The following is a 57227-nucleotide window of genomic DNA, read 5'->3' on the forward strand; positions in this document are numbered from 1 at the left end:
GTGACCGGCGCGTCCAGCACCTGACGAATTGCCGCCAGAAAGATACCCGCACCGACAGGAATCAGCGCATCGGGGAAATCATAGTCGGGGTTGTGCAGTTGCGGATGGTCGACCCCGGACCCCAGCCAGAACATGGCGGTTTTCGACCCCTTGGCGAATTGCCCGAAATCCTCCGAGAACCGTTGCGGCGCGGTGGTCAGGCGCGGTTGCACCCCGGCCTGCGCGCAGGCTTGAGCCAGGATCTGCACGGCCTCTGGGTGGTTGACGCAGGCCTCGAACACGTCGTCATAGGTGATCTCGACACCCAGTCCCTCGTCGGCCGCAGCCTTGCGCACCAGCGCCTCGGCCTGATCGACCAGTTGCGCCATGCGCGCGTCCGAGACGGTGCGCAGCGTGACCCATATCTCGGCCTCACCGGGCGCCACGCCGAATGTCGGGGCCCCCAGTTGGGCGTGGGTGACGGTGGTCAGCGCGTAATCCTCAGTCAGTTCGCCGCCCGGCCCCAAGGCCGCCAAGGCCGGCATCAACTCGGCCATGGCCGAGGCCGGCGACAGCCCGTTCTGCGGGGCCGCGGCGTGCGAGGTCTTGCCCGTCAGCCGCACCCGCATCCCGCGTGAGGCGCAATTGGCCGGGCCAGAGCACAGCTCGACCGCGCCCAGCTGCAAGCCCGACAAGTTGTGCAGCGAGAACAGAAAATCCGGCTGTATCTCAGCATATTGCGGATCGTTCCGAAAGTCGCGTGCGCCCTGTCCGGTCTCTTCGGCGGGCTGAAAGATCAGCACGACCCGACCGCGTGACATGGGCGCTTGCGCCAGGTCCTGCGCCACGCCCAGCACAATGGCCATATGGCCGTCATGCCCGCACAGATGACCCTTACCCGGAACCTGCGAGCAATAGGGTTTGCCCGGCATCTCCAATATCGGCAGCGCGTCGAGTTCGCAGCGGATACCAACGGTCGGCCCCGGCTGGCCCGAGTCGAACACGGCCGCCACCCCATGCCCACCGATCCCGGTCAGAAGCCGACTGGCCAAACCGCGCAATTGCTCGGCGATGAAAACGGCCGTTTCGGCCTCTTCACCCGAGACCTCGGGCCGTTGGTGCAACGCGTGGCGCAGCGCAGTCAGTTGCGCGAGCCGTTCGGGCGTCACGCCTGCCCCAGCTTTTTCTGCCGCGCTGCCCGCAGGCGCGCGAAATCATCGCCCGCATGGTACGAGGACCGGGTCAGGGGCGTGGCTGAAACCATCAGGAACCCCTTGCCATAGGCGGCTTTTTCATAGGCCGCGAACTCTTCGGGCGTGACAAAGCGGTCCACGCGGTGGTGTTTCGGCGTGGGCTGCAGATACTGACCGATGGTCAGGAAATCGATGTCGGCGGCGCGCATGTCGTCCATGACCTGGCGCACCTGCTGTTCGTTCTCGCCCAGTCCGACCATGATGCCCGACTTGGTGAAGATCGACGGGTCCAGTTCCTTGATCCTCTGCAACAGACGCAGCGAGTGGAAATAGCGCGCGCCCGGGCGCACCTCGGGGTACAGGCCCGGCACGGTTTCAAGGTTGTGGTTGAACACATCCGGCTTGGCCGCGACCACGGTTTCCAAAACCGACGGATCGCATTTCAGAAAATCCGGGGTCAGGATCTCGATCGTTGTCTTGGGCGAGCGGTGACGCACCGCGCGGATGGTCTGAGCGAAATGCTCGGCCCCGCCATCGGCCAGGTCGTCGCGGTCGACCGAGGTGATCACGACATGATTCAGACCCAGCTTTTCCACCGCATGTGCCACCCGGCCCGGTTCGAACGCGTCCAGCGCATCGGGGCGACCGGTGGCGATGTTGCAGAAGGTGCAGCCGCGGGTGCAGATCTCGCCCATGATCATCATTGTCGCGTGGCCCTGGCTCCAGCATTCGCCCACATTCGGGCAGCCGGCCTCTTCGCAGACGGTGACCAGGTTGTTGTCGCGCATGATCCGGCGCGTGTCGGCATAGCCCTTGCCGCCGGGTGCTTTCACTCGGATCCAGTTGGGCTTTTTCGGCTGCGCATTGTCGGGCTTATGCGCCTTTTCCGGGTGACGTTGTTCAGGGATTTTCAGATCGCGCACGGGGCCGGTTTCCTGACTTTGGGTCAATTTGGTTGGTGCATAACATAAACCGGTCGGATGTATTACGCCAGCCATGCATAGCTGTCATGCGTCAGCGTTTCGCACACGCAGAATGCAATCGTGATTTTCCGGGAGACCGTCGCAAATTTCGACATGATTTCTGAGGACAAGAGGATATTCGCAAACGCAGCACATCCCGTGTTGAAGCCGGTTTGGAATCGTTTTAACCCACGGGCCGAACAAATGTGAATCACAGGAGATGCCCATGAAAACCGGCGCCAAGCTGCCCGACGTGACATTCCACACCCGCGTGCGCGACGACTCGATCGAAGGGCCCAACCCGTTCCGCTGGGAAGACAAGACCACGGCCGACTACTTCGCAGGCAAGCGGGTCATCCTGTTCTCGCTGCCCGGTGCGTTTACCCCCACCTGCTCGACCTACCAACTGCCGGGGTTTGAAAACAACTACGAGGCGTTCAAGGCCAAGGGCATCGACGAGATCTACTGCATGTCGGTCAATGACAGCTTTGTCATGAACAAGTGGGCGCAGGATCAGGGGCTGAAGAACGTCAAGGTCATTCCTGACGGGTCGGGCGAGTTCACCCGCAAGATGGGCATGCTGGTCGACAAGGCAAATCTGGGCTTTGGCATGCGGTCGTGGCGCTATGCCGCCATCATCAACGACGGTGTGGTCGAGGCGTGGTTCGAAGAGCCTGGCCTTATGGACAACTGCCCCGAGGACCCCTATGGCGTTTCGTCGCCCGAAAACCTGATGAAGCACCTGGAAGAAGCGCAGCAGCCCGAAATGGCCTGAGCCTTCAACCAGCCTCCACTCGAAGGGCTCGCCAAGTGCGGGCCCTTTTCAGTTCCGGGTTTCTGACACGATGTTTTCGCCGACCTGCCGGATCACCTGGGCCAGTTGATCGAACCACACCGCCCCATCCGACGAATCGCGCCGCACGAGGCCGATCTGCCGCGCGGGCTCCGGGGCGCCGAACCGCAGCAGTTTCAGCCTCGGCACGGCATCGGCCTCGGAACGCGCCGCCAATTCCGGAATCAAGGTCAGGCCGAACCCCTCGGCCACCAAACGCGACAGCGTGGCCAAAGACGACGCGCCCATGTTGATATGGGCGCTGGTCCGGTCCTGCCCGCACACCTCAAGCGCCTGATCCGTCAGGCAATGCCCGTCTTCCAGCAGCATCAGCTGGGCTGCGTTCAGGTCGATCGGGCGCAGAGCGTCGGGGCTGACGGTCAAGCTCTTCAGGCGTGTCTCGCTGCCGGCCAGCAGAAAACGATCCTCGAACAAAGGCACCTCGTCCAGGCCGTGCGCGCCCACCGGCAGGGCCAGCACGGCGGCGTCAATCTCGCCCGCTTTCAGCATCGACAGCAACCGCTCGGTGCGCGCCTCGCGTACCTGTACGCGCAGGGACACATCCGCTGACCGCAGACCAGCCAAAACACCCGGCAACAGATATGGCGCGACCGTCGGGATCAAGCCGACCGACAGACTGCGATGCCCGGTGGAGTTGTCACGCGCGAACCGATCCAACCGTTCGGCCGCGCCCAAAATGCGCCGTGCGTGCTCCAGCGCATCACGCCCCAACGGTGTCAGCAGAACATCGCGGGCGCGCCTTTCAAACAGCGGCCCGCCCATGATGTCTTCCAAAGCCCGGATCTGCACCGATAGCGCCGGTTGAGAAACATGACACACCTGAGCGGCCCGGCCAAAGTTGCGTTGCTCGGCCACGGCGCGGAAGTATTGTAGCTGCCTGAGGGTAAAATTCATAACCCCTGATTATCACCTGCTGCGTTTTCCGCAACTGCAGCCAATCGGATTCAACGTGAATCAGCCGATCAACCGGTCACACTCTGCTTGCTTCTCGTAATGTCGCTTGAGGCGCTGCAGTGCAATGCGCAGCACGATCTTCCCCGAACGTGCTGACCAGCCCATCCGTTTCTCGGCCAGTTCCAGACCTTCCAGATAGCAACAACACCGCAGCGCAACGTCGCTCAGACCCGGACCCAGATCCGACAAGGCCCGGGCCACGCGATCACGCGCCTCGGACGACCCCCGCGCAACCGGCACATCGCCCTCGAAACCCGCACAACCGCCAGCGGTGAGGAACCGGTCCCAGTTTTGCGTGACCCGCGGTCCGATCTGGGCCAGCTCGAAATCTTCGCGCAGTCGCTCTCCGGCGCGCACCAGGCTTTCGTCCAGAAACGGCTTTCCATCCCGGTCGCGCCGGCGCGACAAGGCAATCAGGGGGCTCTCTGCTGCGCAATAGCGGATGCGCCGTGGGCGCTTCTCGTCGGCTTGGCTGCACGTTTTGAATTTCGCCGGTGCCTCGGCCATCCCATATTCTGTCTGTGTCCGCGCGCGGTTTTCGGCATCGGCAATCAACTGGCTCAGTGCGGTTCGGCCCGTTTGCGTGATCCGGTAGCGCGACACACGCCCCGGATTGTCACAAACGATCCAGTCCTTCAGAGCCAAAGCCTGAGCGGTCTTGCAGTCAACAACGGCGGTCCGAGTTGTACCGCCCTCGCCGCTGTCGCGGACAACGACCGCCTTTTCCATGTCCTCGGCCACGGCCAGAACCGCACCCGTTTCGCAAAGGCGCCGCAGCACCCGCAAAGCCTCGCGCTCGAACGCCTCGTCTTCGGCATTGGGAATGCGATGAGGATCATCGCCGACGCCAAAGAAGGGACCAGAGGCCACTTCATTCCCCGCACCGGGAAAGTGTGTTTCGGCAAGTGACTGCAGTGCTTTATCCACTAAGGGATCGTCGCGGCGCATTTCGATCCTTCGGATCTGTCGCAGAATGGTTGACGCGTGACACCCTGCCGACCGCGCCAGATCCCGGATCGACCGTCCCGCCTCAGTATGGGCTAGGTATCGCTGTGCCCCTTCGGGAACCCAAGCTGGAACGGTGAATGCGGTGCTGTTTTCCATCGTTATTCGCCCTCGTCGACAATCAAACTGCCACTGTCCGCCGTCGGATAAAGTGTTAACCAAATCTACCTAGAGTTGCTTTCGTTACTCGTTCGTTAACCTCCAATGGCTCTAACCAGAATTGATTCAAAAAGATAAACAGTCGTGAAACCATCGTTCGGCGCGAGCCATGTCACGGCAACACCCGCTTGGGTTGTGCAAAATTGCTGCAGGAAAAATTGAACAGAGGAACGCCGAAATGCAGGACCTGATGACTATGATCACCGCCCTCCGCCGCCCGCGGCTGCTGTCTCGGGCAGCCAAGGTCGGAGCACAGGAATACGACCGTGACCGCCACTTGCAGCGCCTGTTCGGCTATGGCGCGCTACCGGGAACCGGAGCGGCCTTGATGCGACTGTTGGAGATGGAGCGGAGCGTCGACGACCAACGACGCTCGGGTGATGCCGCATATTCGCTGGTTCGCCACCTGGATCTACTGATCGCACTGATTGGTGAGGCGCGACTGCATCAAGCCAGCCGCGCCCCGGAACTTCGTGTCGTCAAGTGAAGGCGTCGGGCATGGACGCTTTCTTTTCCTCGACATAGGCGGTTAGCGCCGCCAGTTTTTCCGGGTCGAGTTGCGGTTGCTGGTAGTTGGCCAGCAGATGCTCGACCCGGACGGAGGCAAGCATGCGCGTGTCCCGCGCACCCTCTTCTTCCCATGTTTCAAAGGGTTTGTAGTCCAGCAGGTCGGTCTTCCAGAAGGCGCTTTGGAAATTGGCCTGGGTGTGCGCACAGCCAAGATAGTGACCACCCGGCCCCACCTCACGAATCGCGTCCATGGCCTGCGCGTTTTCATCATAGGCCACCCCTTTGGCCAACGCATGAAGCGCTCCCAACTGATCGGCATCCATGACGAATTTTTCGAAATCGGCGACCAGACCGCCTTCGAGCCACCCACATGCGTGCAACATGAAGTTGACGCCTGAAAGCAGCCCCATGTTCAGCGAGTTCGCAGTCTCGTAGGCCGCCTGCGCGTCCGGAAGCTTGGATCCACAGAACGACCCGGCCGAGCGGTAGGGAACACCCAAACGGCGCGCCAACTGACCGGCCCCATAGGTGATATGCGCGGCTTCGGGCGTGCCGAAGGTCGGTGCGCCAGAGTTCATGTCGATCGACGACACGAATGCGCCAAAAATGGCCGGTGCTCCCGGACGGATGATCTGACTGTAGGCGATGCCGGCCAGCACCTCGGCCAGCACTTGCGTCAGAGTTCCGGCAACCGAAACCGGGGCCATTGCGCCGCCCACGATGAAGGGCGAAATGATGCAGGCCTGATTGTTGCGCGCATAGACTTCCAGCGACCCCATCATCACGTCGTCGAACGTCATCGGCGAGTTGATGTTGGTAAGCGAGGTCATCACGGTGTTTTCCTGAACGAACTCCTTGCCGAACAGAATCTCGCACATCTCGACCGAATCCTGCGCCCGGCTGGGATCGGTCACCGAACCCATAAAGGGTTTGTCGGACAGCGTCATGTGCGCCATCAGCATGTCCAGATGACGTTTGTTCACCGGAACGTCCGTCGGTTCGCAGACCGTGCCGCCTGAATGGTGCAGCCACTTGGACATGTAGGCCAGTTTCACGAACTTGTTGAAATCGTCCATCGTGGCATAGCGGCGGCCACCCTGCGCGTCCCGCACGAAAGGCGGTCCGTAGACCGGCGCCAGCACCAGGTTGCGCCCGCCGATTACCACCGATTTTTCGGGGTTGCGCGCGTGCTGCGTGAATTCCTTGGGCGCGGTCTTGATCAGTTCGCGGGCCAGACCTCGCGGAATGCGAACGCGCTCACCATCGATGTCGGCTCCGGCATCCCGCCAGCGTTCCAGCGCCGCGGGGTTGTCGACGAAATTGACGCCGACTTCCTCCAGCACGGTTTCCGCATTGGCCTCGATGATCTCCAACGCTTCGTCATTGAGGATCTCGAAGTTCGGAATGTTGCGTTCGATATACTTCGCCGTTTCGATCCGAACCGCGGTACGCTCGGCCCGGCGGGCGGCGCCTCCGCCACCACGCACTCTGCGTCGGGTGCTTGCCTCTGTCATGAGATGATCCCGTGTGAAAGTTTAGATTGGATTGCTTGTTACAAGATGCCGCGACTTCATCAGATGTGGATTCCGGCGCAATAGGGGGAAAAGCGACATATTCCGCGCTGTCCAGCACCAGAAACAGGCCTTACGGCGCGTCAGGTTGGCTTGCTGAAATAAACCTTGTTCCCCTCGTGCCCGGTCTCCTGCCACCCAAGATGACAGTACATCGCGCGGGTGTCCGCCATCAGGCGGTGGGTTGTCAGGCGCATGCTCCAAACCCCGTTTTCGCGAGCCTCTGTCGCGACGAAATCGAGCAACTGCCGAGCAATGCCCCGCCCTTGCGCATCCGGTGAAACGGCCAGATTGAAGATCATCGCGGTTTCTCTTTCGAAACCAAAAACCACGACACCCTGCAGGGATGTTTCATCCGCGGCGACAACGACGTTCCGGTCGCGAATGTCCTCCTCGACCCCCTCGGTCACATCCGGCAGGTCGGGAATGGACTGGCGCGCTGCGGCATAGGCCGCTTCGATACATCGGCGGATGGGCTCCGCATCGGTTGCCACAGCCCTTCTGAGCGAAATTCCGGTCATTCAATGCGCTCCGCGTCACTCTTTCCCGCCAAATGACGTCAAGGCGCTTGCACATGCAAGGCTTCCGACCTAAAGGCCGGGTATGACCGAGACATCCCATGACCGCCTTCTGATCATCGACTTCGGCAGCCAGGTAACGCAGCTGATCGCCCGCCGCCTGCGCGAGTTGAACGTCTATTGCGAAATCCACCCCTACCAGAACGTCACGACGGATTTCGTGCGTGACATGGCCCCGCGCGCCATCATCTTTTCGGGCGGGCCGGACAGCGTGACCCGCGAGGGATCACCGCGCGTCCCGCAAGAGATATTCGAGTATGGCGTTCCGATCCTGGGCATCTGCTATGGCCAGCAGGTCATGATGCACCAGCTGGGCGGCAAGGTTGAAAGCGGCCACGGCACCGCCGAGTTCGGACGGGCATTCGTGACGCCGCGCGGCAAGCTCGACCTGCTCGAGGGCTGGTTCACCGATGGCAACGAACAGGTCTGGATGAGCCACGGCGACCATGTCAGCCAAGTCGCACCGGGGTTCGAGGTGTTCGGCACCTCGCCCAACGCGCCCTTCGCGATCACCGCCGATACCGACCGCCATTTCTATGCCGTTCAGTTCCACCCCGAGGTGCACCACACCCCCAAGGGCGCAAAACTGTACGAGAATTTCGTGAAGCTGGCCGGGTTCAAGGGCGACTGGACCATGGGCGCCTATCGCGACGAGATGATCCGCAAGATCCGCGAACAGGTCGGCGACAAGAAGGTGATCTGCGGTCTGTCGGGCGGTGTCGACAGCTCGGTCGCCGCTATCCTGATCCACGAGGCGATCGGCGACCAGCTGACCTGCGTTTTCGTCGATCACGGCCTGCTGCGCAAGAACGAGGCGCAGGAAGTCGTCTCGATGTTCCGCGACAACTACAACATCCAACTGATCCACGCGGATGAAAGCGAGCTGTTCCTGGGAGAGCTCGACGGCGTCTCGGACCCCGAAACCAAGCGCAAGATCATCGGCAAGCTGTTCATCGACGTATTCCAGAAACACGCCGACACGATCGAGGGCGCCGAGTTCCTGGCCCAGGGCACGCTGTACCCCGATGTCATTGAATCGGTGTCGTTTTCCGGCGGCCCGTCAGTCACGATCAAATCGCATCACAACGTCGGCGGCCTGCCCGAAAAGATGGGCCTGAAACTGGTCGAGCCGCTGCGTGAACTGTTCAAGGACGAAGTGCGCGCGCTGGGCCGTGAACTGGGCCTGCCGCCCAGCTTTATCGGCCGCCACCCCTTCCCCGGACCGGGTCTGGCCATCCGCTGCCCGGGCGAGATCACCCGCGAAAAGCTGGAAATCCTGCGCGAGGCCGACGCGATCTATATCGACCAGATCCGCAAGCACGGCCTGTATGACGAGATCTGGCAGGCCTTCGTCGCGATCCTTCCGGTGCGCACAGTCGGCGTGATGGGCGACGGGCGCACCTATGACTATGCCTGCGCCCTGCGGGCGGTGACCTCGGTTGATGGAATGACGGCCGATTACTACCCGTTCACCCACGAATTCCTGGGCGAAACCGCCACCCGGATCATCAACGAGGTCAAGGGCATCAACCGTTGCACCTATGACATCACCTCCAAGCCTCCGGGCACGATCGAATGGGAATGACACCAAAAGCCGGGCGCTGACCCGGCTTTTTTGTTGTTGTGAACCGGCGTCGGTTTTGGTTCGGTGGCCAAACGCAAGCTCAGCCCAAGGATCGAAACATGCGCGATAGCAAATCGATGATTGCCAAAACCGCGCTGTGGATGACCGGGGCGATCGCTTCTTTCTCGTCAATGGCCGTTGCCGGGCGCGAGCTTAGCCTGACGCACGACACATTTGAAATCATGATGTACCGCAGCATTGTGGGCGTCATCGTCGTTTCGGCCGTTTTGACGGCAACCGGCAAATGGCACCAGGTATCGACACAACGTCTGGGCCTGCACGCGGTTCGAAACTCGTTGCATTTTGCGGGCCAAAACCTGTGGTTCTACGCTGTCAGCGTCATCCCGCTGGCGCAGGTTTTTGCGTTGGAATTTACGCAACCGATATGGGTCGTACTCCTGTCTCCGCTTCTGCTGGGCGAACGCCTGACACCCACGCGGGTCATGTCGGCAATCATAGGTTTCGCAGGCATATTGATCGTCGCCCGACCCGGAGCCACACCGCTCACGCCCGGTGTTCTTGCAGCGGCCTCCTCGGCTGTTTTCTTTGCGCTTACAACGATTTCGACGAAGAAACTGACAGGGTTCGCCAGCATCGGATGCATCGTTTTCTGGCTGACTACGATGCAGGCCGCAATGGGTCTTGCTGTTGCCGGAGCGGACGGGCAGATCGTCCTGCCAACCGCTCAAAGCGCGCCCCTGTTGTTGCTGGTCGGGCTGGCCGGCCTGCTGGCCCATTTCTGCATTACAAACGCGCTTGCCATCGCTCCGGCCACGGTCGTTATTCCCTTTGATTTCGCGCGCCTGCCGACGATCGCCATTGTTGGGATGCTGCTGTATCACGAACCCCTGGATCAGTGGACCATGCTGGGCGCCGTCGTGATTTTCTCGGGCATCTTCCTGAATGTCTGGTCCGAAGGCCGCGCGGGATCGGGCACTCTGGCAAAAACCACACACAAAAACTGACGTTCGGTCACTGGCAGAAACTAACGCATGGTCAGTGGTTGACGTTTTTTTAAACTCCCCGTGAATAATGGCCACAGAAATCACCGCCACTGACACTCACAAGACAATACTGTGGCGCCGGATAGTGAAAAGGGAGGAATACATGAAGAAAGCGCTGTTACAGGCGTGCGTGCTCTGTGCAGGGGCGACCGCCGCTCATGCCGGCGGTATCGACCGTAGTGGGCAAGGCATCAACATTATCTTTGAGGAAGGTTCCGTCGTACAGTTTCGCCTGGGCTACACCAACCCAAGCGTAAGCGGCACGATGCTGGGCGTGGACTCGGGCAACGTTGCAAACGACTTCTTCTCGCCTCATCTCGCGTACAAGCACGCCTTCACCGACCAACTCGACTTTGCGCTGATCTATGACGAACCGTTCGGTGCCGATATCGCCTACGGTTCGAACTACCCGCTCTCGCAGAACCCGATCCCGGGCGGTCGCACTGACGTTCTGCGCGCGAAAGCCGACACAGAGGCAATTACTGCCCTGTTGCGCTACAAGTTCGACGGCGGCTTCAGCGCCATCGGTGGTCTGCGTATTCAGCGGCTCAGCGCTGACGTTGCCGTGCCGGCGGCGGCTGGTTACGAGGTGAATGCCGACAAGGATACCGCGCTGGGTTACGTCGTAGGTGTGGCTTGGGAAAAGCCCGAGATCGCAGCGCGCGTGGCGCTGACCTACAACTCGAAAATTTCCCATGACCTGTCGCAAACGGAGTCGGTGAACCCAATCCCGATCCCGCCGATCCCGCCTGGAACCGTGGCGACATTCGACACTTCCAGCGAGGTCGTTTCTCCGCAATCGGTGAACCTGGACTTCCAGACCGGCGTTGCCCCCAAGACATTGCTGTTCGGATCGATCCGCTGGGTCGATTGGCCGCAAACGGTTTACGATCCCCCGAACTATCCGCCGACCAGCGCGCTGGTGGACTATGACGATCCGACCTGGACCTATTCGCTGGGTCTTGGCTACCAGTTCTCCGAACAATTCTCGGGCGCTGTGACCCTTGGCTATGAATCGGCAACCAATGAGCCCGTTTCCAACCTGGGTCCGACCGACGGGTTCTGGAGCATCGGCCTTGGCGGCACCTACTCGATGGAACGCGCCAAGATTTCGGGCGGCGTTCGCTATACCGATCTGGGCGACGCAACCGCTGACGGTGCTGGCCCCGGGGCGCGGGCGAACTTCTCTGGAAACAGCGCGTGGAGCGTTGGTATTCAGGTGACCTACGCCCTGAACTAAGGGATACGCTCATACAGAATTGGAAAACCCCGCCCTTGTGGCGGGGTTTTTCGCATGATCCGGGTCGCTTACCGAATTGCCGAATGCAAGTATTCCGCGTGAGGCAAACATAAACATGCAAGAAATAGCCATGACGCAGCAAAAATCCCTCTCCGCCCTTGCCTGGTTCGAGCTCATCCTCCTTGGACTGATCTGGGGAGCGTCCTTCCTGGCGATCCGCGTCGCACTGGACACGATACCTGTGATGACGGCCGTGTTTCATCGCGTTTTCTGGGCGGCGCTCGTACTTTGGGCCGTCGTCCTCTTCCGCCGAGAAACGATACCGAGGGACCCGCGTATTTGGGGCGCTTTTCTGGTCATGGGTCTGTTGAACAACGTATTGCCCTTCTCGCTGATGGCCTGGGGCCAATTGTATGTCGACACCGGTCTGACCTCGATCTTGAACGCTGCCACGGCAATCTTCGGCGTTCTGGTTGCGGCTGCGTTCTTTCCCGACGAGCGACTGACCAAACGCCGAGCCGTGGGTGTTGCGCTTGGCTTTGGCGGAGTTTCCACCGCAATCGGATTGCACAATTTCCTTGGGTTCAGCCTTCAAAGCGCTGCTCAGTTGGCCATTCTGGCCGGGACCGTATCCTATGCGCTGGCGGCTGTCTGGGCCCGTCTGCGCTTGTCAGGCCTAGCGCCGCAGGTTGCGGCGGCGGGAATGCTGAGCGGGTCAACCATCGTCATGCTGCCGGTAATGCTGGTCGTCGACGGTGCGCCATCGTTCGACCTGCCAATGACAGCGTGGATCGCCGTAGCCTATTACGCACTCGTCGCTACTGCTGGGGCCTACCTGCTGTACTACAGGGTTCTGGCCGCAGCCGGCAGCGGCAACCTGCTGCTGGTCACCCTGATCATCCCTCCAGTCGCCATTCTGCTGGGCGCCTATGTCCGGCACGAAACCCTTGCCCCGAATGCCTTCATCGGCTTTGCAATCCTTGCATTGGGGCTATTGATCCTAAGCCGATCCCGCGGCCGAGATTGACGCCATCGCCGGGCCGATTTAGCTAGGACAAAACAAGGGACGGTTGCACATGATCTACAGTTCGGCAAAGGACTGGCGCGAAGCGGCGCGCAAAAAGGTGCTGTTTTTCGGCATGTCCGGCTTGGGCAAGACTTATGTATCGAACATCCTTCGCGACTCGGGCGACTGGTTCCACTATTCGATCGATTATCGAATTGGCACGCGTTACATGGGTGAATACATCACCGACAACGCCAAGGCCGAGGCAATGAAGGTTCCCTTTCTGCGGGATCTGCTGCTCTCTGACTCGATCTATATCGGTTCCAACATTTCGTTCGAAAACCTGACGCCGGTCGCCGCCTATCTGGGCAAGCCCGGAAACCCGGCGCTGGGTGGGCTGGCGATGCCGGAATATCGGCGTAGACAAGAGCAGTTCCGGCAGGCCGAAATCCACGCTCTGCTGGACACCGAATATTTCATTGACCGCGCTCAGCGTCTGTACGGGTACCCGCATTTCATCTGTGACACCGGCGGGTCAATCTGCGAATGGGTGGACCCTGACAATCCTTCCGACCACGTCTTGTCGGAACTCTCGCGCCAGACCCTGATGGTCTGGATCAAGGGCGACGACGACCACACCGCCGAACTGATCCGACGGTTCGACAAGGCCCCCAAACCGATGTCTTATCAGGCCGATTTCCTGACGCGCACCTGGCAGGAATACCTCGATCAGCACGGCTGCGCCGAGGCAGAGGTCAATCCCGACGACTTCATCCGCTGGACCTATGCCCGCGCCCTGGCCCACCGTCAGCCCAGATACCAATCCATGGCTGAGAATTGGGGGGTCACTGTTACCGCCGACGCAATCGGAAAGGTGCGGGATGCGCGTGATTTCGATGAGTTGATCGAGAGCACACTTGAGACCCGCGCCGCGGCGTCCTAACTAGAACGCTTCAGAAGAAACTGGAAAAACCCGCCTCATGCCTATCAAGATTCCGTCCGACCTCCCGGCCTTTGACGTTCTGACGAAAGAGGGCGTCATGGTCATGGCCGAGGATCAGGCCGCACGGCAGGACATCCGGCCCCTGAAGATCGGGTTGCTGAACCTGATGCCGAAAAAAATCCAGACCGAAAACCAGTTTGCCCGATTGATCGGCGCGACGCCTCTGCAGATCGAGTTGTCCCTGATCCGCATGACTGAGCATCAAACCAAAAACACCGCGGCCGAACACATGGAAGAGTTCTACCGCCCTTTTCAGGACGTGAAGGACCAGAAATTTGACGGCCTGATCATCACCGGCGCCCCCATCGAGCATCTGGAATTTCAGGACGTCACCTATTGGGACGAACTGACCGAGGTGTTTGAATGGACCCGAACCAATGTGCATTCGACCTTCGGCGTGTGCTGGGGTGGCATGGCGATGATCTATCATTTTCATGGCGTAAAAAAGCATATGCTGGACGCCAAGGCGTTTGGGTGTTTCCGGCATCGGAACCTGTCGCCGGCCTCGCCTTTCCTGCGAGGTTTCTCGGATGACTGCGTGATCCCGGTCAGTCGCTGGACCGAAGTCCGGCAGGATGAAATCGACGCTGCCAAAGGGCTTGTGACCCTTCTGGGCAGCGACGAGGTCGGTCCGTGTCTGGTTGAAGATCGGCAGAACCGGGCGCTGTATATCTTCAATCACTTCGAATACGACAGTGACACGCTGAAACAGGAATACGATCGGGACGTGGCCAATGGCACTCCGATCAACGTACCCATCAACTATTATCCCGACGATGACCCGTCCCGCACGCCTCAGAATCGGTGGCGTAGCCATGCGCATCTGCTGTATGGGAACTGGATCAACGAAATCTACCAGACCACTCCTTTCGACATGACGAAAATTGGTCATTAAGTCGTTGATATACCTAGGCCTGTTTGCGGCCCTTTTTGCGGCTTTGACGGCTTGGCTTGCCGCACGCCATGAGGCCCGGGCCGAGGCCGCGTTTCCGCCAGAAGGTCAGATATTGGATGTCGACGGCGTTGCTGTACATGCCGTCGTCATGGGCGAAGGCCCGGATGTCGTCCTGATCCACGGGTCCAGCGGCAATACCCGGGACATGACGTTTGCTCTTGCGCCGTTGCTGGCAAAATCCTTTCGGGTCATTGTATTTGACCGACCGGGGCTGGGCTATTCTCAGAGCTTCTCGGCGGAGGGCGAAACCATCGTTGAGCAGGCAGAAATCCTGCAGAAAGCTGCCGCGATGCTGGGGGCCGACAAACCCATCGTAGCCGGTCAAAGCTATGGCGGGTCGGTATCGCTGGCCTGGGCTGTGACGCGACCTGACAACATCTCGGCTCTGGTCCTGATCGCCCCGGCCGCGGTGCCATGGGAAACTCCGCTCGATTCCTTCAACCGGATTACCTCGACCGCCTGGGGAAATGCTCTCGTCCTGCCGTTGATCACCGCCTACGTTCCGGACTGGTACGTCAACAAGGCCCTGGATACGGTCTTTGCCCCCCAGGCGGCACCCGAAGGCTATGCCGAGCACTTTGGCCCGCCCCTGACGCTCCGCCGGTCGTCGATGCATGCCAACGCAAAACAACGGGCCAACCTCCTGAACGAAGTTGCCGAGCTGCAACCGCGCTACCCCGAGATTTCGGTGCCCACCGAAATTGTGCATGGTACGGCAGACACCACAGTTGGGCTGGGCTGGCATTCCGAGCGGTTGATCGAACAAATCCCCGGCGCTGAGCTGATCGAACTTGAAGGTATGGGTCACATGCCTCAAGTGGTGGCCGCTCCAGAAGTTGCTGCTGCGATCGAACGCGCCGCGGAACGAGCGGATTTGCGTTAACCCCGCCCGTAATCCATAGTAGAAACTGGATTTTATGGCGAGGCAACTCATGACCCGTGCAGCGGACCGAGCAATCAACAGCTACTTTCGGAACGACGCTCCCGAGAGCGTGCGAAAGGCCATCGAAGACGCTGAAAAAGGCGACATCCTCAACCCCAGCTACCCATATCAGGAGAGGATGAAGCGCAAAGACTATGACAATCAGATGGAGGCCCTGCAGATCGAACTGGTCAAGATGCAGGCATGGGTCAAGGAAACCGGACAACGCATCGCGATCGTGTTCGAGGGCCGGGATGCAGCAGGCAAAGGCGGTACGATCAAGCGATTCCGGGAAAACCTGAACCCGCGTGGCGCCCGCAATGTCGCCCTCAGCAAACCCTCCGACGCCGAGCGCAGCCAATGGTATTTCCAGCGGTACATCCAGCACCTGCCATCAGCCGGCGAGATCGTTTTCTTCGATCGCAGCTGGTACAACCGGGGGGTCGTCGAAAACGTCTTTGGATTCTGTACCGCAGACCAGCGGGAACGCTTCTTCAGGCAAGTCATGCCGCTGGAGATCGGGCTTGTGCATGACGGCATTCACCTTTTCAAGTTCTGGCTCAACGTCGGACGCGCAGAACAGCTCAATCGGTTTCTCGCGCGCGAGAATGACCCGCTGAAACAATGGAAACTGAGCCCTATCGACATCGCCGGTCTGGGCAAATGGGATGAATACACGCAGTCGATTTCCGAATCTCTGACACGCTCCCATTCCGATCTGTGCCCTTGGACGATCATCCGTTCAGACGACAAGAAGCGCGCGCGGCTTGCGGCAATCCGGGCGGTATTGTCGAATGTGGACTATGACGAAAAGGACGTCGAAGCCGTTGGCGAGCCCGACCCGATGATTTGTGGCGGACCGGAAATCTGGGATGCGTAGTCTAGGGCGTCTTTGGTCAAGCATTAGTCCCTTTGATCATGTCTCAAGGATTGGACCTGCTGCCCCGCGTGCATTATGTCTGGTTGGTAAAAGAGCACGCAAACACAGGCAGGTGCCGTCGGAATGACCAAACGCGGCTATCACCATGGGAATCTTAAACAGGCGCTGATCGACGCCGCCCTCTCGCTGATCGAGGAAAAAGGTCCGACCGGCTTCACCCTGTCTGAAGCCGCAAAACGGGCCGGTGTCACCCCAGCCGCGGTTTACCGACACTATCAGGGTCGCGAGGATCTGATCGCCGAGGCGGCCCGTCAGGGGTTCGAGATGTTCGCGGACCTCATGCAGTATGCCTATGACAAGGGGCAGCCCTCGGCGCTGGCCGCTTTCGAAGCGACCGGGCGTGCATATCTGGCGTTTGCGCGCAAGCATCCCGGCCATTACATCTCGATGTTCGAAAGCGGAATCTCGGTCAACCGGACGCCCGAGCTGGCGTTGGCCGCCAACCGGGCAAAAGAGGTTCTGGAAATGGCTGCGGCCGATCTTTCAGAACACATCCCGCCGGAAAAGCGCCCACCGGCGTCTATGTTCAGCGCGCATATCTGGGCGATGAGCCATGGTGTCGTAGAGCTTTATGCCCGCAATGCAGGTGCCAGCTCGCCTTTCCCACCCGAAGACCTTTTGGAATCCGGGATCGGCATATACCTCAGAGGGTTGGGGCTGGTGCCGCCCGACGAATGATCGTCAGAACATCCTGCTGGCATGTGGTGCGTTCAGCCGTGAGGTGACATTGATCAGATCCATCATGCCCATCCCCTTGATGTCGACCGGACCCAGGTCCGAGACCTGAAATTCATCGATCAGGGCGTATTTCATCTCTTCCGGGGCAACGATGTTCATGGGGTTCGCAAAGACCTGCAACCGCGATGCGATATTCACGGCCGGTCCAAAAACGTCATAGACGTATTTCTGGATCCCTACCACGGACCCAACGGCCGGCCCCATGCCAAGCCCGATCCGGGCCTGCCATTTGTGCGGATGACTTTCGTTGCGCCGTTCCAGATACCGCAGAAATCGGACCGCACAATGCGCAACCGCCGTGGCATGGTCGGGCGTGGCGTCGGGCATGCCTGACACCGCAAGATATGCGTCGCCGATCGTCTTGATCCGTTCACAGCCGAACTGTTCGACGATCCGGTCGAAGGCGGTGAAGATGTCATTCAACTCACTGAGAGTGACCGTAGGGTCGGTTTTTGCCGCAAAATCCGTAAAGCCGACGAAATCCAGCATGACCACGGAAACCTGATCATACAGCTGAGGCGTTACTACGCCGAAGGTTTTGAACTCTTCATAAACCGCGCGCGGCATCAGATTCAGCAAAAGCCGTTCGACCCGTTCCTTTTCTCTTTCCAACTCGCGGGTGTTGCGCTCGACCATGGTCGAATAGCTGTCGATCATGCTCTCCAGTTCACGAATTTTCGTGATGTTCTGACATTCGACAACCAGAACCTGCTCATCCATCCCATTGGCCAAGGAAATCGTTACAGCAAAGATCAGCGTGCGGCGTTTCGGTTTCATCTGCAGCTCTGCCGAATACCGCAGGCCCGATTGCTTGACGTCATCCAGCTCGCGCTGGTCCAGATCCGGCAAAATATCCAAAAGTGTCTGACCGGGCTCGGGCTTGCCGAACCATTCGGCGAATGGGCCATTGTGGAACACGAAGGTCAGGTCCGAGGCCCGCAATACTGCAACACCGACCCCGATGGCACGCAGCAGATGCTCGTTGATGGCCAGAATGCTCATGCCGCATCCCGGGCAACGATGATCGCCCTCTTGCCCTCGATCGCAGCCAGCGCGACCTGCACGTCATCTTCGGTCATTCCATGAATTGAAAGTGCTTCACCGAACAGCGTAGCCATCTCGTCGAAATCATCATGGCTGATGTTGAGGTGCCGATGCACGGCCTCGATCCGATCATCACTGAAAGACGCTGGTCCACCCACCAGAGACGAAACGAACTTGGTTTGATGATCGATCAACCGAGGCATGTCGATGTCTTCGAAGTAGCCTCCGATCTCATCCGATTCCAATGCCATTTCGTAAAATGTCATCACGATCCGGCTGATGGTTTTGAACCCGCCGTATTTCTCGTAAATCGTTTGACCCACACCAAAACCCCAAAAAATCGCGCAATAACACTGTGAGGTTATATCAAATCGAGAGTTTTGTTAACGTTTATGCGCTTTGCGACCGGCGCGGATGGTTGGAACCGCTCGGTTTTTCACCATCGGCTCAAAGACTTCAGGACCAAGGGCGCACGATCAGATCGTCGGCACAGGGAATGAAGTCCACCATGCCGCCGCGCTGGACAAGCCGCGCCTGACCGCCCAGCTTCCATTTCAGTTTGCAGCCGGCCGACTGAAGCTCGCGCCGCAGCCGAAACCATGTGGGGCCCTTGTCCAATCCGCTGTTCGTGGCTGCGTTTTGGGTTCGCTCACTGCTTTTGACCGGTTCGTCGATCTGCTCCTGCCGTCCCGACCAGATCATTTGAACACCAACGGCCGGAAAGCATTGAAACATGTTCCAATCCCTGCGCGGCAACGACAGAAAGTCATCGAGATGGTCAGAATATCTCTGCGACCAGGCCAACAGTTTGCGGCAGCCAGCCTGTGACAGAACATAGGCCGCCGCACTTGGCGCCATTTCCAACATTGGGCGCACGCGGACATTTCCGATCCCGGTTTCCGGCCCAAAGCGCAGTGACCGGGGCGAGTAATCCAATTTGACGCAATCATAGGCTTCCGGGTGGTTCAGCACTTCGGTGATCACCCGGCCAGCGTCAGAGGACATTTCCACATCATCCTCAAAGACGACAGCGGCCGGAAGGTTCCGATCGACGATCCGCTGCCAAACCGATCTATGGCTTTCGAAACAGGCGATTTCGCTGGTCGTCAGACCCCAGCGCGTTCCCGTTCCCGCAACATATCCGTTTTGCTCCAACGCACCCGGCTGACTGGCATCCGTCGCACTGATCCTATGTGCCCCCACAAGGCCCGCCTTCAGAAACTGCGCCTCCATGAACGCCCGGCGCTCGGGCACACGGTCCAGATTGATGTAATAGACGCTGTCGCCTGCCATCTGCTGGGTTATCTGCACCGGAAGTCCTTTCGCATCGCGCCGCTTTATTGGCCATATCCCCTGTTGGGACTGGAAGTCCAGATTGCACCACTGGCAGAAGTACGGCCAGCGGGGTGACCGAACTGACTGGCTACAGCTTGTTCAGCCGATGCTTTTCCAAGATGTCGATGATGACGGATTTGGCATGCAGCCGGTGCTGGCGATGCCGGTCGCGCGCCACATCAGGTTTGCCGTCACGGATTGCGGTGTAGACCGCACGGTGATCTTCATTCGATTTGACCGGTAACGGGCGAATGAACAGGGTCGAGGCCCGCGCTCTGCGGACCTGGTCGCTCATCATGGAAACGATGCTTTCCACCCGTCGGTTGCCACCCAACCGGACAAGCTCGCGGTGGAACAGGTCATCGGCCTTGGCCCACGCCTCCAGGTCTTCCTCACCGATGGCGCGATCCATTTGGGCGATCGAGTCCGCCAACGGCTGAAGGTCCTGTTCAGAAAATCCGGCCTCGGCCGCGCGTTCGGCTGCAAGGCTCTCCAACTCGGTCAAAATGTCATAGATCTCGCGCATATCATCCGGAGATACCGGCAGGATCCGCACCCCTTTGCGCGGCCGCATTTCCAACAGGCCCTTGCTTTCCAGCATCAGCGCTGCTTCGCGAACCGGCGTGCGCGACATCCCCAACTGCTCGGCCAGTTCGGTTTCCAGATGGTCGGTGCCCGCGGCCAACTCTCCGGTCAGGATCATCCGCCGCAAGTCCCGCACCGCGCGCTGAGTATTCGAGAGAGCCTTGCCGGTCTCGTTTTTCATTCGGCCTCCAAAACGATTTTCCTGCCCTCCGCATCAGATCTGTAGATCGCCTGCTCAATGCGGATAACGTCCAGATAGTCCGGGCCAGTATTTTCCAAATGCGTTCCATTTAGAAGACCGGATATGACATGCTGCTGCAATGCGTGCACGCAATCGCCACCAAAGCCCTCCCATTTATCGGGCGCAAGCAACTGCACGCTGCTCTGGCTGCCGAATTCCCGCAGCCCAACGGCGCCAAAGCCATCCATCGTCAGTGTTCCGCCGGTGCCTTCGATCAGGGCCTCCCCCATGGTGCGGCGCAGATTGTCCGAGGCATGATCCAGGTTCCGGTTGCCATCGAACACGGCCCTCAACCCGTTTTCGAACTCAAAGATGACATAGCCTGCGTCCTCTCCGGCAATGACAGGGTTGATCCGCCGCAGATCGGCGTAAACCGAGACCGGATTGCCGAACAAGAACCGAAACGTATCGACCCAATGCACCGCCGTTTCGTGGATCAGAAAACGCGGCATCTTCTGAAAATAGGGTTGCCGATCAAGATAAGCGCGAGGCCCCTGCCCGTCGCCCGGGCGCAGCCGGAACGTGGCCTGCAGCGGTGTCCCGATATCCCCGCGTGTCAGGGCGTCCTTCATCACCCGATACCACGGCTGAAAGCGAAAATTCTCGTGGACAACGACGGTGGCTCCGGCATCCCGAGCGTCCTTCAGTACATCCTCCGCTTCTGCCAGAGATCGACAAAACGGTTTTTGGCACAGGATCCAACCCACACCCGCGTCCAGCGCGACGCGAATTGCGTCGGCATGACCGTCAGGCGGCAGGATTATGTCCAACAGCTGGGGCGTTTCCTGGGTCAGCATCGACGGCAGATCATCATAGGCAGGCAACCCAGTGGCGGCCGCCTTCTCGAGATCGCGATCACATGCGGCCACCAGTTGAACCTGCGGTATGCGGCGCCAGCTGCCATAGTGGAACTGGCTGAAATAGCCGGCGCCGACACAGGCGACACGAATGAACTGCTGGCTGCTCACACCGAGAACACCCTGTCCGCTACCGCCCGCGCTGAGGCCAGCGTGTCGGCTTCTCCGCCCAGATCACGGGTCAGAACTCGGCCCTCGGACACGACGCTGTCGACTGCGGCGTGCAGCCGTTGCCCATCGCGCGACAACGCCGGGATCTGATGCCGCAACCCAAGCCACTCCAGCATCATCGCCGCCGACTGGAACATGGCAAACGGATTGGCGATGCCCTCCCCGGCAATGTCGGGGGCGGAACCGTGACACGGCTGGAACACCGCATGATCCAGACCAATGTCAGCCGAGGGTGCCAGACCCAGCCCTCCCATCAGCCCGGCCCCAAGGTCAGACAAAATGTCTCCAAACATGTTTTCCGTGACCAGAACATCGAATTCCCAAGGCTTCTGAACCATCCACAAGGCCGTTGCATCCACATAGGCATGATCCGCAACCAGGTCCGGGTGACGCTCAGCCTCGGCATCGAACAGATCTCGGAAGAATGCAAAGGCCCGGAAGACGTTGGCCTTGTCCACACAGGTGACTCGACCCCGACCCTGCCCGGATGCCCTTCGGTCATGCGCCAACTGGAAGGTAAACCGAAACAGCTTTTCGCAGACCTCTCGGGTGATCAGCAGCGTCTCGCGCGCCTCATCCTCGGTCACTTCTCCGCACCCCTGGGTGTGAAACAACCCCTCAGTACTTTCGCGGATCAGAACGAAGTCAATTTCCTTGCCCGGTGGCAGGGCCAATGGTGTCGCCTGCCCGGCCCTCACCCGCACAGGGCGCACACCGGCAAACAGCCCCAGCGCCTTGCGGAGGTCGATCTGAGGGGAAATCTCAGTCCCATCCGGGTACCGAACGTCCGGCAAACCCATCGCGGACAATAGAATGGCATCCGCCTGCCGCGCCGCATCCATTGAAGTTTTCGGAAATGATTCTCCGGTTTGCGCATAGTGGGCTGCCCCGGCCGAAACCTCCCGAAACTCAAGTGTATAGTCCTCGGTCTGCTCAGACAGCTGCGCAAGGATGCTTAGCGTCGGAGCCATGATTTCCGGGCCGATCCCGTCCCCGTGGAACACTGCAATCTGTAGTTTCTCGGCCATATGCGCCCTGCGTCCTTTTCCTGTGTTCTTGCGTTCGACCTTAAATCAATTCCGGTCGTTGACAACGCATTGTGTAACGTATACGCAAATAAATGCAATAACAAACACATCACTGCATCTGGGAGGAAAAGATGAAGTCGAAAATCGCAAGGTTGGCCGCGGCCGCCCTAATGACGGCAGGTGCCGCAGGGCTCGCCAGCGCGCAGGAGTATCCTTACCGGGACATTACCACCGCCGTCGTCTGGGGCGCCGGAGGCGGCACCGACACCATCAACCGGATGATCATGGCCGAGATGGAGAAACACCTGCCGGTGTCGATCAACGTGATCAACCAGACCGGAGGCGTGGCGGGTTCAAACGGAATGGTCTACGTCATGAACCAGCCTGATGACGGCTATACGTTGGTCGGACTTTCCGAATCAAACGTGACCGCCGCCGTCCAGGGCGGCTGGGACAAAAAGTTCGACTACTGGTTTCCATTCATCGTTGGCGGCTCGCCTGATTTGATCTCGGTTCCCGCAGACAGCCCCTACAACAGCCTTGAAGAGTTGGTGGACGCGGCGAAGGCCGCGCCCGGAACCATCCCCGCGGCAGCCTCGGGTGCGGGATCCATCCACCACCTGAACCTGCTGGCCATCGAAAAAGGCTCGGGCGCCGAGTTCAAATTCGTCCCCTACAAAGGCTCAGCTCCGGGGCAAGAGGCCGCCATCGCCGGTGAAGTTGCGCTGGTCGTGACCTCGCTGGCGGAACAGGCCCCGCTGATCGAAGGCGGACAGTTGCGCCCTCTGGCGATGCTGACACCTGAAAACGCGGAAATCGCGGGAATGACCGTTCCTTCGGCCTTTGGCATCTATGACGGGCTCGACCAATATTTGCCGCTGAAACAGGCAATCGGCTTTGCGGTCCACAATTCGGCAAGCGACGATGTAAAGGCAAAACTGGCCGAAGCATTCCAGAAAGCCATGGCCTCGCAAGCCGTGGCCGATTGGGCCGCAGCAAACAATTATGACATCGGCGGACAGTACGGACCCGAGGCGCAGAAACTGTTCTCGACGCTGGAATCCACCTTCGCATACACCCTGCAGGATCTGGGTGCGACGACCGTCGATCCGGCCTCTCTGGGCATCGAGAAGCCCTGAGCGACAAACGATCTTGGGGGCGCGGTTCCGCGCCCCTTTTTTTTGCACGGGAGGGCAAAGTTGGAAAAGGCTGAGGACATTCTGGTCCTGCGCGCACGGGATTTCTGGGCGTCGCTGGTTTTGGGGGCAACATCGGTGTTCTTCCTGTGGAAGACCATGGACATCCCCCTGTGGGGAGAAAACAAAGCGGGGGTCAGCGGTACCCAATGGTACGACTCAGCAGCCATTGTTCCGTTGTTCATCTTTGTGGGCCTCTTGTGCCTCTCGATCGCGCTGTTCGTGATCTCGGTCCGGTCCGGCGGGGCGCGGCACGCCCTTGGTGCGGCTGGCATCGGTTGGAACCCTGACGAAGCATTTCGATTTTCCACCATTGGCCTGATCCTTCTGGCTTATGTGGGCGGGCTGGTGCCGCGCGTCGATTTCATCCTGTGTTCCGGCCTTCTGATTACCGCTCTCATATTTGGGTACTACGGCGGGCACCCGCGGCGCGCGATGATCGCTTGCGGCGCCGTTTGCCTGGCTGGGTTCACATCCTGGTTGCTCTACCCTGCTCAAGCCGACTGGAACGCACATGCGGACGACTGGATCACGTTGGGCATATGGGTCGCCTTGACGATCCCGGTTTTGGTCAAGGCCCGGTCCGAGCGGCTTTTGCGGGTTGTTCCCTATATGGCCATCCTCGCGCCGTTTACCCTGGTTTGCGCCATGGCCTTCGGATTTCGCCAGAATGTTCCGGCGCGCGGTGGCCTGCTGTTTCAACAAATCGAGTACCACTACTACGTGACGCTCCGCCCGATCTGGAAAGGCTAAGACCATGGAGTTCGTCTTGTCTCAGCTGGCGGGTTTCGGCCATGCCTTCGCTGCGCTGGTCGTCGATCCGCTGACCTATCTCTATCTGGTTTTCTCGGTCTTTCTGGGCATCACATTCGGTGCCCTGCCCGGCCTGACCGCGACCCTTGCCGTGACCATTCTGACCGGTTTCTTCGGCAACAAGATCCCGCTGGATTATTCTTTGATCGCGCTGCTGGGCGCTTATGTGGGGGCGATTTACGGCGGGTCCTATCCCTCGATCCTGCTGAACATCCCAGGCACCGCCGCCAGCGCCGCCACCGCAATGGACGGTCACCCGCTCGCCAAGGCCGGGCGCGGAGGTGAGGCGCTTGGATTGACGACGACGGCCAGTTTCATCGGGACCATCATCGGCACACTCACGCTCCTGATCTTCGTCTGGGCACTGCTGCTTGTTTCAAAGAACATCGCAAGCCCGGAAAAGGCGCTACTGGCCCTGTTCGGTATCCTTCTGTCTGGCACGCTCATGAGCGAGGACCTGGTGCTCAAAGGGTGGATATCCGGTTTGATCGGGCTTGCCATGGCCATGGCCGGACTTGACCCCTTGCTGTCCGAACCCCGCTACACTTTCGGCTGGTCCTACATGCTGAGCGGGTTCCAGGTGGTGCCTGTTCTCATGGGGGCTTTCGCGATCCCTCAGATCATCGAAGGCCTGCGCCATGTCGAAGCCGGCAAGGTCATGGCTCTTAAAGGCTCGATCCTGCCAAATCTCTCGACGGTCCGCCGTCACCTGCCCACCATCGGCAGGTCCGGCGTGATCGGCACCGGCGTTGGTGCCCTGCCGGGCGTCGGCGAGGATGTTGCCGGATGGGTCAGCTACGGTGTCGGCAAAACCGTTTCGAAGGATGGTAAGAACTTCGGCAAAGGTTCACTGGACGGGCTTTTGTGTTCGGAGACCGCCAACAACGCCTGCATCGGCGGCGCACTGATCCCGCTGTTGGTACTGGGCATCCCCGGCTCGCCACCCGCGGCCGCGCTGCTGGGGGCGTTCAAAATCAACAACGTCATCCCCGGCCCCACGATCGACCCCGAAATCATCCTGCGGGTCGTGGCCATCCTGGTGCTGGCATCGTTGACGATGTTCCTGATGGGCCTTTTCACCGCGCGGGTCTTCATCAAGATTCTCAAAATCCCGCAAACCGTTTTCTTGCCCGTCGTGATGGTTCTGACCACGATTGGGTCGTTCAGTGTGGGGGGCGGCATCAATGACCTTTACCTTATGCTGGGGGTCGGCTTCGTGGCGTATTTCATGAACCTGATGAAGTATCCGATTGCGCCGCTGGTCATTGGCGTCATCCTTGGCGGGTTGTTCGACGAGACATTCCGCCGGTCACTGTTCCTGTCGGATGGTGATCTGTCAGTATTTGTTTCTCGACCCGGAGCAGCAATTCTGCTGGTGTTGAACCTGGCGCTGATCCTCAGCCAATTGCCTCCGGTCAAACGCCTGTTCGCCCGCCTGAAAGGAGCGCCCGCCTGATGTATGCCGTCACCGTAACCTTCGAGTTGAAGCCCGGGACACGCGATCGTTTCCTGCCTCTGATGCTGGACAACGCGCGCATGTCGTTGAGCTACGAGCCCGGGTGCCTCCAATTCGACGTCTGCGCAGGGGACGATCCGGCCATCGTTTTTTTGTATGAGATCTACTCGAACGCCGAAGCGTTCAGGATCCACTTGGACAGTCCGCATTTCAAGACATTCGATCTGGCAGTTTCGGATATGGTGGTCCGAAAGCAGGTCAACACGTTCTCCGAGGTCATGCGATGAACGACTGGGAAGTCTATGCCATCAAATATGCGGACAGAAATGCCCGCACCCGCGCCGACAGTTTCATACTGGATGACGATCACGCTGCCCCTCATGCCATGGACTACTACTTGTGGCTGCTCAAGCGCGGCACGCAGGTCATTCTGGTGGATACCGGATATGACACCGACGAAGGGCTGAGCCGCGGACGGCCTATTGCCATGGATCCACGTGATGCCTTGCGGCCATTCGGGATCGCGCCAGAGGCCATTCAGCAAGTGATCGTCACGCACCTGCACTATGACCACGCAGGGGGTCTGCACCTGTTTCCAAACGCCACGTTGCATATGCAGGCGGCCGAGATGGCCTTTGCCACGGGTCCCTGCATGTGCCACGACACTCTGCGCGCGCCATTTTCGGCCGGTCATATCTGCGAGGCGATCAAGCGGCTTTATTCCGGCAAAGTGGTTTTCCATGACGGCGATGCCGAGTTGGCTGACGGAGTCACGGTCCATTGCATCGGCGGCCACTCCCGCGGGCTGCAATGCGTACGTGTCCGGACTGCCAGCGGCTGGATGGTTTTGGCCTCGGACGCATCGCATTACTATGAGAACTTCATGGCCCGAAAACCATTTCCCATTGTGGTCGACCTGCAGGACATGCTGGAGGGCTTTGACAAGCTGCAAAGCCTCGCGTCCGCCCCTGGCCTGATCATCCCAGGCCACGATCCACTGGTCCGGTCCGTTTTTCCCCCGGGACCAGCCGACCACATCAACCGTCTAGACACGGGGCCAATCAGAGAGATCAAACTATGAAGATCGGAGTCATTGCCGATGATTTCACCGGTGCATCCGACATTGGTCTGACCCTCGCCGAGGGCGGCATGCGCGTCAGCCAGTTTGTTGGCATCCCAAAGGCCCACACGGACCAAGATCTGGATGCGGCCGTGGTTGCGCTCAAGTCGCGCACGGCCCCGGTTGACGAGGCGGTGCGCGACAGTCTGGCAGCCTGTGACTGGCTGCTGTCCCAGGGTGCGCAGCAAATCGTCTTCAAGGTCTGTTCGACCTTCGACAGCACCGCAAATGGCAATATCGGTCCGGTTCTGGATGCGCTTGCGGAAAGGCTGAACGCTCAGACCACGATCGTCTGTCCGGCTTTTCCCGAAAATGGGCGCAGCGTTTACCAAGGGCACCTGTTCGTGCAGGACAAGCTGTTGAGTGAAAGCGGCATGCAGAACCATCCACTGACTCCGATGACCGACCCTGATCTCCGGCGTCTGCTGGCCGCTCAGTCCGCCCGTCCGATCCATCATGTGGCCGCCTTGGTGGTCATGCAGGGGGCTGCGGCCATTCGGTCTGCCCTGCCTCCCAAAGGTCATACGATCGTCGACGCAATCCGCGACGCAGACCTGCTGGAAATCGGCAAGGCTGCCCGCGATACCTTGCTCCTTTGCGGCGGGTCCGGGATCGCGCTTGGGTTGCCGGAAAATTTTGGGTTCGAACCGCGACACCCACAGTGGGACGGAGTGTCCGGCCCCGGCATTGTGCTGTCAGGATCCTGCAGCCGCGCCACCCGAGAGCAAGTCGCGCGCTTCCGGGACGTCGCCCCACACCGCGAGGTCACCGCGCAGGACGCGGTCAGCGGCTCGATCTCGGTGGAAGAATTGGTCAACTGGGCGCTCGAGCAGAAACAACCGCCGCTGATCTATTCTTCGGCCGATCCACAAGTCGTGAGGCATGCACAGGACTCCTTCGGCAAGGAAAAGGCATCTGCAGCGATCGAAAACCTGTTCTCCGATCTCTCCCGCAGCCTGCGGGCCGCGGGCTTCCGACGGATGGTCATTGCAGGGGGTGAAACTTCCGGCGCGGTTGTCCAGGGACTGCGCGCGCAGCAGTTGCAGATCGGCCCCCGCCTGGCCGCCGGCGTTCCCATGGTACTCCTGCCCGGCACTCCGTCCGCTGCACTGGCGCTGAAATCGGGCAATTTCGGCGGCCCCGATTTCTTTGCGGACGCCTTGAACAGAATGGAGCGGCAACAATGAGCGAGGCGGCGAAGCTGCGGGAAGAAATCTGTCTGCTTGCAAAGTCGATGTTCGACCGGGGACTGACCTGCGGTGCGTCGGGCAACATCTCGGCCCGGCTGACCGACGGAACGATCCTGGTTACGCCGACCGGCAGTTCGATGGGGTTTCTCGACCCGGCGCGGATCAGCCATCTGGATGCCCGGTTTCAGCACATTGATGGCGACTTGCCGACCAAGGAAGTCCCGCTGCACTCGGCCTTCTACGACACAAGGCAGCAGACCGGGGCTGTGGTCCACCTCCACTCGACGCATTCGGTGGCCTGGTCCATGCTTCCCGAAGTTGACCCCGAGGACGTTCTGCCGCCGCTGACCCCGTATTCAATCATGCGGGTCGGTCGGGTGAAATTGCTGCCATTCTTCCTGCCCGGCGACCCTGAAATGGGCAACGCGGTCCGGGGACTGGCTGGACAGCGCAGCGCGGTGCTGCTGGCCAATCATGGCCCTGTGGTTGCTGGCAAAGACATCTGGGCGGCCAGTTTCGCAATGGAAGAACTGGAGGAAACCGCAAAACTCGCCCTGTTGACCCGAGGACTGACCCCTCGACAGCTGAGCGCCGAACAGATTTCAGCCCTGTACGACATGACAGGCCACAGCAAGTAACCGGTTCGAACACCTACTGCTCTGACAACACGCTTTGCGATCCAATCGGCCGGAGTTCGGCTATTGCCGCCAGCGTTTGCGCACATTTCTGGCAAAGTTCATCTCAAGCTTGCTCAATTACCCTGCGTAAATTACCATTTTTCGGCGGGGGACTGTGTCGTTGAATGGTTTAAAGCTGCTTTTTGTGCAGGCAGGGTTCGGTCCGGGTGGTGCGGAAAAAGTCATCGCCATGTTGTCGAACCATTTCGTGGAACGCGGTTGCGAGGTTCACGCAACGGCGTTCAGCATGCCGGAAAACGGTCCCTATTTCTCGATGAATGAAAAAGTGCGGACCAGTGCGCTATCAGGCAGGCGCGGACAGTTGAACAGGATCACGCACGTACGTTCGGTCATTCGCGACCTACGCCCCGATGTCGTGATTTCGTTTCTGACCAAAGTGAATGTAGTTACCCTGATCGCCACATTGGACTCCAAGCTGCCGGTCATCATTTCGGAACGGAACAACCCACGTCTACAGGACGCACACCCCGGATGGGCGCGATTGCAATCCGTTCTGGGCCGAAGGTCGAAGGCTGTCGTTGCATTGACACAAAAAGGTCTGGAGGATCTGCCTGGCCCGCTCCGCCGTCGCGGTCGGGTCATACCGAACCCGATCGAGCCCTTCACACGGGCGCAGGTGTCGAACTCCGAAAAAGCGCGTCACCTGGTCTCGGTTGGTCGCCTGGTGCCGCAGAAAGGTTTTCACCTTCTTCTGGAGACCATGGCCAAGATCCATGCCGAGTGCCCATGGACCACCCTGACGATCTATGGTGAAGGCCCCGAGCGTCCCCCACTCGAGCGGTTGCGCAAGTCTCTCGGTCTTGAGGGTTGCGTTCATTTGCCCGGCAATACGGCCCGGGTCGGAGAATGGGCAAACGACGCCGATATCGTGGTTGGGTCTTCGCTGTATGAAGGGTTTCACAATGTTGTCGCCGAAGCTGTCGTCAGCGGGATCCCGGTCGTCTCATTCGATTGTGACTATGGTCCGTCCGAATTCATCCGCCACGGGCGAAATGGCTATCTGGTACCGACCGGCGACGTAACTGGACTGGCAGAAGCCGCCATTCGTCTGATCAATGACCCGACGGCCCGCGCGGGAATGGCAAACGAATCCGATGAGTTAAGGGCGCTTCTTTCTCCAGAGAGGGTCTACTCCGCGTGGGAGAACGTCGTCGCGGACGCAGTTGCGCGAAACGGTCGTATGATCTGACGAGACCCGACACGGACGACCATCCCATCATGCCAAATCCTGAGCAGGGACAGGCTAATTTTGGCCTGTCTTCAACCCTGCTTTGTTAATTTTCATTATTGACAACTCTCACGCTGTAGTTATTTGTCAAATTTGACAATAAAGGAGCCCCAATGCCCCGACCCACGCTCAAAGACCAACGATCCGCTGAAATACTCGATGCCTATCTGACCTGTGTGGCCCGTTTCGGATTGGAAGGCGCAACACAAGAACGCATCGCGGCAGAGGCTGGTGTCAAACGGCCCTTGTTGCGCCACTACTTGGGAAACCGGGATGACATGACGGCGGCATTGGCAGACCACGTGATCAACGCTTTTGCCGAAGTGACAGAGGCGGTCTCGGTTCACTTCGGGTCGCAGGGTGAGCCATCTGAGTTGATTGATGCCCTGTTTGACGACGGGCACGGCCATGATCCCCGGCTGATGCTGGCTTGGCAGGCTTTGGCAACGGCCGCCGAACGCATTCCTGACCTGGGCCCCAAACTGACCCAAAGCTACGCAGACTTTCTGGCCGTCATCGAAGGTGTTCTGGCACGCGCATATCCATCGGCACCTCCCGAACGCATTCGGGCCGTCGCCCATGGAGTAACCGCTTGCGCTCAAAACATCGACGCGCTTGTCCCGATTTCACCGCCAGTTCAGTGGCGCGACGATCTAAGAGCGGCGGCGCTGGCGTTGCTTGCAAGCTTGGAGGGTGACGCATGATCAATCTTCCCAGACTGATCAACTACGCAGCCCTACCCGTTCTTTTGGTGGCCACATGGCTGGGGCTCCAGTGGCCCTGGGGACTGGTATTCCTCTGGTGGGCCATACCTTCGATCCGCAGCGGCCAAGCTTTCCTGATCGATGCCGTCAACCGCGACACCGATCCACTCCTGTTCTGGACCGTTACTGTTCTTTGGATGGTCTTAGGCGGCCTGATGGTTACCGCCGACATCGCACCGGCCATCTATCCGGCCTGGCTGGTCTGAGAGGTTTTCATGACACGAATGTATCACCGGCTGCCCGCCTCTGCCTATACAGCGCAGGACTGGTACGACCGCGAGCAAGAACTGATCTTCTCTCGCACCTGGCGATATGCCGGGTTTGCCGAGGATGTACCCGAGCCCGGACATTACATCTCGGTCCAGGCGGGTTTGAACAACATCTTCGTTGTAATGGGGCGCGACCGTCGGCTGCGGGCGTTCCACAACATCTGCCGTCACCGCGGAACCCAATTGATCCGTGCAGTGGGCAAAACACAGAAGGCACTGACCTGCCCATATCACGATTGGACCTACGATCTGGGAGGCAACCTGATCTCAGTCCCAGATGAAAACCGCGAGTATCCTGACGGCATCGAAAAGTCTTGCCTCGGGCTGAAACCCGCGAGCGTCGATCTCTGGCGCGGGATGATCTTCGTGCACCCTGATCCGCAGGCGCCAAGCCTTGCGGAGTGGTTCGGGCCCGTGGATCCGTTGCTGGGCCCGCACAAGCCCGAAGAAATGGTCGAATACGGCGAAGCCCGCCAAAGCTATGAGATCCGCGCCAACTGGAAGATCGTGGTTGAGAACTACATCGACGTCTATCACCTGAGCCACCTGCATTCGAACACGCTTCACATGTATGACCATGGCCGCGCAGTATACGGCTGGGAAGGTCCACACTATCATTTTTGGGAGCCGCCCTCGTCAGACCATGCCCGCGCGCTCGAGAAAAACCTGCCCACCCCGCGGGTAATCCCGAAACCGCATATTGGCGCCTGGGTGCCGATGCTGTTTCCGGGCATTGGCTTGGCTGGCAGTGAAGACAGCTGGAACATCTTCATCATCACGCCCCTCGCGCCCGACCGAACACGCGTGGAGAACCGCACCAGATTGGCCAGCGCGTCGGCGTGGGAGTACTCGCGGCAGCAATGGTCATCTTACGCGTTCTGGCGTGACTTCGGTGGCCCCAAATACAAAGGCGACGATGCGTTGGGCAAAGATGACCCGATGGCATCGGGCGATTTCACGGCCGAAGATGTCTATGCCTGCGAACAGCAACAGAAATCCTTGGCAAGCCCGTTGTTTGAAGTCGGCCCCGCCTCTGTCGGAGAAGGCCCGGTTCTGCAGCATCAGCAAGTTGTTCTGGACTTCATGGCGAAAGCTGAGGCCGAGACATGACCAGGCCCAAAACACTCTCCCAAAATGCCCTCTCCGGGCCGGCACCAATCATCCCGCGCCCAAATGCCCAGAACCAAAAGGTCATCCTGTGAGACTTCGCATTCTTGCCACCTTGGCTGGGATCGCCCTGGCAGGCGGACTGGCTCTCGCCGCGCGCGGCAGCGACCCGAAGGTCATCGCCGAACGTCAGCTCTCTGTCCCCAACTCTCAGATCGCGTGGAGCGACTGGGATCCCGAAGCGATCCACACAATCACCGTAAACTATGGTCAGGGCCAGCCGGATGATCACTTTAGCTATTCGGTGGCCGATTGGGCCCAGCGAAACGGCGATACCGGCTTTGAAACTGTCCTAGCGCTGCAGGGATATGTGGAAACAGACCGCTCACCCCCGCGGATCGTGACTACAGAAGAGCCGGGCAGCGCCACAGCAACAGCGGTCACCACAGTCAACTACGACTGGCAGGGTCACGCAGGTGCGATGAGGCAAACCGACCGCTTTTCGCTGAAACGAAAAGGCGGAAAATGGGTGATCCGCGCGCTGGACACCACCAAGGATTATCGCTGACTGAAGATGGCCGTCTTTTGCTCAGGAAAGGACCACTCGTGACCCGTAAATTCTTTCCCTTGTCCGTGGCTGAAATCCGGCCTGAAATCGGTGGCGAAGCAACCACCGTCGTGCTGGACGTACCACCAGCCCTGACCGAGCTGTTTCGCTGGTCCCCCGGCCAACATCTGACACTGCGCTTCGGCCTGAGCGGGAAAGAGCAGCGACGCTGCTACACCATCTCCAACCCGCCAAACGAAGCGCTGCGGATCACCGTGAAACGCGTTTCCGGGGGATTGGTGTCGAACCATATCGGCGACGCCCTGCGCGCCGGAGATACGGTCGAGGCGATGCCACCCTTTGGCCGCTTCACGCTGGAACCCAACGCAACTGCACGACGTACCCACTACTTTTTTGGCGCGGGCAGCGGATTGACTCCGCTTTATGCGATGATCCGAGCCGTGCTTGATCACGAGCCACATTCCGTCGCCCATCTGATCTACGGCAACCGGTCCGAGAATGAGATTCTGTTTCGGGAAACGCTGGATACCCTCGTCGAGGCCAACCCATACCGGTTCACCCTGCGCCATGTCTTGTCTGCCCGATCGCTGTTGAGCTGGTTCAGCCCGTGGCGAACCGGCCGTGTTGACGCGGATGCGATCAAGGCGGCAATCGACGAGACGCCCCCCATCGCGCAGGACGTCCTGTATTGGATCTGCGGCCCAGGCAGCATGAACGCAGACGTCCGGGCAGCGCTGAACGCGCTGGATGTGCCCGATGCACGCATCCACATGGAAAGCTTCGGCGCCAACCCAGCTCAGGACACGAACCAATCTGGCATGGCGGCCACAGCGAGGGTGACGCTGGATGGGGAAACCCGCGAGGTGCATATCGAGGCTGGGCAAACGATCCTGGAGGCCGCCATTGCAGCGGGACTGGCGCCGCCCTTCAGCTGCCAGTCAGGCGTCTGCGGCGCATGCCGCGCAATTCGGACAGAGGGTCAGGTACAAATGCGAGCGCACATGGCCCTCGATCGGAACGACATCGCGCGGGGTGAAGTTCTGACCTGCCAAGCCGTCCCCAAAAGCAAAGAACTGGCCGTGCAGTTCCCCGATACGTAACAGTCTCGGTACAACCCCTCACCGCTCGGCAGTACGGATCCCAGCACACAACACATCTTCGCCCAACGTGCCGGGGTCAAAGCAAGGCCGATCCCGCGCGGTGCGCAAAAACTGTGGGTATTCAAGGTGAATGGCGGAGAGACAGGGATTCGAACCCTGGAGACGGTTTCCCGCCTACACACTTTCCAGGCGTGCGCCTTCGACCACTCGGCCACCTCTCCGTGCCGGCGATATTTGGACCAACGAACAGGGATTTGCAAGGGCCGATTGCGCGGAAATCCAAGGGATACGCAAGTTGCCTGAAGCGCCCCCACCCCAAACGATTGAGCGGGGTCGCTTCGGTCTCGGCCAGCCGGGGAGATGGTGCTGTAGTCCTATGACTACAGCTCTTCGCCGTTGTCTCCGTCCATGTCGGCCTCGGTCAGGTCCATCGGCGCCGCGCTTGAGTCGTCGGTCTTCACAGGTTCCTGTTGATCCGGCTGCTGGGGCTTCGCTGCCTTGTTGGCCGGTTGCACCAAAACCTCGGGGTTCCGCAGCCAGAGATCGCGCTGTGCGAATGGAATCTCGATCCCTTCTTCGGTGAAGCGCCGGTTGATTTCGTGATTCATGTCCGACTTTACGGACAGGACCCAATTCACGTCACGCAGGATCGCTCTGATTTCGAAATCCAGCGAGTCCGCGCCAAACCCCTGGAACACGACGTTGGGTGCCGGGTTGGCCAACACCATCGGATGCGCATTCGCGATTTCGCCCAGGATCTTCTCGACCTTTCGGGTGTCGGTCCCATAGGCGACGCCAACCGGAACGATGACCCGTCCGATGGTATTGCCGCGGGTATAGTTGGTCACCACACCGCTGATCAGGTCCGAGTTCGGAACGATCACATCGGTCCGGTCAAAGGTTTCCACCCGCGTCGAGCGTACCGAGATGTCGCGCACATAACCCATCATCCCGTTGACATCGATCCAGTCCCCTTTGGCAATCGGCCGTTCGACCAACAGGATGATGCCCGAAACAAAATTCGACACGATTGTCTGCAATCCGAAACCGATGCCCACAGACAACGCACCCGCGACGATCGCAAGTGACGACAGATCAAAGCCCGCGACAATGATCGCGGCCAGTGCTGCAAGGAAAATTCCCACATAGCCCGTGCCAGCGACGATCGCGTTCTGCCCACCCGGATCGATGCTGGTTTTGGGAAGTAACGAGTTGCGCAAACCGCTCTGCAGCAGTCTGGTCAGCATGTAACCGATCGCAAATACGGCCACGAAAGTCAGGAAGTTGCTGGGCGAGATCGTCACGCCGCCGATGTCAAAACCCATCAGAAGGCGGGACCACGCCTCGCGCAGATCCGAGTCGCGCGCGCCCCAATACAGCGCTAGAATCGGCAACGACAGAATGGCCAGAGCGAACCCGACGAGCACCGAGAACAACGAGTCGCTGGCCGCGTCGCCCTGCCCCGTCAGCCAGCCATAGATCGAGCTGATGAACCGCTGGAAGATGACGATGGCCGTTATCAGGACCAGCGTTTTGACCGATGGGAACACGATCGCCTCGGCGGCATTTGTATAGCCGATGGCAGCCAGAACAACGCTTGCGATGCCCAGGAAAAACAGCGCACGGCGGAGCAGTTCGACCAGCTGACTGAACCCGGCAGCCCGTGCTGACTGGCCCTGCTCAGGCTCGTCCTCAGATCCTTCGGGGCGGCGGATTTGGCGGATCCGCAGCAGCAACAGGGCTGTCACGAGTATCACCGGGAAGCTGACGACGGCGCGAGTAGCCTCAGAGGTGTTTTCGATCCGTTCGAACAATTGGCCAAGTTCATGCAGAATCAGCATCAGCGCGAGCAGATCCAGATAAACCCGCAGTTCCTTGATCGTATTTGCCGACAGGACTTTGAAACCCCGTTCTTCGCCCATCAAATAGACCTGACGGCCGATCCAGTCGTAAAACAGGATGATCGCGGCCCAATACGGAATTTCCTGGATCAGCAATGTGCCGCGCAACCCCGGAATTCCGGTCATGACCACCGCCTGAACGATGATGGCAACCCCGAACCATGGCAGGATGATCCGGAACAGCGACACGACGAATGTCCATACGCCACGCCCGGAGCCTCCGAACCGCCGCAGATAGTCCCCAGCTTTCTCTGACCATGATCGCCCGAACAGCAGCAGGATCGCGGCCACCGCGAGCAGAATACCGATGGCAAGTCCGCTCTCTTTCAGCTTTTCGCGGACAAGGGCCGAACGCATGTTGGCCTTCGTCTCGTTGATCAACGCACGGCCCGCTTCGGTCACGTCCACCCAGGCAGGTGCCCAATGCGCCGGGTTGAGCGGCGATGGCCCGCGCTCAAGAAACTCTTTCCGCTGCCGTTCACGGATGATCTTATCAATTTCGCTGATCAGGCCGTTGGCGCGGCTGTAGGCCTCTTCCGAGATGATCCGCGGTACCTTCAGGCTGTTGAGTTGCTGCTCGAGGTTCTCTCGCAAGCTGGCGATATCTTCGGATTCCGAAGATCCGTCATCGGGTTTGGGCCCCAATGCCTTGAGCTGGCTTTCCAGCGTTTGAATGCGGTCTGTATTCGCACTTCGCGCGCGATTGAAGTCGTCCCGATAACCACTTATTTCAGAACGCAATTTCTCCATCGAAGCATTGGATGCCCGATTGGCTTCGATCACCTTCTCAGCACGCTCGGCGGTGCTGAGCCATCCCTGGTAGTACTCGCTCTGACGGTCGGTCAGCTGCGCCGAGGCTCCGCCTGCGACCCCAATGGCGACCACAAACGCAAATGCCAGTAAAACCAGAAACTGCCGCAGCATCATACGTCCTCAAAAACACCCGGAATACTGCGCGGGGCCTCGGTCATCCACTCTGGAACCGGCAATTCCTTTTCACGCAGGAAGTCGGGGTTGAACAGTTTCGACTGGTAGCGCGTGCCATAGTCGCACAACACGGTGACGATGGTGTGACCCGGACCCATTTCCTTGGCCAGTCTCACAGCGCCGGCAATGTTGATTGCGGTGGACCCACCCATGACCAACCCCTCTTCGCGCAGAAGGTCGAAGATATAGGGCAACGCTTCGTTGTCCGTAATCTGGTAGGCGTGGTCGGGCTTGAACCCTTCAAGGTTTTTGGTGATGCGGACCTGGCCGATCCCCTCGGCGATTGAGCCACCCTCCATCGCGATTTCACCCGTCGTGTAATAGGAATAGAGACCGGCACCCATCGGATCGGCGATACCGATCTTGACGCCCTTGGGCTGCAAAGCCTCGGCCACTCCGGCCAGCGTTCCGCCCGATCCGACCGCGCAGATGAATCCGTCGACCTTGCCGTCGGTCTGCTCCCAGATTTCCGGCCCAGTGGTCTCGACATGCGCCTGACGGTTCGCGACGTTGTCGAACTGGTTTGCCCAAATCGCGCCATTGGGTTCGGTCTTGGCCAACTGCTCGGCCAGCCGCCGCGAGTAATGCACAAAATTGTTGGGATTCCGGTAAGGTGCGGCGGGAACCTGAACCAGTTGAGCCCCGGCGAGGCGCAGCATATCCTTCTTCTCTTCGGATTGGGTTTCCGGGATGACGATCACGGTTTTGAACCCCATCGACGCGCCGACCAGCGCCAGACCGATGCCCGTGTTGCCCGCCGTCCCCTCGACAATCGTCCCGCCGGGCTTGAGATCGCCGCGCGCAATGGCGTCGCGAATGATGAACAGCGCCGCGCGATCCTTGACCGACTGACCGGGGTTCATGAACTCGGCCTTCCCAAGGATTTCGCACCCGGTTTCTTCGCTGACACGGCGCAGCCGGATCAACGGAGTTTTTCCTACGGCGTCAGCAAGGTCTCGTGCAATGCGCATGGCACCCTCTTGTAAATTGGCGTTTTTGCAGATGTACAGGTGCCCTGCGCCGACCACAAGGCGGGATAGTCATCCCCGCAACCGATCGCGGTTGCGTGCCAACCAATGCGCCAGGGACAAAAGTGGAAGGTCCTTGAAGACATGCCGGTCAACCATATCCATGAATTCGGCATATGGCAGAATCCTGCTGCGAATGTCCTCTCCCTCGGTCGCCAAGCCACCATTGTTGATCGAGGCGGTGAGGTCTCCAATCCCAACATAGAGGTGGATGTATTCGGTGGAAGATCCGCTCGAAGAATAGGCGCCACCTGCATATTCGAGCCGCGAGAACGACACCTGCGCCTCCTCCATGGCTTCCCGGTGGGCCGCCTGTTCCGGGGTTTCTCCGGGGTCGATCATGCCGGCGACCGGTTCCCACATCCAAGGCTCGGGGTCATCGATCAAGAATACCGGGGTTCGGAACTGCTCAACCAAAAGGACCGTATCGCGCAGGGGATCATACGGCAGCACCACGACCGCAGCACCCTGCATCAAGCCATTCCTATTGAGAACCGGCCCCATCGACCCATCGTATCGGCGGTGCTGCAGTTCGATTTCTTCCATCCCGAAATAGTCGATGTATGCGCGCGTGTGGCGGTGAACGATCACATCATCGCCGGCGCTGCGTCCATCCCCGGTTTTTCGTTGCTGCGCCGCAAGCTTGGCCCACGCGCGGGTACGAATGGCGGAAAAACTGCGCGCGATCCGAGAGGCATCGACCTTGCCGAAATACCCCATGACCTCATCCGCAGCCAAAAGGGTCATCGCGCCCCACTCGGAAACCCACTTTTCCAATGACCAGGGATCGGCCGTCGTCCATAACCCGGGGGCGGGAAAGAAGACTTGGGCGGAAACGGGCGATCCGCCCTCAAGGACGACCTCCTTGACATGCAGGTCATAGTCGAACCCACCTTCGTAGAAGGCCAACCGTTCAATGTCTTGCGCAGATAGGTTCTGCACCAAGATACCCCGTGCCGCTGCGCCGGGCGCCTCAAGGATCATCGGAAAGGCTTGGTCCTGCACCGCGTGAACCGCATGGTCCGGCAGCATCGCCGGCTCGGCCGCAAGATCCTGACCCGAGCGACCCAAAACAAGTTCAAGCAGCGGCAAATACCGCAATGTGCCGTAGAAAAACAGATTGGTCATCGTAGGCTCGTGACTAGGGCGTCAGTTCCAGCGCCGCGAGGCGCCTTCGGTAAACAGGCCGGACAACAGAGCACCAATCGCCAAGGTCGCGATGATCTCGGGCGAGATCAGTTGCTTGCCGAAATCCACACCGATCTGGAAAATGGCCAGCAACGCCTCGAATGGACCGTCATAGCGGTGACGCATCGCAAGACGGAACATCTCGTACGTGCCCTGAACGAACAGGCCCCAAAACACCAGAGAAACCACTCCGGTCAGGCCGTTGTTGACGGCTGCAGTCCAGCCGCGCCCGGCCCGTTTGCCCATGATGACCCAACCACACAAAAAACCAAGGACGAGGTTCACATAGGTAAAGTAGCCGTAGTCCTTTCCCTCTTCGCCGTTGTCGATGATCATGCCGGACACAAGGAAAGCCACCACCATGAGACTGAGCGCGGCAACAAGACGTGAGGCTGTCGGCATTCCGATATTTCCGTGTGTTAGTTGGGTTTTGCTACGGTGATCTGTGTCACATCGCAATTGCCCGTGTCAAAGGCTGCGCCGCAAGCGGTCAAATAATAATTCCACATGCGGCGGAAACGCTCATCAAAGCCCATCGCAGCAACCTGGTCCCATTTGTCGTTGAACGTGTCGTACCAGCGCCGCAGGGTCAGGTCATAGCTTGGGCCGAACTCCTTCGACTTGACCACATCCAGACCGGCCTGCTGGATTTCCTGCCTCAGCACCGTCGGGGCCGGCAACATGCCGCCCGGAAAGATGTATTTCTGGATAAAGTCAACACCGTTCTTGTAGACGTCCCAGCGGCGGTCGGCCACTGTTATGATCTGAAGCGTGGCCCGTGCGCCGGGCTTCAGCCGGTCGCGGACCGTTTGAAAATAAACCGGCCAGTACTTTTGCCCAACAGCTTCGAACATCTCGATCGACGCAATGCCGTCATACTGCCCACGCTCGTCGCGATAGTCCTGCAGCTTGAAGGTTACTCTGTCCGAAAGTCCAGCTTTTTCTATACGTTGCGTCGCATACTTCAACTGTTCCTGACTGATGGTCAGGCCTGTGACCCTGAGGTCTCTTTCCTTGGCGGCGTATTCGGCAAAGCCACCCCAACCGCAGCCAATTTCAAGGATGTGGTCGCCCGGCTTTGCTCCCATCTCGTCGACCAGGCTGGCATATTTGGCCGTCTGAGCCTTTTCCAAACTTTCCTGACCGGTTTCGAACAGCGCGCTGGAGTAGGTCATCGTCTCGTCCAGCCAAAGGCTGTAGAAATCATTGCCCAGATCATAGTGGTACGAAATGTTCTTTTTGGCCTGCTTTCGGTTGTTCCGGTGCAGCCAGAACCGCAGGCGCTCATAGGCCTGAACCAAAAACTTGCCAGTGAAATCATCATAGACCGTCTCGGTGCCCAGATGGACAAGATCCATGAAGGCGCGCAGGTCAGGTGTGCTCCACCCACCCTCAAGGTAGGCGTCGGAAAAGCCGAGCTCGCCTTCACGGATCAGCCGCGCGAATACATCCGGGTCGTGAATATCAACGCGGGCGACAGGTCCGGGCTTGGCGCCTTCGTTGCGAAAAATGCGCCCGTCCGGCAGCGCGATGTCCAGCCGTCCGGACTCCATTCGCTGCAGCATCTTGAAGACCTGCGAAAAATATCTGGGCAGGCTTTTCTGCCCCTCTGTCGTCGTCAGGATCATCCGCTCTCCCCTGTGCGGTGGTCGGAGCAGGCTAGGACGGGATTCCGTTTCTGGCAAGTTTTCAATTCCTTACTGGTGTTTTCGGCCTTCGTAGGCGGCAAGCGCCCGCTGTCGCCCAACCTTCAGATCAACGACCGGATCAGGATAGGCATCCGTCGGAGACAGTCCCCATGACACCGGCACCGCATCGAAATAGGCAAGCGCCGTCTCGGGTGGGTTCTTTTGTCCTTCGGCCAGCCACCGGCGGACATAGGCGCCCGTGGGGTCAAACTTCTCGGCTTGGGTCTGCGGGTTGAAGATACGAAAGAACGGCGAGGCATCCGGCCCCGACCCCGCAACCCACTGCCACCCCATGGCATTCGCTGCCGGATCCCAATCGACCAGACAGTCCGCAAACCAATCCATGCCGATCTTCCAGTGCGTCATCAGGTGCTTGGTCAGGTAGCTGGCGACGATCATTCGGACGCGGTTGTGCATCCGCCCGGTGACATACATCTGCCGTAGGCCCGCATCTATCACCGGTATCCCTGTTCGCGCCATTGTCCAGGCTCGAACTTCGGGGGTGTCGGCGTCTGTGTTCCACGGAAACGCATCCCATTCCGGCTTCCAGTTTGCGCTCAGTAGATGCGGTGTGTGGTACATCAAGTGATATGCGAACTCGCGCCAGACGAGTTGGCGCAAGAAGCCCTCGGCCCCGGACGAGCCGGAAAACCCTGTGCTCTGCACCCGGTGCCAAATGGTTGCCGAGCTGATCTCGCCCAACGAAAGGTACTCGGATAGTCCCGACGTGCCGTCTTCGCCCAGATCGTCCCGTTTTGCAGGATACGCGTCGAGCCGTTCCGTAAATTCGTCCAGCTGCGCAAATGCGGCGGCCTCGCCCGGTTCGACATGAGCCCGCACGACCGCTGCGCCACGACGCATATCCGCGCCAAGGTTCCAGGCCTCAAGCTCGTCCGACTGCGGCCATGATCGGGGTGCCGCGATCCGCGACGGTGCCGACTTGGGAGCATCAACCTCTCTCCCGCGCACAGCCCGCCACATGGGCGTAAAAACACGAAACGGCTGACCCGCCTGTGTGGCGACCGTCCATGGCTCGAACAAAAGATGCCCGGCAAAGGACTTGGCGGTTACGCCCTGCGCGGACAACGCAGCCTTTATCTGAGTGTCACGCCCGATGGATTCGGGATCATAGGCCCGCGACCAATAGACGTCAGTTGCCCCCGTTTCCCGTATCAGGTCTTCAAGCGCGGCCAGCGCCGGGCCGCTTCGCAGGATCAGCTTGCTGCCCTTGCGCTCGAGGCTGTCTGACAATGCGGAAAGGCCGAGGCCCAGCCGCCATTTCGGAGCCGCGCCCAAGTCATCGACCAGCTGATCTCGCAGAAAAACAGGAATCACAGGTCGGCCTGTCTGCGCGGCCGCAGCCAAAGCCGGATGGTCACTCAGGCGCAGATCACGCCGGAACCACAAAATGATTGGTGACTGCTCTTTGTCCATTTCCGCCCCGTTTTCATATATCTACGGGGCGGAACTGTTACCGGATCACAAAACCCGGTCAAATGCTTCAAGCAATTGGTCGATCTCGTTTCGCGAGGTGTAGTGGGTGAAACTGACCCGTAGAACACCTTGCCCCAGATCGACACCCATGGCGGTCAGCGGGCGAACCGCATAGAAGTCACCACCGCCGGCCATGATGCCGTGTTCGGACAGATCAGCCGCCACGCTTTCGGCGTTGCGGTTGACGGCCAAGGCCACGGTCGGAGCCCGTCGTTCGGCATCGGACGGGCCGATCAGGCGCACCGCGTTGCGATCCTTGAGCGCGTCCAGAACCGGCTGCAGAAGCTCAACTTCGTGCGCACGCATCAGGTCGTGGACAAAAGCACCACGCGCAGAAGCCCCCGAGGATGGGCCGCCGTGGTGGTCGCAGAGTTGTTCGACATAGTCGGCCATACCGGCGCTGGCGGCAATCTGAGCATGGTCCGGTCCGGCCGGCGTGAACCGCTTGTACAGCACGTCTCCGTTGAAGAAATGCCCCTGATTGGGCAGCAACTCGCCCAGCGTGCGCCGGATCACCATGCAGCCCTGATGCGGTCCGTAGGTCTTGTAGGCAGAGAACAGATAGATATCCGGCCCAAGGTCCCCCACGTTCGGGAAGCCGTGCGGTGCGTAGGAAACACCATCCACGCAGACAAATGCCCCGGCCGCATGCGCGATCGCAGTGATTTCGGTGACCGGGTTGATCTCGGCGATCACGTTCGAACAGTGGGGAAAGCAGACCAGCCGCACCTTGTCGTCCAGCAGGTTTTCCAGATCGGACGGATTCAGCGAACCGGTTTCCGGGTCGATTTCCCATTCGCGAACCTCGATGCCGTCCTCGGCAAGGCGCCGCCAGGGGCCCGAGTTGGCTTCATGGTCCTGGTTGGTCACTACGATCGCTTCACCCGGCTTCATCCACTGCCGAAATGCCTGCGCCAGCACGTAGGTGTTCTGCGTGGTCGAAGGGCCAAAACTCAGTTCGTCGGTGTCCACGCCCAGCAGGGCCGCCATCCGGGCACGTGCCTCATCCATCTCTTCGCCCGCCAGGCGGCTGGCTTCGTAGGGCGCATATGGCTGAACCTTGCGCTGGGTATAGAAGCGGGTCAGCCGATCCAGAACGGGTTTGCAGGTATAGGAGCCGCCCGCGTTCTCAAAGAATGCCTGCCCTTTCAGGCTGGGTTCGGAAAAAGCCGGAAACTGCGCCCGAACGAAATCGATATCCAGAGTGCCCATCGCACAATCCTTCTGTTGTCATGCCCAATGTTCCGAAATTCCGCCCGCGCATGACACCGGACAACTCCGATACATGGCAGGTCTTCCAGCCAGCCGCGGGTATCGCCGTGGCAGTTCGGCAGCCCGCACGGGGATGACGGGACCAAACGCCGTCAGTTAGCCTGGCCAACCCCGCGCGGTCAAGCCGGGCGTCTGATGCCAGCTTCTGTCATCAGCGCATGCCAAACTCGCGGCACTCAAGACAAGAGAGGTTAAAGATGAGTTATCTTCCAAAGGATTTTCTGGTGTGGGGCGAACTGCCCGTTTCCGACTTGGACAAGGCGGTACAATTCTATGCACACGCCACGGGGGCAGAACTTGCGGTCGACACATCCGGCCCAAACCCCATGGCCATGTTCCGCCCCGCTGACCCGGCAACGGGCGTGGCCTTGCATCTGTACCCGGGAAAGCCAGCAAAAGATGGTACCGGTCCGACCCTTCATCTGGCGGCAGAGGGCACGGCTGAAGAGATCATGGCCAGAGTCAAGGTTGCCGGGGGTCAGGTTATCTCGGATCCGATCCAGATCCCGGCCGGTCGGTTCTTCTATGCGGTCGATCCCGACGGCAATTCGGTCGGCTTCTTCGAAGGCAGTCAGAAATGAAAAGAAAGGCCCCGGTGACGTCACCGGGGCCCTCTGTCAGTGGCGGTACGCTCAGTTGCGTCGACGTTCGTTCATCAGACCGATGAAGATGGACACGCACATCAAAACCAACACGATCGCAAAGGGAAAGCCGGTGGCAATGGCCGCGGCCTGCAATGCGCCGAGCCCACCGCCCAGCAGCAGTACGACCGCGATGGCCCCTTCCAGCACGCACCAAAATACGCGCTGAGCCGTCGGAGCATCGGTCTTGCCGCCAGCCGTGATGGTGTCGATCACCAGCGAACCCGAGTCCGAGCTTGTGACGAAGAACACAACCACCAGAACGATACCGACGAACGACAGCAGACCTGCCATCGGGAAGGCCTCGAACATCTTGAACATCTTCAGTTCCAGCGCCGCATCGGTCAAAGCCTGCCCATTGCCGGACATGACCTGATCCAGAGCAGCTCCGCCGAAAACGCTCATCCAAAGGGCGCCGACCAGCGTCGGGATCAGGATGACACAGGTCACGAACTCGCGGATCGTGCGCCCGCGCGATATACGTGCGATGAACATGCCGACGAACGGCGACCAAGAAATCCACCACGCCCAGTAGAAGGTGGTCCAGCCCTGCATGAAGTTCGTGTCTTCGCGACCGATCCAATTGGACAGGCCCGGCAGCGCGACGACGTATTCGATCATGCTGTCGAAGAACCCGGTCAGGATCACCATGGTCGGCCCCACGATCAAGACCAGCAACAAAAGCAGGGCTGCCAGCACCATGTTGGCCTCGGACAAGCGTTTGACCCCTTTGTCCAGTCCGGCGATCACAGAAATCAGGGCGAAGACCGTGATCAAGCCGATCAACAGCACTTTCATCCCGTCCGTCACCGGAACATCAAACAGATAATTCAAACCGGCCAGCGCCTGTGTCGCCCCCAGGCCAAGCGAGGTCGCCAGGCCGAAGATGGTCGCAAAGACCGCAAGCACATCGATGACATGCCCCAGCGGGCCCCAAGTGGCCTCGCCGAACAGCGGGTAAAAGACCGAACGCATCGTCAAGGGCAGCCCGCGATTGAAGCTGAAGAATGCCAAGGCCAGCGCAACAACCGCATAGATCGCCCAAGGATGCATGCCCCAATGAAAAATCGTGGCTGCCATCGCCAGCTTCCGCGATGCGTCGGGATCCTCCAGCCCGGCGCCCAACGGTGCCCAGTCGGTGCGCAGGCCGTCCTCTCCCACAGCGACACCGCCAAGTGATGCGCCATAGTGCGAGATCGGCTCGGCCACACCCCAGAAAACAAGCCCGATCCCCATGCCAGCGGCGAACAGCATCGAGAACCAACCCGCATAGCTGTAGTCCGGTTTCGCATCGTCGCCGCCCAACCTGATCTTGCCCAGCGGCGTCACGATCAGCAGCAACGAAAACACGACGAAGATGTTGGCCGAAAGCATGAATACCCAGTCGAACCGGTTGGTCAGCGCGGGGCGCAACCAGCCGAAGAAATCAGCAGCCTGCTCGCGGAAAACCAACGAAAAGAAGACGAAGGCGATGATGGTCAGGCCAGACACGGCAAAAACCGGATTGTGAATATCCAGCCCCATGACCTGGATATTGTCCTGGCCGACCTCGTAGTCGGCATCTGAATTGTCGGACATTCTCTCTCCTCTCACTTTAATGCGCTTTTGATCAGGGAAAGATCGCTTTTTCGGTCAGCCGCCAGAGACTTTCCGGCGGGCAAAAGCGACACGCATACCGGTCACACCGAGCATTTTCAGCGGACCGGAAGGCGTTGGGTTACCTAACGTCCGAACCGAGTCGGGCGCCAGGCAAACTAATGTGGGCTGTTCGGTCGGACCTTTGGCTAGCCTTGAACCTTGGTATAGGTCCCCTCGCCTGCCAGAATTCCGCGGAACCCGCCGGGCTCGTCCAGTCCGAATACGATCAGCGGCAGATTGTTGTCGCGCGCCAGAGCGATAGCCGAAGCATCCATGACCTTCAAACGCTTGGCGAGAACGTCGTCATAGGTCACCGAGTCATAGCGGACAGCGTCCGAATGTGCCTTGGGGTCCTTGTCGTAGACGCCGTCGACCCCGTTCTTGCCCATGAAGATGGCCTCGCAGGTCATTTCGTTGGCACGCAACGTCGCTGCGGTATCTGTGGTGAAGTACGGGTTGCCGGTTCCAGCCGCAAAGATGCACACCCGTTTCTTTTCCAAGTGGCGCACAGCGCGGCGGCGAATATAGGGCTCGCACACCTCATCCATGCGGATGGCCGAGATCACCCGGGTGAAGACGCCCAGGCCCTCAAGCGCGGATTGCATGGCCAGCGCGTTCATCACGGTCGCCAACATGCCCATGTAGTCGGCCGTGGTCCGTTCCATCCCTTGGGCCGAACCGGACAGGCCGCGAAAGATATTCCCTCCGCCGATGACCATGCAGATCTCGACCCCGAGATCATGCACCGACTTCACCTCCTGCGCGATGCGCTGGACAGTCGGCGGATGCAGCCCGAATCCCTGATCCCCCATCAGCGCCTCGCCCGAGATTTTCAACATGACGCGTTTGTATGTCGTTTTTGGGGTTTCGGCGGTTGTGTTGGTGGAAGAAAGGCTCATGTTGCGCTCCGGGCTGGCACGGGTTTGTTTTCCGGCGCAAAATGAAGCAAAACCACCGCGGGTTCAATGCGGATGGTCAAGGAACAGGGCAAACACTCATGGCTGAAAACACAGCGCGCAATTTGCTGAACAGTCTGCCGCCCATTCCCGACGATCTGCCGGTCCTTATCATGGGGCCGACCGCATCGGGCAAATCAGCCCTTGCACTGGAGATTGCCGAACACGCGGGCGGGATCATCGTCAATGCGGATGCCAGCCAGGTTTATGACTGCTGGCGCATCATTTCCGCCCGACCCTCGATCGACGAAGAAGCTCGGGCTCCACACGCTCTCTATGGCCATGTCGCTTTTGATCAAGACTATTCGACCGGCCACTGGCTGCGCGAGGTGCGGACTTTTTTGTCAGGGCCGCAGCGTCCGATCATCGTGGGCGGAACAGGTCTCTACTTTTCGACGCTGACGGAAGGTATGGCAGACATCCCGGCAACGCCGCCCGAGTTGCGCAAGACTGCGGACGCGATCCCCCTGCCCGAGCTTCTGGCCGGGATTGATCCAAGGACACGGGACCGGATCGACACGCGCAACCGCGCCCGTGTGCAACGGGCCTGGGAGGTCGAGCAAGCCACGGGCCGGACCCTAGCGGATTGGCAGGACGACACGCCGCCACCGCTGCTGCCATTGGATCAAGCGTTTCCGATCGTCGTGACTCCTGAGCGAGACTGGCTGATCACGCGCATCAATTCGCGCTTTGACCAGATGTTGCGGGCGGGTGCCCTGGACGAAGTTGCGGCGATGCGCGACAGGTACGACCCGAACCTGCCTTCGTGCAAGGCCATCGGGGTACCTGAATTGATGGCCCACATCGAGGGGCGAATGACCTTGGCCGATGCCCGCGAAAGAGCAACGATTGCGACACGCCAATACGCCAAACGCCAGCGCACGTGGTGCCGTGCCCGGATGAAGCAATGGCATAACGTCGATCCGAGCCAAGGCTGAGTGAATCACTGACATCTCACCAAAACCTCGTCCGAAGTCATTTATTTTCAGCCACATAAGGGGTTTTCGGCCGAAACCCTTCGGAAAAGGGAATCACAAGTTCCAGAATCAGACTTGCCGATAGCAGCCCCGGCGGCCACGGCTCAGGTTTCTCTGCAAATGTCGTTTTTGTGCACTTGATGACGATTTCGAACATTGACCTAAATTGGAATCTGGTGCCGAATGAACCCATGGGGATGCACAGAATTCAAATAACCACATCCAAAATGACCTTGCTCGGCGCTGTCTGGCTTCGACGGGGACCAACAAATACCCATAATAATCTCACAGGGAGACATCCATGAAAACCAAGACTTTGACCGGAGCACCGATGCACTGGGCTGCCGAAATGCACGCCCAGGAATATCGGGACGGCAAGCTGAGCCGCCGCGAGTTTCTGACGCGCACGACCAGCCTTGGTGTCACTGCAGCGGCCGCCTACGGCATGGTCGGCCTGACCGCACCCGCCAAGGCGGCGGGCGAAGACGCCAAGAAAGAAGGTGGCACCCTGCGCGTTCAGCAGGAAGTTCGCGCGCTGAAGGATCCGCGCACCTATGACTGGTCGCAGATCGCCAACGTCACCCGTGGCACGCTGGAATACCTGGTCGAGTACAACTCGGACGGCACATTCCGCGGCATGCTGCTGGAGGGCTGGGAAGTCAACGACGATGCGACCGTCTACACGCTGAAGGTCCGTCAGGGCGTCAAGTGGAACAACGGCGACGATTTCACTGCCGAAGACGTGGCACGCAACATCGCGCGCTGGTGCGACAAGAGCTCGGAAACGAACTCGATGGCGGGCCGTTTCGCTACGCTGGTCGACGCAGACACCGGCCAGGCAATCGAAGGCGCGATCGAGGTTGTGGACTCGCACACCGTCAAGCTGAACCTGCCGAACTCGGACATCTCGTTGATCCCGGGCATGGCAGACTATCCGGCCGCGATCATCCACAGCTCGTTCAGCGAAACGGACCTGACAAACAATGTCGGCACGGGCCCCTACCTGATCGAAGAGCTGGAAGTGGGTGTGAAAGCCGCGCTTGTGCGCAACGAAAACCACACCTGGTGGGGCGAAGCCGTATTCGGTCGTCCGGCGCTGGACCGCATTGAGTACATCGACTACGGCACCGATCCGTCGGCATGGCTGGCGGCTCTGGAATCGGACGAAGTCGACATGCTGTATGAATCGGTTGGTGAATTCATCGACGTGATGGACAGCCTGGGCTACGTGAAGTCCGAGGTTGTCACGATGAACACGATCGTGGTCCGCCCGAACCAGCTTGCGGAAGTGGACGGCAAGAAGGTCTATGCCGACAAACGTGTGCGTCAGGCGCTGCAGATGGCCGTGGACAACTCGGTCTGCCTCGAACTTGGCTACGGTGGTCGCGGCTCTCCTGCGGAAAACCACCACGTTGGTCCGATCCACCCGGATTACTACGAACTGCCGCCGCAGAAAGTTGACCCGGAAGGCGCTCGCAAGCTGATGGAAGAGGCCGGTATGGCCGATTTCGAGCACGAGCTGATCTCGATCGACGATGACTGGCGCCGCAACACCACCGATGCCGTGGCAGCCCAGCTGCGCGACGCGGGCATCAAGGTCAAGCGGACGGTTCTGCCAGGCAACACGTTCTGGAACGACTGGGCGAAATACCCCTACAGCTCGACCAACTGGAACCATCGTCCGCTGGGCGTTCAGATCTGGGCACTGGCCTACCGCACCGGCGAGGCCTGGAACGAATTCGGCTGGTCCAATGCCGAGTTTGACGCCCTTCTGACCGAAGCTCTGGCCATTGCCGATGCCGACAAGCGCCGCGAAATCGTGGCCAAGGGCGAAGCAATGATCCAGGAAGAAGGCGTCACCATCCAGCCCTATTGGCGGTCGCTGTACCGTCACATGAAGGACGGTCTGGTCGGAACCGACATGCATGTGTCGTTCGAACACCATCACTACAAATGGGGTTGGGCGGCCTGATCCCGACCTGAACCTTTCAAGGGGCGCCCGAATGCGGGCGCCCCTTTCCAGCCGCAGACACACCGACGCGGGGTCGGACGTCCGAGGCCAGAAAATGGTCCACTGATCTGCGGAGAACCCGAACAACAGGGGCCAACATGGGACTCTTCATCCTTCGACGATTGGGCGTGATGCTGTTGACGGCACTCTGCCTGACCTTCGTTGTCTTCTTCCTGACCAACCTCTATCCAAACCTGGAAAAACTGGCCAAGACGCAGGGCAACCAGCGTATGTCCGATGAACAGGTCGTCACCTGGCTTGAGAACCGCGGATACATGCAGCCCACGCTGGTCAAGTACGGCCAATGGCTTGGGGTGGTGCCCGGTTTCACCAACACGCTACCGGATGGTCAGTTCGTGGGAAGTTGCACCCGTCCCGGCTCTACTTCGGAAACGACACCGCGCTACTGCGGCGTTCTTCAGGGCGACTGGGGCTATTCAACCGTCTTCAAGGACGAAGTCGGAACGATCGTCAGCAAGCGTCTGGGCAACACCGGCTACCTGATGTTCTGGGTGCTGGTGCTGATGATCCCGACCGCCCTATTGGTTGGTGTGCTAGCCGGCATGCGCGAGGGGTCTGCCCTGGACCGGTCCCTTTCCACGTTTTCGATCATCACGACGGCCACGCCGGAATACGTGTCGGGCGTGATCTTCATCGCCATCTTCACCTCTTCAACCGTGGGTCTGAAATGGTTCAAGGGCACCGCCACACAGGCCATGGAGAACCCGACCTTCGAGAATTTCTTCCTGCCGGTCCTGACCATTGCCCTTTACGGCATGGGCTACATTGCACGGATGACCCGAGCCTCGATGACCGAAGTGATGACCGCGCAATACATCCGGACTGCGCGCCTGAAGGGTGTGTCCTTCGGGAATATCGTTCTGAAGCACGCCCTACGCAACGCGCTGATCGCGCCCTTCACCGTTATCATGCTGCAGTTTCCCTGGTTGCTGAACGGCGTCGTGATCGTCGAGACCCTGTTCAACTACAAGGGTTTCGGTTGGGCACTGGTGCAGGCCGCGGGGAACAACGACATCCAGCTTCTGCTGGCGATCTCGGTCGTGTCGGTCTTTGTGGTGCTCGTGACGCAGCTGATCTCGGATATCGGCTATGTCTACCTCAACCCGCGCATCCGCATTTCATAAGGGAGGATAGACCATGGAACCTCTGAGCTGGACTGGCTCTATCGCCTTTCTGAACCCGATCATGATGATCGCCCTGGCTGCGCTGGTCGTATCCGTCGTTGTCTGGATCCTGGCAAGCATTCTGCTGCCCGAGACGCAAGTCAGCGTGAATGCGGATGGCACCGTCAGTTCGGGCGGCGGCCTCAGGAACCTGACGCAATCCGCGCTGTGGTATTCTTTCCTGGCCAGCATCGCGACGGTGGTCGCCTACCTGCTGCTGGGAATACTCTTGGGCACTGGGGCCGGGATTATCGGCGCGATCTCGCAGCAATTTCTGCCGGTCTGGCTGTCGCTGATCATTCTTTTCGCGATGTCGGTTGCCTTCAAACGGCGCCTTGGCCTGTACGGCAAGCTTTTCGACAGCCCGATCGGCATGATCGGTTTTGGACTGGTCATGTTCTGGGTTTTCACCGGCATCTTCGGGGCTTTGGACCTGATCGTGACACATGATCCGTTGGTCCAGGTTTCCGGCATGAAGAACAAGGTGCCCGGCACCCCCCTGCCCAATGCCGAGGACGGTGAGTTCGCCTGGTACCTGCTGGGCGGCGACAACCTTGCCCGCGACGTATTCAGCCGCATGGTCAAGGGGGCGTGGATCGTCGTACAGATTGCTCCGCTGGCCACGATGTTTGCCTTCATGGTCGGGATCACGCTGGGCTTGCCCGCCGGGTATTATGGCGGGCGGCTGGACACGTTTCTGTCGTTCCTCGCCAATCTGATCCTGGCGTTCCCGGTCATCCTGCTGTTCTACCTGCTGGTCACACCGGAAATCGTCGCGACCGGCGTGCCGAACTATATGGCCGCAGTCCTGTTCGTGTTCCCGATCCTCTTCATCGGTGTCCTTCTGAATTCGCGCTACTACACCCGGCCGAAATTCCGTACGCCGCTGCTGATCGGCGTCTTGGGTATCGCGATCTGGCTGTACCTGTCGCTGATCTCGACCGGGGGATACGTCATCCGCACGGACGACTACAGCATCTGGGGTCTGCCGACCTATCTGGATCTGTTCGACATTCCTGGCGGCATCCTGGTCGTGTTCGTTTCGGTTGTCTTCGTCAACTCGCCCACGGTGTTCCGCATCGTGCGCGGCTTGGCCATGGACATCAAGACACGCGATTACGTGGCCGCGGCGCAGACGCGCGGCGAAGGCCCCTGGTACATCATGCTTTGGGAAATCCTGCCCAACGCCCGCGGGCCGCTGATCGTCGATTTCTGCCTGCGCATCGGCTACACGACCATCCTCTTGGGGACCTTGGGGTTCTTTGGACTGGGCCTGCCGCCGGAAAGCCCGGATTGGGGGTCCACGATCAACGAAGGACGCAAGCTGCTGTCGATCTACCTGCACCCTGCACTGCCGCCGGCACTGGCGCTGTTGTCACTGGTTCTGGGATTGAACCTGCTGGCGGATGGCCTGCGAGAAGAAAGCCTGAAGGACTGATGTGAAAGCGGCCGGGGGACTGCCCCCGGCCCCCACCAGGATATTTTTAGCCAGATGAAGGGGATCCCCCGAGTGCTGGCGAGGAGCAAGCAAGATGAACAAACTGGCGGATTACGACGGGCCGATCCTCGAAATCGACAAGCTCTCGATTTCGTTCTTTACCCGCTTGCGGGAAATACCGGCCGTTATGGATTTTTCGGTCAGTGTGCAGCCCGGCGAGGCTGTCGGGTTGGTCGGTGAATCCGGCTGCGGCAAGTCGACGGTCGCCTTGGGTGTCATGCAGGACCTTGGCAAGAATGGTCGGATCGTTGGCGGCTCGATCAAATTCAAGGGCCGTGACCTTAGCGAGATGAGCAAGGAAGAACTTCGGGATATTCGCGGCAATGAGATCGCGATGATCTATCAAGAGCCGATGGCTTCTTTGAACCCGGCGATGAAGATCGGCAAACAGCTGATGGAAGTGCCGATGATCCACGAAGGGGTCAGCAAAGAAGAGGCCTATGCCCGTGCTCTGGAAGTGGTGACGGATGTGCGCCTGCCGGACCCCGAGCGGATGCTGAACAGCTTTCCGCATCAGCTGTCCGGTGGCCAGCAGCAGCGCATCGTGATCGCGATGGCCCTGATGTCCAAGCCGTCGCTTCTGATCCTGGACGAACCGACAACCGCGCTGGACGTGACGGTCGAGGCCGCCGTGGTGGAACTGGTCAAGGATCTGGGCAAGAAATACGGCACATCAATGCTGTTCATTTCGCACAACCTCGGCCTGGTTCTAGAGACATGTGACCGTTTGTGCGTGATGTATTCCGGCGAGGCGGTCGAACGTGGCTCGATCCACGATGTCTTTGACGAGATGCAGCACCCCTACACTCAGGCGCTGTTCCGCTCGATCCCCCTGCCCGGCGCGGACAAGAATTCGCGCCCGCTGGTTGCTATCCCCGGCAACTTCCCGTTGCCGCACGAACGCCCACCGGGCTGCAATTTCGGCCCGCGATGCGACTATTTCGAGGAAGGGCGTTGTGACGCGCAGGACATTCAGATGTTCCCGGTCCCCGGCAATGACCGCCACCATACGCGCTGCTTGAAGTTCCAGGAAATCGACTGGAACGCACCCATCACGGTTGCCGAGCAAAAAGAAAAAGCGCCGATCGGCAAGACCGTTCTGAAGATGGACAACCTCAAGAAATATTACGAGGTGGCCGCAAACGCCCTGTTCGGTGGGGGCGAGAAGAAAGTGGTCAAGGCCAACGAAACCCTCAGCTTCGACGCACATGAATCGGAAACGCTGGCCATCGTTGGCGAGTCCGGCTGCGGCAAATCCACGTTTGCCAAGGTCCTCATGGGATTGGAGACGGCGACCGACGGGCAGATCCTGCTGGACAACCGCAATATCGAGCATTTGCCGATCGAAGAACGGGATGCCAAGACCGTCGGCGAAGTCCAGATGGTGTTCCAGAACCCGTTCGATACGCTGAACCCGTCGATGACGGTCGGACGTCAGATCATCCGCGCGCTGGAGATCTTCGGCGTCGGAAACTCGGAGGCCGAACGCAAGCAACGGATGCTCGAGTTGCTGGACCTGGTGAAGCTGCCGCGCGCGTTTGCCGACCGTATGCCGCGCCAACTGTCAGGCGGCCAGAAACAGCGCGTCGGGATAGCCCGTGCCTTTGCCGGGGACGCCCGGATCGTCGTCGCGGACGAGCCGGTCTCGGCATTGGATGTGTCGGTGCAGGCAGCCGTGACCGATCTGTTGATGGAGATCCAGCGCGAACACAAGACGACACTGCTTTTCATCAGCCACGACCTGTCGATCGTACGCTACCTCAGCGACCGCGTCATGGTTATGTATCTGGGCCACGTGGTCGAGTTGGGCACGACCGATCAAGTCTTCTCGCCGCCCTATCACCCCTATACCGAGGCACTGCTGAGCGCGGTTCCAATCGCCGATACCTCGGTCGAAAAGAAACACATTGTCCTTGAAGGCGACATTCCTTCGGCGATGAACCCGCCGCCCGGATGTCCGTTCCAAACCCGGTGTCGTTGGAAGTCCGAAGTTGCGGGCGGATTGTGCGAAAAAGAGGTTCCGCCGGTCCAGACGCTGGCTGACGGACACCAGGTCAAGTGTCATCTGTCCACGGAGACACTGGCCAAGATGGAGCCTGTCATCAAAATAGCAGCCGAGTAAGCGCCCAAAGAAAAACCGGCCCTGGGCCGGTTTTTTGTGCGGCTTTGGTATCAGCCGCCCCAGATGACTTTGACGTAATTCTGTGTCTCGGCATAGGGCGGCACGCCGCCATGTTTTTCCACCGCTTGCGGACCCGCGTTGTAGGCTGCCAGCGCCAGGCGCCAGGACTTGAATTTACGGTATTGCCACGAAAGATACCGCGCACCGCCTTCAAGGTTTTGCTTCGGGTCATGCGGGTTCACGTTCAGCAGTCTGGCGGTTTGCGGCATCAGCTGCGCGAGGCCCAAAGCGCCCTTATGCGACTTGGCGTGAGGGTTCCAACCGCTTTCCTGTTGCACCAGACGCAGGAACAGTTCTTCCGGGACATTGTGCTTGCGCGCTGCTTGGCGCGCCATGGCAAGGTACTCACCACGGTACTTGCCGGAATAGCGCTTTTTGAAACTGCCGTCCGGTGTCTTCGGTTTCAGCCGTTCAGAGTCGCGATACTGGCTGGCGGCCCGCGTGTCCAGAATCTTGGCCTGCTTCAAAAAGATATCTTTGCGATTCTTGGTCGACAGGACATCCGCGCTCAGCGGCGTCGACGCCAGAACGAGGCATGCAATTGAAAAACCACTTAACAGACAACGCATTCAAGCAATCCCGCTCGTTCAGCACTCATTCGGATTATAGGTATTTCAGGCAGAAATGAAAGCTTGGTTAAGGAAACACTGATTTTCCGGGTGGCATTCCGGGCATCAACCGTGTTCCAACCCGGGCGCAGGACGTATAGGGTTTCAGGTGAACTCAGCGTCAGATTCGGGCGCCATCAAGCTAGTCAAAAAACGGGGAAATCCATGGCAGGTTCAGTCAACAAAGTCATTCTGGTCGGCAATCTCGGGCGCGATCCCGAAGTGCGGTCGTTTCAGAACGGTGGCAAGGTCTGCAACCTACGGATCGCGACCTCGGAGAACTGGAAAGACCGCAATACCGGTGAACGCCGCGAACGGACCGAGTGGCACACAGTCGCTATTTTTTCCGAACCGCTCGTCCGCATCGCCGAGCAGTATTTGCGCAAAGGGTCAAAGGTCTACATCGAAGGCCAACTGGAAACGCGCAAGTGGCAGGATCAGTCCGGACAGGATCGCTATTCCACCGAAGTCGTTCTGCGCCCTTACCGCGGTGAACTGACCCTGTTGGACAGTCGCAACGAGGGCGGCGGATACGGTGGCGGCCAAAGCAGCGGTTACGGAGGCGGACAGGACAGCGGCGGATACTCCGAGCCCTACGCCGCGCAGTCCAGCGCACCGGCACCGGCATCAGGCGGCATCGACGACGACGAAATCCCGTTCTAAGCTACAGCGAGGCACGTCATGACATGGTCCTTCGCCGTCGGCCGATTGCTCGGATCGGAACTGAGGGTCCATGTCACCTTCTTTCTGCTGCTGGCCTGGGTCGGCTTTGCCGCCTACTCTGACGGTGGGTGGCCAGCAGCCATCGACAACATCGTTTTTGTTCTGGCGTTGTTTGCCTGCGTGGTTGCCCATGAGTTCGGTCATGCGCTGATGGCCCGCAGGTATGGCATTCGCACTCCTGACATCACTCTGCTGCCCATCGGCGGCTTGGCCCGCCTGGAGAGGATGCCGGAAAAGCCGATGCAAGAAGTTGCCGTCGCATTAGCTGGTCCAGCGGTCAACGTCGTCCTCTGGGGCATTCTGGTCCTTCTGGGCGCGGGAATGCAGGTTGAAACGCTGGCGCAAATCGACTCGACCCGCGTCGACCTGCTGAGCCGGCTGGCCTACGTGAATCTGTTCCTCGCGGTGTTCAACCTGATCCCCGCGTTTCCGATGGACGGCGGCCGCGTGTTCCGCGCCCTGCTCTGCCTGAAGATGGACAGAGTAAAGGCCACACGGGCAGCTGCCTTTGCGGGCCAGGCCGTGGCCGTCGGGTTCGGGTTTCTGGGGCTCAGCACCGGTAACCCGATCCTGGTTCTGATCGCGGTTTTCGTCTTCATCGCGGCAAATGCAGAAAGTCAGGATGTAGCAATGCGGTCGGTGGCGCGCCGCGTGCTGGCCCGCGACGCGATGATTACCGAATTCCACGCGCTGACCCCCCAAGACACGTTGGCAACGGCGGCCCAGGCCGTGATCCAGACAACGCAGCACGAGTTCCCGGTTTTGGGCGCAGACGGGCAGCTGTTGGGCTTTGTGACCCGCAATCGGCTGTTTGCCGCGCTAGCTGGCGATCACCCCCGGTCGGAACCCGCGACCTCGGTCATGGAAGAGCAAATCCCCCGGGTGGCCCTGACCAGTGGGCTCGAAGCCGTTTTGGATGGTCTCCATGGTGGCGCACCGGCCGTGGCGGTCTGCACCAAGACCGGTCAGATGGTCGGATACATCACCCGCGAAAACATTGGCGAATTGATGGTGATACGGGGCCGCTGACTCCGCTTATCAGCACGTTGCCAAGGCATCCTGCAGCACAGACAGAACGGCATCGCGTGGCACATCCGACGTGACGAAGGCCTGCCCGATCCCGCGCGCCAGGATAAAGCGCAGCTGGCCGTCAACGACCTTCTTGTCCTGAGCCATAAGGTCGACCAGATCTTCGGCGCCCGGCAGATCTCCGGGAATGTCAGACAGATCGGTCTTCATGCCCATCGCCTTCAGGTGCGCGCGGACGCGGCTCGGGTCTTCTTGG

At 59.7% G+C, this 57227-nt stretch carries 56 protein-coding genes and 1 tRNA gene (3 of these 57 running past the window's edge); 33 read left to right on the forward strand and 24 right to left on the reverse strand.

Annotated features, from left to right (window positions below):
• Positions 1 to 4: the final stretch of a hypothetical protein gene (locus ACR3EL_RS09080; RefSeq protein ID WP_005983545.1), read on the forward strand. Its footprint begins 170 nt before the window's first position; 4 of the gene's 174 nt are visible here — the last part of the coding sequence; the start codon falls outside the window, past its left edge; its stop codon occupies positions 2 to 4.
• On the opposite strand, the gene ACR3EL_RS09085 is transcribed toward ACR3EL_RS09080, so the two are convergent.
• A protein-coding gene (locus ACR3EL_RS09085; RefSeq protein WP_170338869.1) for an amidohydrolase crosses the window boundary here: on the reverse strand, positions 1 to 1148 show its 5' portion. Its footprint begins 7 nt before the window's first position; the window shows 1148 of its 1155 coding nt (coding positions 1-1148); its start codon is at positions 1146 to 1148; the stop codon falls past the left edge of the window. The genes ACR3EL_RS09080 and ACR3EL_RS09085 overlap by 11 nt on opposite strands.
• Complete coding sequence (gene lipA, locus ACR3EL_RS09090; RefSeq protein WP_170338871.1) at positions 1145 to 2095, reverse strand: lipoyl synthase; 951 nt, start codon at positions 2093 to 2095, stop codon at positions 1145 to 1147. The genes ACR3EL_RS09085 and lipA overlap by 4 nt, the downstream gene beginning before the upstream one ends.
• Positions 2096 to 2360: 265 nt before the next feature.
• On the opposite strand from lipA, the gene ACR3EL_RS09095 reads away from it, so the two are divergent.
• Positions 2361 to 2909 carry a peroxiredoxin gene (locus ACR3EL_RS09095; RefSeq protein ID WP_170338873.1) on the forward strand — a complete coding sequence of 183 codons (549 nt, stop codon included), beginning with the start codon at positions 2361 to 2363 and terminating at the stop codon, positions 2907 to 2909.
• A gap of 48 nt (positions 2910 to 2957) precedes the next feature.
• On the opposite strand, the gene ACR3EL_RS09100 is transcribed toward ACR3EL_RS09095, so the two are convergent.
• Both ACR3EL_RS09100 and ACR3EL_RS09105 read right to left on the reverse strand, forming a co-directional pair.
• Positions 2958 to 3881, reverse strand: a complete 924-nt coding sequence (locus ACR3EL_RS09100; RefSeq protein ID WP_170338875.1) for a LysR substrate-binding domain-containing protein — start codon at positions 3879 to 3881, stop codon at positions 2958 to 2960.
• Between the two features lie 60 nt (positions 3882 to 3941).
• Positions 3942 to 5045 (reverse strand): DUF6456 domain-containing protein, encoded by a 1104-nt coding sequence (locus tag ACR3EL_RS09105; RefSeq protein WP_480721295.1) that lies wholly within the window; start codon positions 5043 to 5045, stop codon positions 3942 to 3944.
• Positions 5046 to 5283: 238 nt separating this feature from the next.
• Here ACR3EL_RS09105 and ACR3EL_RS09110 point away from each other — a divergent pair, with 238 nt between their 5' ends.
• Positions 5284 to 5592, forward strand: a complete 309-nt coding sequence (locus tag ACR3EL_RS09110) for a DUF6477 family protein (RefSeq protein ID WP_170338879.1) — start codon at positions 5284 to 5286, stop codon at positions 5590 to 5592.
• On the opposite strand, the gene ACR3EL_RS09115 is transcribed toward ACR3EL_RS09110, so the two are convergent.
• Both ACR3EL_RS09115 and ACR3EL_RS09120 read right to left on the reverse strand, forming a co-directional pair.
• Positions 5585 to 7129, reverse strand: a complete 1545-nt coding sequence (locus ACR3EL_RS09115; protein WP_170338881.1) for a trimethylamine methyltransferase family protein — start codon at positions 7127 to 7129, stop codon at positions 5585 to 5587. The genes ACR3EL_RS09110 and ACR3EL_RS09115 overlap by 8 nt on opposite strands.
• Before the next feature lie 140 nt (positions 7130 to 7269).
• The gene (locus tag ACR3EL_RS09120) at positions 7270 to 7707 is read right to left on the reverse strand and encodes a GNAT family N-acetyltransferase (RefSeq protein ID WP_170338883.1); all 438 of its coding nucleotides are present in this window, start codon (positions 7705 to 7707) and stop codon (positions 7270 to 7272) included.
• An 82-nt stretch (positions 7708 to 7789) separates the two neighbouring features.
• On the opposite strand from ACR3EL_RS09120, the gene guaA reads away from it, so the two are divergent.
• From guaA to ACR3EL_RS09165, 9 genes are all read left to right on the forward strand, one after another.
• A complete protein-coding gene (gene guaA / locus ACR3EL_RS09125) occupies positions 7790 to 9349 on the forward strand; it encodes a glutamine-hydrolyzing GMP synthase (RefSeq protein ID WP_170338885.1) in 1560 nt (519 codons plus the stop codon).
• Between the two features lie 98 nt (positions 9350 to 9447).
• On the forward strand, positions 9448 to 10353 hold the full coding sequence (locus tag ACR3EL_RS09130) for a DMT family transporter (protein ID WP_170338887.1): 906 nt from the start codon (positions 9448 to 9450) through the stop codon (positions 10351 to 10353).
• Between the two features lie 142 nt (positions 10354 to 10495).
• Positions 10496 to 11632 (forward strand): OmpP1/FadL family transporter, encoded by a 1137-nt coding sequence (locus ACR3EL_RS09135; protein ID WP_170339445.1) that lies wholly within the window; start codon positions 10496 to 10498, stop codon positions 11630 to 11632.
• Positions 11633 to 11762: 130 nt separating this feature from the next.
• Complete coding sequence (locus tag ACR3EL_RS09140) at positions 11763 to 12659, forward strand: DMT family transporter (RefSeq protein WP_480721300.1); 897 nt, start codon at positions 11763 to 11765, stop codon at positions 12657 to 12659.
• Positions 12660 to 12708: 49 nt separating this feature from the next.
• Positions 12709 to 13581 carry an ATPase gene (locus ACR3EL_RS09145; protein ID WP_170357629.1) on the forward strand — a complete coding sequence of 291 codons (873 nt, stop codon included), beginning with the start codon at positions 12709 to 12711 and terminating at the stop codon, positions 13579 to 13581.
• Between the two features lie 37 nt (positions 13582 to 13618).
• Positions 13619 to 14536 carry a homoserine O-acetyltransferase MetA gene (gene metA / locus ACR3EL_RS09150; RefSeq protein WP_170338894.1) on the forward strand — a complete coding sequence of 306 codons (918 nt, stop codon included), beginning with the start codon at positions 13619 to 13621 and terminating at the stop codon, positions 14534 to 14536.
• Positions 14532 to 15479, forward strand: a complete 948-nt coding sequence (locus tag ACR3EL_RS09155; protein ID WP_437342581.1) for an alpha/beta fold hydrolase — start codon at positions 14532 to 14534, stop codon at positions 15477 to 15479. The genes metA and ACR3EL_RS09155 overlap by 5 nt, the downstream gene beginning before the upstream one ends.
• Positions 15480 to 15528: 49 nt before the next feature.
• Positions 15529 to 16398 carry a polyphosphate kinase 2 gene (gene ppk2 / locus ACR3EL_RS09160; protein WP_170338898.1) on the forward strand — a complete coding sequence of 290 codons (870 nt, stop codon included), beginning with the start codon at positions 15529 to 15531 and terminating at the stop codon, positions 16396 to 16398.
• A 123-nt stretch (positions 16399 to 16521) separates the two neighbouring features.
• Positions 16522 to 17136, forward strand: coding sequence for a TetR/AcrR family transcriptional regulator (locus tag ACR3EL_RS09165; RefSeq protein WP_093961897.1), 615 nt, complete (start codon positions 16522 to 16524; stop codon positions 17134 to 17136).
• Positions 17137 to 17139: 3 nt separating this feature from the next.
• On the opposite strand, the gene ACR3EL_RS09170 is transcribed toward ACR3EL_RS09165, so the two are convergent.
• From ACR3EL_RS09170 to ACR3EL_RS09195, 6 genes are all read right to left on the reverse strand, one after another.
• On the reverse strand, positions 17140 to 18198 hold the full coding sequence (locus tag ACR3EL_RS09170; RefSeq protein ID WP_093961896.1) for an adenylate/guanylate cyclase domain-containing protein: 1059 nt from the start codon (positions 18196 to 18198) through the stop codon (positions 17140 to 17142).
• Entirely contained in the window at positions 18195 to 18563 is a 369-nt protein-coding gene (locus tag ACR3EL_RS09175) for a group I truncated hemoglobin (protein WP_170338900.1), read from the reverse strand. The genes ACR3EL_RS09170 and ACR3EL_RS09175 overlap by 4 nt, the downstream gene beginning before the upstream one ends.
• A gap of 133 nt (positions 18564 to 18696) precedes the next feature.
• The gene (locus ACR3EL_RS09180; protein WP_170338902.1) at positions 18697 to 19551 is read right to left on the reverse strand and encodes a glycosyltransferase family 25 protein; all 855 of its coding nucleotides are present in this window, start codon (positions 19549 to 19551) and stop codon (positions 18697 to 18699) included.
• A 112-nt stretch (positions 19552 to 19663) separates the two neighbouring features.
• Positions 19664 to 20341: a GntR family transcriptional regulator gene (locus ACR3EL_RS09185; protein ID WP_170338904.1), complete on the reverse strand. Its 678-nt coding sequence runs from the start codon at positions 20339 to 20341 to the stop codon at positions 19664 to 19666.
• Positions 20338 to 21369 carry a Gfo/Idh/MocA family protein gene (locus tag ACR3EL_RS09190; RefSeq protein ID WP_170338906.1) on the reverse strand — a complete coding sequence of 344 codons (1032 nt, stop codon included), beginning with the start codon at positions 21367 to 21369 and terminating at the stop codon, positions 20338 to 20340. The genes ACR3EL_RS09185 and ACR3EL_RS09190 overlap by 4 nt, the downstream gene beginning before the upstream one ends.
• On the reverse strand, positions 21366 to 22457 hold the full coding sequence (locus ACR3EL_RS09195; RefSeq protein ID WP_170338908.1) for an isocitrate/isopropylmalate dehydrogenase family protein: 1092 nt from the start codon (positions 22455 to 22457) through the stop codon (positions 21366 to 21368). Before ACR3EL_RS09195 ends, ACR3EL_RS09190 begins: the two co-directional genes overlap by 4 nt.
• 131 nt (positions 22458 to 22588) lie before the next feature.
• On the opposite strand from ACR3EL_RS09195, the gene ACR3EL_RS09200 reads away from it, so the two are divergent.
• From ACR3EL_RS09200 to ACR3EL_RS09260, 13 genes are all read left to right on the forward strand, one after another.
• Positions 22589 to 23596, forward strand: a complete 1008-nt coding sequence (locus tag ACR3EL_RS09200) for a Bug family tripartite tricarboxylate transporter substrate binding protein (protein WP_170338910.1) — start codon at positions 22589 to 22591, stop codon at positions 23594 to 23596.
• Between the two features lie 60 nt (positions 23597 to 23656).
• On the forward strand, positions 23657 to 24406 hold the full coding sequence (locus ACR3EL_RS09205) for a hypothetical protein (protein WP_480721308.1): 750 nt from the start codon (positions 23657 to 23659) through the stop codon (positions 24404 to 24406).
• Between the two features lie 4 nt (positions 24407 to 24410).
• Positions 24411 to 25922 (forward strand): tripartite tricarboxylate transporter permease, encoded by a 1512-nt coding sequence (locus tag ACR3EL_RS09210; protein WP_170442555.1) that lies wholly within the window; start codon positions 24411 to 24413, stop codon positions 25920 to 25922.
• Complete coding sequence (locus ACR3EL_RS09215; protein ID WP_170338916.1) at positions 25922 to 26209, forward strand: putative quinol monooxygenase; 288 nt, start codon at positions 25922 to 25924, stop codon at positions 26207 to 26209. The genes ACR3EL_RS09210 and ACR3EL_RS09215 overlap by 1 nt, the downstream gene beginning before the upstream one ends.
• Complete coding sequence (locus tag ACR3EL_RS09220; RefSeq protein WP_170368361.1) at positions 26206 to 27003, forward strand: N-acyl homoserine lactonase family protein; 798 nt, start codon at positions 26206 to 26208, stop codon at positions 27001 to 27003. The genes ACR3EL_RS09215 and ACR3EL_RS09220 overlap by 4 nt, the downstream gene beginning before the upstream one ends.
• Positions 27000 to 28229 carry a 3-oxo-tetronate kinase gene (gene otnK / locus ACR3EL_RS09225; protein WP_480721312.1) on the forward strand — a complete coding sequence of 410 codons (1230 nt, stop codon included), beginning with the start codon at positions 27000 to 27002 and terminating at the stop codon, positions 28227 to 28229. The genes ACR3EL_RS09220 and otnK overlap by 4 nt, the downstream gene beginning before the upstream one ends.
• Positions 28226 to 28870 carry a 3-oxo-tetronate 4-phosphate decarboxylase gene (gene otnC / locus ACR3EL_RS09230; RefSeq protein WP_170338922.1) on the forward strand — a complete coding sequence of 215 codons (645 nt, stop codon included), beginning with the start codon at positions 28226 to 28228 and terminating at the stop codon, positions 28868 to 28870. Before otnK ends, otnC begins: the two co-directional genes overlap by 4 nt.
• Positions 28871 to 29030: 160 nt before the next feature.
• Complete coding sequence (locus ACR3EL_RS09235) at positions 29031 to 30119, forward strand: glycosyltransferase family 4 protein (RefSeq protein ID WP_170338924.1); 1089 nt, start codon at positions 29031 to 29033, stop codon at positions 30117 to 30119.
• A 152-nt stretch (positions 30120 to 30271) separates the two neighbouring features.
• Complete coding sequence (locus tag ACR3EL_RS09240; RefSeq protein WP_480721317.1) at positions 30272 to 30862, forward strand: TetR/AcrR family transcriptional regulator; 591 nt, start codon at positions 30272 to 30274, stop codon at positions 30860 to 30862.
• On the forward strand, positions 30859 to 31128 hold the full coding sequence (locus ACR3EL_RS09245) for a hypothetical protein (protein WP_093961882.1): 270 nt from the start codon (positions 30859 to 30861) through the stop codon (positions 31126 to 31128). Before ACR3EL_RS09240 ends, ACR3EL_RS09245 begins: the two co-directional genes overlap by 4 nt.
• A 9-nt stretch (positions 31129 to 31137) precedes the next feature.
• Complete coding sequence (locus ACR3EL_RS09250) at positions 31138 to 32301, forward strand: aromatic ring-hydroxylating oxygenase subunit alpha (protein WP_480721321.1); 1164 nt, start codon at positions 31138 to 31140, stop codon at positions 32299 to 32301.
• Between the two features lie 88 nt (positions 32302 to 32389).
• A complete protein-coding gene (locus tag ACR3EL_RS09255; protein WP_170338930.1) occupies positions 32390 to 32866 on the forward strand; it encodes a hypothetical protein in 477 nt (158 codons plus the stop codon).
• Between the two features lie 38 nt (positions 32867 to 32904).
• Positions 32905 to 33966, forward strand: a complete 1062-nt coding sequence (locus ACR3EL_RS09260; protein ID WP_170338931.1) for a 2Fe-2S iron-sulfur cluster-binding protein — start codon at positions 32905 to 32907, stop codon at positions 33964 to 33966.
• A 131-nt stretch (positions 33967 to 34097) separates the two neighbouring features.
• Here ACR3EL_RS09260 and ACR3EL_RS09265 read toward each other — a convergent pair.
• The 8 genes from ACR3EL_RS09265 to ACR3EL_RS09300 all read right to left on the reverse strand — a co-directional run bounded on the left by ACR3EL_RS09265 (position 34098) and on the right by ACR3EL_RS09300 (position 43464).
• Positions 34098 to 34187 (reverse strand) — tRNA-Ser (locus tag ACR3EL_RS09265).
• A gap of 159 nt (positions 34188 to 34346) precedes the next feature.
• On the reverse strand, positions 34347 to 36791 hold the full coding sequence (locus ACR3EL_RS09270; protein ID WP_170338933.1) for a DUF3772 domain-containing protein: 2445 nt from the start codon (positions 36789 to 36791) through the stop codon (positions 34347 to 34349).
• Positions 36791 to 37825, reverse strand: a complete 1035-nt coding sequence (locus ACR3EL_RS09275; protein ID WP_170338935.1) for a cysteine synthase A — start codon at positions 37823 to 37825, stop codon at positions 36791 to 36793. The genes ACR3EL_RS09270 and ACR3EL_RS09275 overlap by 1 nt, the downstream gene beginning before the upstream one ends.
• A 69-nt stretch (positions 37826 to 37894) precedes the next feature.
• The gene (locus ACR3EL_RS09280; protein ID WP_480721327.1) at positions 37895 to 39010 is read right to left on the reverse strand and encodes an NUDIX domain-containing protein; all 1116 of its coding nucleotides are present in this window, start codon (positions 39008 to 39010) and stop codon (positions 37895 to 37897) included.
• A 21-nt stretch (positions 39011 to 39031) separates the two neighbouring features.
• Positions 39032 to 39472 carry a TrgA family protein gene (locus tag ACR3EL_RS09285; protein ID WP_093961876.1) on the reverse strand — a complete coding sequence of 147 codons (441 nt, stop codon included), beginning with the start codon at positions 39470 to 39472 and terminating at the stop codon, positions 39032 to 39034.
• Between the two features lie 17 nt (positions 39473 to 39489).
• Positions 39490 to 40698: an SAM-dependent methyltransferase gene (locus ACR3EL_RS09290; RefSeq protein ID WP_170538386.1), complete on the reverse strand. Its 1209-nt coding sequence runs from the start codon at positions 40696 to 40698 to the stop codon at positions 39490 to 39492.
• A 69-nt stretch (positions 40699 to 40767) separates the two neighbouring features.
• Positions 40768 to 42192, reverse strand: a complete 1425-nt coding sequence (locus ACR3EL_RS09295) for a cryptochrome/photolyase family protein (RefSeq protein ID WP_170338941.1) — start codon at positions 42190 to 42192, stop codon at positions 40768 to 40770.
• Between the two features lie 45 nt (positions 42193 to 42237).
• The gene (locus ACR3EL_RS09300; protein ID WP_093961873.1) at positions 42238 to 43464 is read right to left on the reverse strand and encodes an aminotransferase class V-fold PLP-dependent enzyme; all 1227 of its coding nucleotides are present in this window, start codon (positions 43462 to 43464) and stop codon (positions 42238 to 42240) included.
• 257 nt (positions 43465 to 43721) lie between these two features.
• On the opposite strand from ACR3EL_RS09300, the gene ACR3EL_RS09305 reads away from it, so the two are divergent.
• Positions 43722 to 44105, forward strand: a complete 384-nt coding sequence (locus tag ACR3EL_RS09305; RefSeq protein ID WP_480721332.1) for a VOC family protein — start codon at positions 43722 to 43724, stop codon at positions 44103 to 44105.
• 51 nt (positions 44106 to 44156) lie between these two features.
• Here ACR3EL_RS09305 and ACR3EL_RS09310 read toward each other — a convergent pair whose 3' ends face one another.
• Together ACR3EL_RS09310 and pyrH are read right to left on the reverse strand one after the other, a co-directional pair.
• Positions 44157 to 45743: a BCCT family transporter gene (locus ACR3EL_RS09310; RefSeq protein WP_093961871.1), complete on the reverse strand. Its 1587-nt coding sequence runs from the start codon at positions 45741 to 45743 to the stop codon at positions 44157 to 44159.
• A gap of 206 nt (positions 45744 to 45949) precedes the next feature.
• On the reverse strand, positions 45950 to 46702 hold the full coding sequence (pyrH, locus tag ACR3EL_RS09315) for a UMP kinase (protein WP_170338945.1): 753 nt from the start codon (positions 46700 to 46702) through the stop codon (positions 45950 to 45952).
• A 98-nt stretch (positions 46703 to 46800) separates the two neighbouring features.
• Here pyrH and miaA point away from each other — a divergent pair, with 98 nt between their 5' ends.
• From miaA to ACR3EL_RS09340, 5 genes are all read left to right on the forward strand, one after another.
• Entirely contained in the window at positions 46801 to 47697 is an 897-nt protein-coding gene (miaA, locus tag ACR3EL_RS09320; protein ID WP_480721336.1) for a tRNA (adenosine(37)-N6)-dimethylallyltransferase MiaA, read from the forward strand.
• A gap of 340 nt (positions 47698 to 48037) precedes the next feature.
• On the forward strand, positions 48038 to 49708 hold the full coding sequence (locus ACR3EL_RS09325) for an ABC transporter substrate-binding protein (RefSeq protein WP_170338949.1): 1671 nt from the start codon (positions 48038 to 48040) through the stop codon (positions 49706 to 49708).
• A gap of 137 nt (positions 49709 to 49845) precedes the next feature.
• The gene (locus ACR3EL_RS09330; protein WP_170338951.1) at positions 49846 to 50892 is read left to right on the forward strand and encodes an ABC transporter permease; all 1047 of its coding nucleotides are present in this window, start codon (positions 49846 to 49848) and stop codon (positions 50890 to 50892) included.
• A gap of 13 nt (positions 50893 to 50905) precedes the next feature.
• A complete protein-coding gene (locus ACR3EL_RS09335) occupies positions 50906 to 52369 on the forward strand; it encodes an ABC transporter permease (RefSeq protein ID WP_170338952.1) in 1464 nt (487 codons plus the stop codon).
• Positions 52370 to 52463: 94 nt separating this feature from the next.
• Entirely contained in the window at positions 52464 to 54551 is a 2088-nt protein-coding gene (locus tag ACR3EL_RS09340; RefSeq protein ID WP_093961865.1) for a dipeptide ABC transporter ATP-binding protein, read from the forward strand.
• 50 nt (positions 54552 to 54601) lie between these two features.
• On the opposite strand, the gene ACR3EL_RS09345 is transcribed toward ACR3EL_RS09340, so the two are convergent.
• Positions 54602 to 55180, reverse strand: coding sequence for a lytic transglycosylase domain-containing protein (locus ACR3EL_RS09345; RefSeq protein ID WP_093961864.1), 579 nt, complete (start codon positions 55178 to 55180; stop codon positions 54602 to 54604).
• Positions 55181 to 55384: 204 nt separating this feature from the next.
• Between ACR3EL_RS09345 and ssb the strand changes: the two genes are divergently transcribed.
• Entirely contained in the window at positions 55385 to 55882 is a 498-nt protein-coding gene (gene ssb, locus ACR3EL_RS09350) for a single-stranded DNA-binding protein (protein WP_170338954.1), read from the forward strand.
• A gap of 18 nt (positions 55883 to 55900) precedes the next feature.
• A complete protein-coding gene (locus tag ACR3EL_RS09355) occupies positions 55901 to 56971 on the forward strand; it encodes a site-2 protease family protein (RefSeq protein WP_170338956.1) in 1071 nt (356 codons plus the stop codon).
• Between the two features lie 9 nt (positions 56972 to 56980).
• Here ACR3EL_RS09355 and aroB read toward each other — a convergent pair whose 3' ends face one another.
• A protein-coding gene (gene aroB / locus ACR3EL_RS09360) for a 3-dehydroquinate synthase (protein ID WP_170338959.1) crosses the window boundary here: on the reverse strand, positions 56981 to 57227 show its 3' portion. Its footprint extends 866 nt past the window's final position; 247 of the gene's 1113 nt are visible here — the last part of the coding sequence; its start codon lies off the right edge, out of view — the gene reads right to left on this strand; it ends in the stop codon at positions 56981 to 56983.

This window comes from Ruegeria sp. BJ3, assembly GCF_056535665.1.

Coding starts and splice junctions, on each gene's coding strand:
- ACR3EL_RS09095 (WP_170338873.1), top strand. CDS start 2,361: ATGAAAACCGGCGCCAAGCTGCCCGACGTGACATTCCACACCCGCGTG.
- ACR3EL_RS09100 (WP_170338875.1), bottom strand. CDS start 3,881: ATGAATTTTACCCTCAGGCAGCTACAATACTTCCGCGCCGTGGCCGAG.
- ACR3EL_RS09105 (WP_480721295.1), bottom strand. CDS start 5,045: ATGGAAAACAGCACCGCATTCACCGTTCCAGCTTGGGTTCCCGAAGGG.
- ACR3EL_RS09110 (WP_170338879.1), top strand. CDS start 5,284: ATGCAGGACCTGATGACTATGATCACCGCCCTCCGCCGCCCGCGGCTG.
- ACR3EL_RS09115 (WP_170338881.1), bottom strand. CDS start 7,129: ATGACAGAGGCAAGCACCCGACGCAGAGTGCGTGGTGGCGGAGGCGCC.
- ACR3EL_RS09120 (WP_170338883.1), bottom strand. CDS start 7,707: ATGACCGGAATTTCGCTCAGAAGGGCTGTGGCAACCGATGCGGAGCCC.
- guaA (WP_170338885.1), top strand. CDS start 7,790: ATGACCGAGACATCCCATGACCGCCTTCTGATCATCGACTTCGGCAGC.
- ACR3EL_RS09130 (WP_170338887.1), top strand. CDS start 9,448: ATGCGCGATAGCAAATCGATGATTGCCAAAACCGCGCTGTGGATGACC.
- ACR3EL_RS09135 (WP_170339445.1), top strand. CDS start 10,496: ATGAAGAAAGCGCTGTTACAGGCGTGCGTGCTCTGTGCAGGGGCGACC.
- ACR3EL_RS09140 (WP_480721300.1), top strand. CDS start 11,763: ATGACGCAGCAAAAATCCCTCTCCGCCCTTGCCTGGTTCGAGCTCATC.
- ACR3EL_RS09145 (WP_170357629.1), top strand. CDS start 12,709: ATGATCTACAGTTCGGCAAAGGACTGGCGCGAAGCGGCGCGCAAAAAG.
- metA (WP_170338894.1), top strand. CDS start 13,619: ATGCCTATCAAGATTCCGTCCGACCTCCCGGCCTTTGACGTTCTGACG.
- ppk2 (WP_170338898.1), top strand. CDS start 15,529: ATGACCCGTGCAGCGGACCGAGCAATCAACAGCTACTTTCGGAACGAC.
- ACR3EL_RS09165 (WP_093961897.1), top strand. CDS start 16,522: ATGACCAAACGCGGCTATCACCATGGGAATCTTAAACAGGCGCTGATC.
- ACR3EL_RS09170 (WP_093961896.1), bottom strand. CDS start 18,198: ATGAGCATTCTGGCCATCAACGAGCATCTGCTGCGTGCCATCGGGGTC.
- ACR3EL_RS09185 (WP_170338904.1), bottom strand. CDS start 20,341: ATGAAAAACGAGACCGGCAAGGCTCTCTCGAATACTCAGCGCGCGGTG.
- ACR3EL_RS09195 (WP_170338908.1), bottom strand. CDS start 22,457: ATGGCCGAGAAACTACAGATTGCAGTGTTCCACGGGGACGGGATCGGC.
- ACR3EL_RS09200 (WP_170338910.1), top strand. CDS start 22,589: ATGAAGTCGAAAATCGCAAGGTTGGCCGCGGCCGCCCTAATGACGGCA.
- ACR3EL_RS09210 (WP_170442555.1), top strand. CDS start 24,411: ATGGAGTTCGTCTTGTCTCAGCTGGCGGGTTTCGGCCATGCCTTCGCT.
- ACR3EL_RS09215 (WP_170338916.1), top strand. CDS start 25,922: ATGTATGCCGTCACCGTAACCTTCGAGTTGAAGCCCGGGACACGCGAT.
- ACR3EL_RS09220 (WP_170368361.1), top strand. CDS start 26,206: ATGAACGACTGGGAAGTCTATGCCATCAAATATGCGGACAGAAATGCC.
- otnK (WP_480721312.1), top strand. CDS start 27,000: ATGAAGATCGGAGTCATTGCCGATGATTTCACCGGTGCATCCGACATT.
- otnC (WP_170338922.1), top strand. CDS start 28,226: ATGAGCGAGGCGGCGAAGCTGCGGGAAGAAATCTGTCTGCTTGCAAAG.
- ACR3EL_RS09240 (WP_480721317.1), top strand. CDS start 30,272: ATGCCCCGACCCACGCTCAAAGACCAACGATCCGCTGAAATACTCGAT.
- ACR3EL_RS09245 (WP_093961882.1), top strand. CDS start 30,859: ATGATCAATCTTCCCAGACTGATCAACTACGCAGCCCTACCCGTTCTT.
- ACR3EL_RS09250 (WP_480721321.1), top strand. CDS start 31,138: ATGACACGAATGTATCACCGGCTGCCCGCCTCTGCCTATACAGCGCAG.
- ACR3EL_RS09270 (WP_170338933.1), bottom strand. CDS start 36,791: ATGCTGCGGCAGTTTCTGGTTTTACTGGCATTTGCGTTTGTGGTCGCC.
- ACR3EL_RS09275 (WP_170338935.1), bottom strand. CDS start 37,825: ATGCGCATTGCACGAGACCTTGCTGACGCCGTAGGAAAAACTCCGTTG.
- ACR3EL_RS09280 (WP_480721327.1), bottom strand. CDS start 39,010: ATGACCAATCTGTTTTTCTACGGCACATTGCGGTATTTGCCGCTGCTT.
- ACR3EL_RS09285 (WP_093961876.1), bottom strand. CDS start 39,472: ATGCCGACAGCCTCACGTCTTGTTGCCGCGCTCAGTCTCATGGTGGTG.
- ACR3EL_RS09290 (WP_170538386.1), bottom strand. CDS start 40,698: ATGATCCTGACGACGACAGAGGGGCAGAAAAGCCTGCCCAGATATTTT.
- ACR3EL_RS09295 (WP_170338941.1), bottom strand. CDS start 42,192: ATGGACAAAGAGCAGTCACCAATCATTTTGTGGTTCCGGCGTGATCTG.
- ACR3EL_RS09300 (WP_093961873.1), bottom strand. CDS start 43,464: ATGGGCACTCTGGATATCGATTTCGTTCGGGCGCAGTTTCCGGCTTTT.
- ACR3EL_RS09305 (WP_480721332.1), top strand. CDS start 43,722: ATGAGTTATCTTCCAAAGGATTTTCTGGTGTGGGGCGAACTGCCCGTT.
- ACR3EL_RS09310 (WP_093961871.1), bottom strand. CDS start 45,743: ATGTCCGACAATTCAGATGCCGACTACGAGGTCGGCCAGGACAATATC.
- pyrH (WP_170338945.1), bottom strand. CDS start 46,702: ATGAGCCTTTCTTCCACCAACACAACCGCCGAAACCCCAAAAACGACA.
- miaA (WP_480721336.1), top strand. CDS start 46,801: ATGGCTGAAAACACAGCGCGCAATTTGCTGAACAGTCTGCCGCCCATT.
- ACR3EL_RS09325 (WP_170338949.1), top strand. CDS start 48,038: ATGAAAACCAAGACTTTGACCGGAGCACCGATGCACTGGGCTGCCGAA.
- ACR3EL_RS09330 (WP_170338951.1), top strand. CDS start 49,846: ATGGGACTCTTCATCCTTCGACGATTGGGCGTGATGCTGTTGACGGCA.
- ACR3EL_RS09335 (WP_170338952.1), top strand. CDS start 50,906: ATGGAACCTCTGAGCTGGACTGGCTCTATCGCCTTTCTGAACCCGATC.
- ACR3EL_RS09340 (WP_093961865.1), top strand. CDS start 52,464: ATGAACAAACTGGCGGATTACGACGGGCCGATCCTCGAAATCGACAAG.
- ACR3EL_RS09345 (WP_093961864.1), bottom strand. CDS start 55,180: ATGCGTTGTCTGTTAAGTGGTTTTTCAATTGCATGCCTCGTTCTGGCG.
- ssb (WP_170338954.1), top strand. CDS start 55,385: ATGGCAGGTTCAGTCAACAAAGTCATTCTGGTCGGCAATCTCGGGCGC.
- ACR3EL_RS09355 (WP_170338956.1), top strand. CDS start 55,901: ATGACATGGTCCTTCGCCGTCGGCCGATTGCTCGGATCGGAACTGAGG.